The organism is Pseudomonas sp. M2(2023) (assembly GCF_030263955.1).
In the GTDB taxonomy this organism is placed as follows: Bacteria; Pseudomonadota; Gammaproteobacteria; order Pseudomonadales; family Pseudomonadaceae; genus Aquipseudomonas; species Aquipseudomonas asiatica.
On record NZ_CP127114.1, the window covers coordinates 3,300,963 to 3,356,772 of the forward strand.

Below are 55,810 nucleotides of genomic sequence, written 5' to 3' on the forward strand. Positions count from 1 at the left end.
CAGCAGGTGCCTGATGCACCGCTATCACTGCCGTGTCAGGGAAGACGCTGGCGTAAAAGTTCGCGGCCTCCTCGGCGTCGTTGTCGTACCAGAGGCAAATTGTGTTCTTGGCTGTCATGGTCTTGTTCCAAGAAAGGGTGTGAGCCTTTGAGTCTAGTCTCACAGTCGCCGGTTGAAGTCCTGCAACATCCTGCAGACATTTCCGACATCAGGTAGTGAACCTGCTGACAAAAAAACGGTCTTTCGCTGACGGTCAACCCACCGACCGGTTCATCGGCCCAGTCACCGGGCCTACTTTTTGTCCTGTTTCAGCGAAGACCCAACATGCCCGATTCCCGCCCAACTGCTTCCGCCCTCACTGCCCTGCGCGGCGGCCTGATCGCCACCCTGGTGGCCCTTGCCGCACCGGTGCACGCCGAAGAGCCTGCCAGCGATGCACGCTGGGTCAGCGACAGCCTGAGCACCTATGTGCGCAGCGGCCCCACCGATGGCCACCGCATTGTCGGTACGCTCAAGTCCGGGCAGAAGCTGACCCTGATCGGCAGCCAGGGCAACTACAGCCAGGTGCGCGGGCAGAACGGCGATGTGGTGTGGATTCTCAGCAACGACCTGCAGTCGGTGCCAGGCCAGGGCGAGCGCCTGCCGCAGCTCGATGCCCAGGTCGCGGACCTGACCGGGCAGTTGAAGAACATCGACGACAGCTGGAAGAACCGCGTGCAGGGCATGCAGGAAACCCTCGATTCACGCAAGAAGCTGATCGACGAACTGGAAGCGCGCAACCAGGCGCTGAATGAACAGCTCGACCAGAGCCAGTCGCAGCTGCGCGATACCCAGGCCCGCCTGGGAGACGAGAACAAGCAGGTGATGATGCGCTACATGGTGTATGGCGGCAGCATTGCCGGCGCGGGCTTGCTGGCGGGGCTGATCCTGCCGTCGCTGACCCGTGGGCGCAGGAAGAACGATCGCTGGTTCTGAAGACGGCGCCAGCCTGCGCTGGCCTCTTCGCGGGTAAACCCGCTCCCACAGTAACCACGCTGGCCTTGAGCCTGTTGGAGATACTGTAGGAGCGGGTTTACCCGCGAAGAGGCCAGCAAGGGCTTACTTGCTACGTGCCTTGTTGTAGATAGTCTTGGCTTGGTCCGCCGAGGCCTGACACTGAGTCATATCGCCCTTGCTCTGAGCATCCTTGGCATTTTGCAAGTGGACTTTGAAGTCATGGGCCATGCCGCCATGCATTGCCTGGCCACTGGCCTTTTCGAAATCCTCAAGCTCCTTGATCTTGGCCGCACAGTTGCTCGCCGGGTCTGCGTGTGCGGCAAAACTGAGGACCGAGGCAATCACCAGCAAAGGTATGCATTTAGTGGATTTCATGGAGCGTTCTCCTGGAAAACCTGAAGGGTCGTCGAGATGACACTGGCTCGACGCAGCAAACAGCATAGTCGGCCATACGCCCCGGCGCCTCGGCTCAGCCCGGGGGCTATGCCCCCTCGGCAAACAGGAAATCGATGAACACCCGCACCCGCAGCGGCATGTGCCGGGCCTGGGGGTAGATCAGCATGAACGGCCGCGAAGTGCCGCCAAACTCGGCGAGCACTTCCACCAGTTCGCCACTGGCCAGTGCGTCCTGCACGGTAAAGCGGTAAGCCTGCATCAGCCCGCCGCCGTGGCGCACCAGCGTGGCGGTGGCGAGGAAGTCGCCCAGGCAGGTGAACCCACCCTGGGTTTCGATCTCCACCTGCTGGCCATCCTGAAGGAAGCTCCACGGCGGGCGGCGGCCACTGCTGGGCAGTTCGAACTGGATGCACTCATGTTGCAGCAAGTCGTGCGGTGTTCGTGGCGTGCCGGCACGGGCCAGGTAGCCCGGCGTGGCCACCACCACCAGTTCGGCATCTTCCAGGCGACGCGCCACCAGCCGCGAATCGGCCGGCTCGCGGCCACGAATGGCCAGGTCGAACGGTTCCTCGGCAAAGTCGACGTTGCGGTTGCTGACATGCACATCCACCTGCACCTTGGGGTAGCGCTGGCGAAACCGCGGCAGCAGCGGCAACAGCCGGTGATGAGCATAGGGCGTGGGTGCACTGATACGCAGCCGACCGCTCGGCTCGACCTGCCCGCCCGTGACCTGGCGCTCGGCCTCCACCAACTGCCCCAGTGCCTGCCGGCATTGCTGGTAATAGGCCTGGCCGGCTGAGGACAGGCGCATCTGCCGGGTGGTGCGAACGAACAGACGCACACCCAGGCGCTCTTCCAGGCGCGCCACGCTGCGGCTGACCGCCGCCGGGGTAACGCCGGCTTCCGTGGCCGCAGCGGTGAAGCTGCCGCTGTCGGCTGCCAGGCAGAACAGTTCCAGGCTGCCCAGTTGCAGGTCATCGAAATGGCGGGTCATGTCGGCTCGATTGATTACATGGTGTATCGATTGAAATGCCAAGCGCCTCATTTTTCAAGTTCTGATTGCAACCTACAGTGGCTTCACACCGAGCCCATGGCTCACTTCACTGGAGATCATGCACATGAACACGCCACGCACCGTCATTATTACCGGGGCCTCGAGCGGCCTGGGTTTCGCCCTGGCCGAGGCCTTCCTCAAACGCGGCGACAACGTGGTCGGCAACGCCCGCAGCCAGGCCCGCCTTGAGCAAGCCGCCGCCCGCCTCGGCAACCCATCGCGCTTCATCGGCGTGGCTGGCGACATCGCCGAGCCGGGCACGGCCCAGCGCCTGTTCGCCAGCGCCGAGCAAGCCTTTGGCGGGGTCGACATGCTGATCAACAACGCCGGCATCTTCATTGCCAAGCCGTTTGCCGAGTACAGCGAAGCGGATGTCGACGCCCTGGTCGGCACCAACCTCAAGGGCTTCTTCTACCCGGCCCAGGAAGCGGCGCGGATCATGACCAGGCAAGGGCATGGGCAGATCATCGCCATCACCGCCTCCATTGCCTTGCAACCGGACACCCGCGTGCCGGCCCTGCTGCCGGTACTGGTCAAGGGTGGCCTGAACCAGGCGGTGAAAGGCCTGGCGCTGGAACTGGCAGCCAGCGGCGTGCAGGTGAATGCGGTGGCACCGGGGATCATCGATACACCGCTGCATGGCGGCAACACACAAGGCATGGGCGCGCTGTCACCCAGTGGCCGCACCGGCTTGCCACAGGATGTCGTGGATGCAGTGTTATACCTGGCCGACTCACGCTTCGTCAGCGGCGTTATCCTGCCGGTGGATGGCGGTAGCACCGCTGGCACCTGGCATTAACAGAGGAGCGAGCAACCATGCCTTATGTCCATATTCGCGTGACCAATGAAGGCGTCAGTGCTGAGCACAAGCGCCAACTGATCGAACAGACGACCCGCATGCTGGAGCAGGTGCTGGGCAAGCCGCCGGCCAGTACCTTTGTGGTGATCGAGGAGGTGCCGACCGATAACTGGGGGGTTGGCGGGGAGACAGTGACTGCGGTGCGGGCCCGAGAGCGAGGGTGACCCCAAGGGCCGCCTTGCGGCCCCTACTGGCGCAACCGCTCCAACGCCTGCAACACATACCCCGTGGCCCGCTCCACCTGCCCTTCCCGGCAGGCAATGCCCAGTTGCCGCCACAACCCCGGCCGCAGCGGCCGGCGGGCAATGCGCCGGTCCAGCTCGGCCGACTCCCCCTCCTGCGGCAGCAATGTCGCCCCATACCCGGCCCCGACCAGGCTCTTGATCGCATCGTTGTAGTTCAGCTCGATTCGCGGCTCAGGGTACAACCCCGCTGCCGCGAACCACTCGCCGGTCACCCGCGAAAGCTGGGTGCTGCTGTCGTTGAGAATCAACGCCCGCTGCGCCAGCCAGGCCGGCGTAACCTTGGCCGGTGGCTGCCAGTCGGCCGGCACGTAGGCCAGGATCGGGTCGCGCCGCCAGGGCGTAACCGCAAGCCCCTTACCGGCCACCTGTGGCAAGGCCACCAGGCCGATATCCAGCGTGCCTTCGCGCAGGCGCGCCAACGAGGCCTGGGAGGTCAGCACCTGGACCTGCACATCGATCCCTGGGTGCACCGTACGCAGGTGCTCCAGCGCCTGCGGCAGCAAGTGGGCGATGGCACCGGTGGAGGCGCCCAGGCGCACCCGGCCGGTCAGGCCCTCGACCTGCCGGCGCACTTCATCCAGCGCCAGGTCGGCGTCGGCCAGCAGGCGGCGGGCACGGGCCAGCAGGGTTTCGCCGATGACCGTGGGCCGCACCTGGCCGCGGGTGCGGGTGAGCAACGGTGCGCCAATGCGCGCTTCCAGCTCGGCCACGTGCAGGCTGATGGTGGGCGGTGCCAGGTTGAGCTGGCGGGCGGCTTCGGCAAACGAGCCCAGGTCGGAGATGACCACCAAGGTGCGGAGGCGATCGAGGCTGATTTCGCGCATGGGCCAATCTCGTTCAGAAAAGATGAATATATCGATCATCATATTCAAATTTTCTTTACCAGAGCCACAAGCGAGCATAGGCCATCCCTACCCGACCGGACTTTGACCATGCACACACCTGTTGTCTTCATCGACGGTGACCAAGGCACCACCGGCCTGCAGATCCATGCCCGGCTGCAAGGCCGCAGCGATCTGCGCCTGCTGACCCTGCCCGAAGCCGAACGCAAAGACCCGCAACGCCGCCGCGAAGCGATCAACAGCGCCGACATCGCCCTGCTGTGCCTGCCCGACGATGCCGCCCGCGAGGCCGTGGCGGCGATCCACAACCCGCAAGTGCGGGTGATCGACGCAAGCTCCGCGCACCGCACCAGCCCAGGCTGGGTCTATGGCCTGCCGGAGCTCGACGAGCAGCAAGCCGAGCGCATCGCGCACAGCAAGCGCGTCAGCAACCCCGGCTGCTACCCCACCGGCGCCATCGCCCTGTTGCGCCCACTGGTCAAGGCCGGCCTGCTGCCAGCGGACTACCCGCTGAACATCCACGCCATCTCCGGCTATTCCGGTGGTGGCCGCGCCGCAGTCGAACGGCATGAACAGCCCGCCGCCGGCAAAACCCCGGCCCTGCAACTGTACGGCCTGGAACTGGCGCACAAGCATGTGCCGGAAATCCAGCAGCACGCCGGGCTGTCGGCGCGGCCGATGTTCATGCCCGGTTACGGTGCCTACCGCCAGGGCATCGTGCTGAGCATCCCGCTGCAGTTGCGCCTGCTGCCCGGCCAGGTCAGTGCCGAACAGCTGCAGGCCTGCCTGCAGCAGCACTACCAGGGTGCCCGCCACGTCCAGCTAATGCCCCTGCACCAGCACGGCGCAGCGCCGAACCTCGACCCCGAGGCGTTGAACGACAGCAACGACCTGCGCCTGGCGCTTTACGCCAACCCTGAGCATGGCCAGGTGCTGCTGACCGCAGTGTTCGACAACCTCGGCAAAGGTGCCTCCGGTGCGGCGGTGCAAAACCTCGACCTGATGCTCGGTGCATTGCAGGTACAAGGCTGATCGGCAAAAACGGTTAGACTGTACAGCCCGCGCCCGCATGGCGCGGGCCGTCCATCTACCCGCCGGAGCCCGCCCCCCGATGTTCATCCTGAGCCGCCTCGACAGCGTGCCGCCTGAATCCTTCCAGAACCAGATCCGCGAACTGGTGATCCACCACGTCGGCGAACTGAGCAGTGTCGCCATCAGCGCCGACAACCCGCTGTACCCGCTGTACCAGTACGGCGTTGGCATGGAGGTGCACCAGTACCTGCAAGCACTGGACGGTACCCGCGGCCTGGCCGTGGCGCTGACCCTGGCGCTGGATGCCGAAGAGCCAGACCAATTGCTGGGGTTTGCCCTGTCGCTGCCGGCCGAGGACGATGAACAGGCGTGCGCCCTGGCGTTCCTGGCCGTGCGCGCCAGCCATCGACGCCAAGGCATCGCCCGCGCCCTGCTGGGCGACCTGCAGGCACGCCATGCCTGCGTCGAGCTGAATGCCTTTGCCAGCCAGGTACCGTGGTTCGAGGCGATGGGCATGCAGGTGGTGGCCGCCAATGGGCCGCAGGTACTGATGAGCAGTACCGGGCGGGCTAGCGGCGCGCTGATCGGGCGACTGGATATTGCGCCGATCTACCAGACGGCGGAAGTGATGCAGATCCATACCTACCTGCTCAACCAGCAGGGTGAGGATGCGATGATCGAAGCGGAACAGATGCGGGATGAGCGGCTGGACGAACTGACCGCTCAGGCCCAGGAGTGTGTACGGCAGCGCAAGACCGTGCATTGATCCAAGGGCCTGTGGGAGATTGCCCAGCCCTTTGGGCTGCGCTGTCGCACAGATAACTGAATTCGCAAGCGATCCTCGTACCCTTTGGGAGCGGCTTTAGCCGCGAAGAATCCAACGCGGTGCATGGCACCGGCTGCGCCGGTGTTCGCGGCTAAAGCCGCTCCCACAGGGTCCCTGCTAATTCAATGAGTTATGTGCAGTTCTATGAGAGGCCCGGGAGTGTGTACGGCAGCGCAAGACCGTGCATTGACCCAAGGACCTGTGGGAGATTGCCCAGCCCTTTGGGCTGCGCTGTCGCACAGATAACTGAATTCGCAAGCGATCCTCGTACCCTGTGGGAGCGGCTTTAGCCGCGAAGAATCCAACGCGGTGCATGGCACCGGCTGCGCCGGTGTTCGCGGCTAAAGCCGCTCCCACAGGGTCCCTGCTAATTCAATGAGTTATGTGCAGTTCTATGAGAGGCCCAGGAGTGTGTACGGCAGCGCAAGACCGTGCATTGATCCAAGGGCCTGTGGGAGATTGCCCAGCCCTTTGGGCTGCGCTGTCGCACAGATAACTGAATTCGCAAGCGATCCTCGTACCCTGTGGGAGCGGCTTTAGCCGCGAAGAATCCAACGCGGTGCATGGCACCGGCTGCGCCGGTGTTCGCGGCTAAAGCCGCTCCCACAGGGTCCCTGCTAATTCAATGAGTTATGTGCAGTTCTATGAGAGCGGGTTTACCCGCGAAGAAGCCACACTGGCCTGTCAGCCATGCACCCAGCGCCGATGCAGCCCACGCGCCAGGGCATCCAGCACAAACCCCAGCACCCCGATCAGCAGTACCATCGCCATCAGCTCGGAATACGCCAGCCGGTCGCGGGTATCGAGAATGAAGTACCCCAGCCCCGCACTGACCCCGAGCATTTCGCACGGCACCAGCACGATCCACAGGATGCCGATAGCCAGGCGCACGCCGGTCAGCACATGGCCGATCACCCCGGGCACGATCACCTTGCACAAGGTCTCCCGGCGCGTGGCACTCAAACTGCGGCTCAACTGCAACCAGCGCGGGTCCAGCTGCCTTACCCCGGCCGACGTGTTCAACAAGATCGGCCACAACGCGGCAAACGCCAGCAGAAAGTAGACAGGCTGGTCCCCCACGCCCATCAGCATTACCACCACCGGCATCCACGACAGCGGCGAGATCATGCGCAGAAACTGGAACGCCGGCGTGGTCGCCGCCTCCAGGTGCCGGTAGCTGCCCACCAGCAAGCCCAGCGGCACGCCGATCAGCAGCGCCAGCAGCAGCCCGATCAGGATACGTTTGAGGCTGACCCAGATATGCCCGTACACCTCGCCCTGCCCCAGCAACTCGACCAGGCTGGCCAGGGTCGCTGCCGGCGAAAAGCGCGCCGACAGGCCATCGGCCTGGCCGAACAGCGCGACACCGGCCCACCACAACAGCAACAAACCCAGCAACCCGGCCAGCCCCAGGCCGGCATGAACGACATGCGTGCGCATCAGACCGCGAACTCCTCGCTACGCTCGAAGTTATCGGCGATGCCGAACACCGACGGCCCGCCAACGGTAGCAATGGCGTTGCGCACGAAGCGGTCGTCGACCAGGTCGCGGGCGGTCTGTGCCGGGTCAAGGCCGGCCAGGAACGCGCTGTCGCCCTCGATCAGGGTGGTTTTCAGGCGCTTGACCAGTTCTTCGGTGTAGCTGGGGAACGGGTAAGGCTGGAAATCGATGCGCTTTTCGTCCCACTGCTGGTGGCGAATGGCGCCACTGGCAATGTAACCGGCACGGTCCTCGGCGGCCGGGGCCAGCACTTTGCCGAGCACCGCAGGTTCATGCGGCGTGTACTTGTTGGGGCCGGCCTTGGACAACAGTGCGGCGGCCTCGGCGCGGTGGTCACGGGTCCAGTGCTGGGCCTTGACGATGGCGTTGACCACCTTCTGCGACCACTCCGGGCGGTTGTTCAGGTCGTGCTCGTGCATGAACACCACGCAGCAGGCGTGGTTGCGCCACACATCGCCGGTAAAGCGCTGCACGCGGCCAACCTTGAGGTTCTCGGCCAGGGCGTTGAAGGGCTCGGCGACGATATAGCCAGCGATGCGTTTGCTGGCCAGCGCCGGCGGCATGTCGGACGGCGGCAATACCAGCAGGTTGACTTCGTTGCCGGCCAGTGGCGCATTGGCCGGCTTCGACACCGGGGTCAGGCCGTTGTCGTCGAGCATCTGTTGCAGCACGACGTTGTGGATCGAGTACCAGAACGGGATGGCCACGGTCTTGCCGCCCAGCTGTTTCATGTCGCTGATGTCCGGGGCCACGGTCAGGCCTGAACCGCCCACGTGGTTCCAGGCCACCACCTTGGCCGGCACCTTGCTGGCGTAGCGGGCCCACACGGTCATCGGCGACAGCAGGTGGATGACGTTGACCTGGCCGGAGATGAACGCCTCGATCACCTGCGCCCAGCTGCGCAGCAGCACCGGGCGCTCGGCCTTGATGCCTTCGGCCTCGAACAGGCCGTTGTTGTGTGCCACCAGCAGCGGCGTGGCGTCAGTGATCGGCAGGTAGCCAATACGCACCGGCGCGTCCGGCTCGGCGGCGGCCCGGGCCTGCAGGCTCGACAGCAACGGCAGTGCTCCGGCGGCCGTGAGCATGGCGCCGAGCTTGAGGAAATCGCGACGCGAAGAAGAGGAACAGCAGTCATCCATGCACATGGACAGCCTCCGAGGGCAACGGGGTTGGGGTAGGTTCGACTGTGCGGCTTGCCCGCCGAAGGGTTTTGAGGATTTCGATGCGCAAGGCGCCCAGTTCCTCGACCCGCTGCGTCCGTGGTTGCGGCAGGTCGATGTGCCACTGGCCGAGGGTGTGCGCTGGGTGGTTGCCCAGTAGCAGGACCCGGTCGGACAGCAGCAGGGCTTCGTCGATATCGTGGGTGATCAGCACCGCCGCCGTGTTGTGGGTGGCGATCAGTTGCAGCAGCAGTTGCTGCATGTCGGCCCGGGTCACTTCATCCAGCGCGCCGAACGGCTCGTCGAGCAAAAGCACTTCGGGCTGGCGGGCCAGGCAGCGGGCCAGCGCGGTGCGCTGGGCCATGCCGCCGGACAACTGCGCCGGGTACTGGCCACGGGCATGGGCCAGGCCCACGGCGGCAATCGCATGGTCGATGCGTGCGCGCCGTTCGGCGGCGGCAAGTTTTGGCTGGCGGGCGAAGTCCAGGCCGAAGGCGACGTTCTTCTCCAGGTTCAACCAGGGCAACAGGCTCGGGTCCTGGAAGGCCACCGCCAGGCGTGGGTGCGGGCCCTGCAGCGGCTGGCCGTGCAGGGTCACGCTGCCACCGCGGGGCTGCTGCAGGCCGGCCAGTACCCGCAACAGGCTGGACTTGCCGACCCCGCTGGGGCCGAGGATGGTCACCACTTCGCCGGGGGCCAGCTGCAGGTCGAACTGCGCCAGCACCGCTTGCCAGCCACCCTCGCGCGGGTAGCCCAGGCTGATGTCACGGGCTTCGAGCAACATTTGGCTCATGCCGCGCCCGCCTGGCGTTGCAGTTCGGCGCGCAGTTGCACCAGGCTGGGCGTGACGATCGGCACGAAGGCCGACTCGCGCCAGCGGCGGGCAAAGCCTTCACCGTACTCGCTGAGGTAGGCCTTTCCACCACTGGCCTGCAACTCCAGCTGTACGGCGTCGGCAGCGCTTTCGGCCAAGGTGATGCGCAGCTTGAACAAGGCCGCCGGCTGCTGCTGGAAGCGGCCATCGAGCAGGCCCTGCTTGAGCTCGTTCACGGTGTTTTCCAGGCGTTCGCTGAGCACCTGACGTGCTTCGTCGAGGAATGAGGCACGGCCATGCAGGTGTGCCTGCACTTCCGCCAGCGCCCGCCGCGCCAGGCCAATGGCCATGCCGCACTGCAGCGCCAGGAACGCCGGGCGTACCCGGGGCAGGAACTCACGGGCATTTTCGTGCAGCAACCAGCCACGCTGCAATTGCACCTGGTGGAAGGCCAGTGCCGCGGTGTTGCTCGACTGCAGGCCCATCAGTTGCAGGTCGTCGGAACGCTCCAGGCCCTGTGCGTCGGACGGGATGGCCAGCACGAACGGTGCACCACCGGCTTCGTCTTCGATAGCCGCAGCCACCACGAAGCCGCTTTTGCGCAAGTTGGTCACCCAGTGCAGGCGCCCTTCCAGCTGCCAGCCATCGGCTTGCGGGCTCCCACGCACCTGCAGCGCTTCGATGCCGGACAGGAACTTCATGGCGTTGGACAGCCCGGTGGCGCCGGCCAATTCGCCAGTCAGCAGGCGCGGCAACAGGTGCTCGCGCAGGGGCTGGTTGGGGCTGTGCAACAGGTATTCGATGAAGGCGCGCTGGCCCCAGCAGACGAACGCCGCTGCCAGCGAGCGGCTGGCGATCGCGGCGATGGCCTCGACCGCGTCGGTCACCTGCCCGCCCGTGCCGCCCTGGGCGGGGTCGACACCGACGCGCAGCAGCTGCGACTCGGCGATTTGCGCCAGCACCAGCTGCGGCTCGCACTGGCCCCGGTCAATGGCCTCGGCATTGGCATCCAGCCAGCGTCGAAATGCACAATCTTGCATGGTCTTGCTCCTTTGAAAACGCCGGGGCCGCCTGGCGGCCCATTCGCGGCACAAGGCCGCTCCTACAACGATCGCGGTACGACCGGTGTCACGCGCGGATCATGCAGAAGGTTGCCAGCGGTACTTGCCGAGCTCGTCATTGAGCGGCGTCTGGGCGAACACATTAGCAAAGTTGCACAGGGTTGCGAGGCTCACGCCCAGAATCACCTCCAGGGCGTTGCCTTCGCTGAAACCGGCTGCGCGGAAGGCCTGGTAAGTGGCCTCGCTGACATTGCCGCGGGTGGCGATCACTTCGCGGGCGAACGCGGCCAGGGTTTCATACCGGGCATCGGGCAGCTCGCCACGGGCACGCAGGGCATCGACCACTTCCTGCGGCAGCTTGGCCTTGTTCAGGGCCACGGCCGTGTGGCCAGCCACGCAGAAGTCGCAGCCATGCTGGGTGGCGGCAATCAGCTGCACCACTTCACGCTCGGCCAGGCTCAGTTCGGCTTTGCCGTTGAGTGCCGAAACGGTCACGTAGGTTTCCAGCGCCGCCGGGGCATTGGCCAGCACGCCCAGCAGGTTGGGGATGAAGCCGGAATTCTTCTGGGCGTTCTCGAGGAACGGACGGGCCGCTTCCGGGGCGCTCTGCAGCGTGTGTAAAGTAATGCGCGAGGACATGGAGTGGTTTCCTTTGATGGGTGTCACTACAGTCTGTTGGTTATAAGAACTACCCTCCATATTCATCAGTCGCCTTTCCTTGCTCTTGAGTCTTTGCATTAGATGATTTCGTCCAGCCACCTTGTCGATTGGTTATTAGAGGGCCTGGAGCTCGATGCCAGCCTGTTCCATGTGGGCCGCTACTGCGGCGGCTGGCACGCCAGCACCGAAGGCATGGGCCGGGCCAGCTTCCACTTGGTGGTGCAAGGGCATTGCTGGCTGCACATCGATGGCCAGCCCGAGGCACTGCGCCTGGAGGCGGGCGATGCGGTGTTCCTGCTGCGCGACCTCGGCTATCGCCTGGCCAGCGACCAGGACCCTGCAAGTGCCTGCGCCCAGCCACGCCAGCAGATGCAGGCCATGGACGTTGATGCGGTCGATGGCGTGGGCCTGGTATGTGGTTTCTTCCACTTCAGGCCGGGGTTGTCGGCGCTGATCGTCGACAGCCTGGCCGACTGGATATTGCTGCGCGCCGATGAACCGGCCGGGCATGCGGCGCGGGCGTTGTTCGAGCTGATCCTGGAGGAGTGCCGGCGCGCCGCCGGGCCTTCCCAGACGTTGCTGGAGCGGCTGACGCACTTGCTGTTCCTGTATGTGCTACGCCAGCAGGTGCATGCCGGGCAATCGCTGGGCGGGCTGGTCGCCCTCGCCCGGCAACCGGCGTTTGCCGGTTTGCTGGAGCAGTTGATCGAGCAACCGGGGCAAGCGTGGACGCTGGAAAGCATGGCCGCCTGTACCGGGTTGTCGCGGTCGGCGTTTTTCAAGCGTTTCAATGAACTGGCCGGACAGTCGCCGGGGCAAGTACTGCTGGCGCTGCGCATGCGCCTTGCAAGCCAGTTGCTGCGGGCGGGGCATACCGTGGAGCAGGTGGGGGCACAGGTGGGGTATCAGTCAGTGGCGGCGTTTACCCGGGCGTTTGCCAAGGCGGTGGGGCTGCAGCCGGGGGCGTATCGGCGGCAGCATGAGGGGCGTTAGCCTGCACTGGCCTCTTCGCGGGTGAACCCGCTCCCACAGGGATATCACAATCTCTGGAACCTGTGGGAGCGGGTTTACCCGCGAAGAGGCCGGTGCAGGCAGCAGATTCAGACCTGACTGACCGGAATATCCCCTGCCCCTTTGCCCTCCCGCCGCTCACCCATCCAGGCATTGACCTTCTGCCCGAACTCGGCCGGCGCCTTGCGCCCGAACCGCCGCGCCAGATCAAGGATGGTCTGCTGCGCCAGGGCCTCTTCCATGCGCTTCTGCGCACCCAGCATCACCGCGTGGATCGCGCAGGTGCCCTCGGTCGCCCAACCCGGCGGCGATCCCTCGAACAGGCTGCAACGCTCGCGAACTTCGCGGCAGTCGAAGATCTTCTTCGGCCCGTCGATGGCATTGACGATATCCAGCACGGTGATTTCATCCGACGGCCGCGCCAGCCGGAAGCCGCCACGCACGCCCTCGGTGGCGGCCACCAGACCGGCACGGGCCAGCTTGGTGAATACCTTGGCCAGGTACTCCTGGGGTACACCCTGCAACTCCGCCAGGTCGCGCACGCTGAACTCGCGCGAATCGCCCCGCTCATCCACCAGGAACAGCAGGCAATGGATACCGTATTCGACGCCAGCACTGTAGAGCGACATATCTATCTCCGACCAATCTTGTCGCAAATGATACGCCGATAGCATCCGCACCGCAAAGCGCAAAGCTGCCGTCTGTCGGCCTTGTTTATCCCTTAAGCCCAGTAAATACAGCTATTCGAGCCCTGAAATGGTCATGCGGAGTGTCGGCATGTGGGAAAAAAGACTTGCACGCACTAACTACGATCAATACAGTCGTAGTTATTCGAGAGGCACACAACCCGCCCTCGAAGCCCCTTTCGAACCTTGCGGAGCACCTTCATGAAATCGAACATCCTCATCATCGGTGCCGGCTTTGCCGGTGTATGGAGCGCCCTGAGCGCTGCGCGCCTGCTCGATCAGGCCCAGCGCGCCGACATCAACGTCAGCGTCCTCGCTCCACAGCCTGAACTGCGCATCCGCCCGCGCTTCTACGAGGCCGACGTGCACGGCATGAAGGCCCCGCTGGGCGAGCTGTTCCAAGCGGTGGGCATTCACTTCATCCCGGGCAATGCCGACAGCATCGATACCGAAGGGCGCAGCGTCAGCTACACCGACGCCCAGGGGCACCGGCAACAGATCGCCTACGACCGCCTGATCCTCGCCGCCGGCAGCCAGGTCGCACGCCCGGCAGTGCCTGGCCTGGCCGAACATGCATTCGATGTCGACCAGATGGAATCGGCCATGCGCCTGGAACAGCACCTGGTCGGTCTGGCCGCCCAGCCCGCTTCGCCTGCACGCAACACTGTGGTGGTCTGTGGCGGTGGCTTCACAGGTATTGAAACCGCCACGGAAATGCCTGCCCGCCTGCGTACCATCCTCGGTGCCAGTGCAGCGGTGCGGGTGGTGGTGGTCGACCGCGGTGCGCAAGTTGGTGCGGCGCTGGGCCCCGGTATCACGCCGTCGATCATCGCCGCCTGCGAACAGGCCGGGGTCGAGTGGAAGGCCGGGGCCTCGGTAGTGGCTGTCGATGCCGGTGGCGTTACCCTGGACAACGGCGATCATATCGCCAGCAACACCGTGATCTGGACCGTTGGCGTGAAGGCCAGCCCGTTGACCGCACAGGTTGCCGGCGAGCGTGACCACTTCGGCCGGCTGAAAGTGGACGGCCACCTGAAGGTGCTCGGCCAGGACCATGTGTACGCCACGGGCGACACCGCCTGGGCCGCTGTGGACGAACTGGGCAACCACGCCCTGATGACCTGCCAGCACGCCATCCCCATGGGCCGCCACTCCGGCAACAACGCCGCGGCCGACCTGCTCGGCCTGCAGCCGGTGGTGTACCGCCAGCCCAAGTACGTCACCTGCCTGGACCTGGGCGAATGGGGCGCGACGTTCAGCGAGGGTTGGGAGCGCGAACTGAAGCTGCACGGCCAGGAAGGCAAAGACCTCAAGCGCCAGATCAACTCGGTGTGGATCTACCCGCCAGCGGCTGATCGCGCCCTGGCACTGGCCGCTGCCGACCCGCTGATCGCGATCGTCTGACCGCAGCGAGGTGCAAGCTGAAATAACCGGGGCCACATTGTGGCCCTTCGTGGGCATGCCCGCTTCCACAGGTATAGTGCAGCCTGCAAGGGCAACATGAAACCTGTGGGAGCAACTGTCTTTAGAAATTTATTTTCAAGCGTGCCATTCGGGCAGGGCTTCGCTCGATACCGCGTAGCGGTGTCGCTGGCGAAGCCCGCATTTGTAGAAAATCGATCCTCGTTCGTGATCAGGGTGCGGGTACCTGAGGCTTGAGCTCTTTCCACTCCGTTCCGTCACGCAGCATTGCGTTCAGGCGCACCAGCAACACGCGCATGCACGCCACTGCGGCAACTTTTGCGCGCTTGCCTCGGGCTATCAGGGCTTCATAGCGGGTTCTAACTTCTGGGACATGCTGGATCATTGACCAGATCGACATGTAGGCCGCCTTGCGGACTCTGTAACGCCCGCCTTCGATCTTCCTGGGGCCACTCTTCTTGCCGCTGTCTTTGTTGTACGGCGCTAACCCAGCCAAGGCTGCAATTTCGCGCCCCGTCACGCTTCCCAGCTCAGGTAGGTAGGCCATGAAGGTGCCACAACTGATGACGCCAATCCCTTTCACAGACCTTAGCCGCATGGCTGTCGTGCGATCCAGCACGTTCGAGGCACGCTCAATCGCCTTGTCCAAGGCCTTAATCTGATCATTCAGGTAAGCGACATGCTCGGTATAAACGGTAATGGCCGTAGCTGAAGTGGTTTGTTTCATCCGACGCTTGTCATCATCCCGATGCTGGACAAGATTGCCACGGAGTTTGATGAGCTCTCCCAGTTCATCCCGATCTTGATTAGGCTCTATCTGCGGCAAGTCCTCGAAGTCCCTGGCAAACCGCGCCAGCATCTGGGCGTCGATCTTGTCAGTCTTGGCAATTTTGCCCATGGCACTCGCATAGTCCCGACAGCGCCTGGGGTTGACCCTGACGACGTTCAAACCCTCCAGTCGCAAGGCTTTGAATACGGCCCGTTCATAGCCACCGGTGGCTTCCAGCAAGACCCGTTCGACCTCAAGCTCGTTCAGGCATGCGATCAGTTGCGCAAAGCCCTCAGAGTCATTCCTGACCTGGAACTGGGGAATACTTTCAGGAAGAAAGCCCACATCCAGAGTCGCTTTCGAAACGTCGAGACCAACGAAGTAGGAAATCATCGCCAAGCCCTCTTACACTCAAGAAGTGAGAGCACTCTGACTTAGCCCTAGCTTGTGACTGCGAGTTCGCCACTCATTCAACTGTTCGGGCTTAGGTCAGAGTGAGAGGTGGATGGCGACTAGGCTCCCACTCGTGCTTTAGAGCACACCTGGCTTTCAGTCTGCCATCCACTGCTCTCACCCTTTCGAGTTTAAGAGACCTTGAAGACACAAGCTGGCTTGCCGGCGATGGGCTGCAAAGCAGCCCCTGTTACAGCAACGCCAATCTGTCAGTCATTGACACTCACAACCCGCCCCGCCTTCTCGGCAGCCTTGCCCCGGGTCGCCAGGCAGTAATACAGCGGCACCGTCACCAGCAAGCCGAACAGCCACGACAGGTCAGCCCCTTCGACGATATTTGAATACGGCCCCACATACAGCGACGTGTTGGCAAACGGCAACTGCACCAGGATGCCGCAGGCATAGGCAATGATCGCGTGGTGGTTGAAGCGGCCATAGATGCCGCCGTCAGCACTGAAGATCGAGGCGATGTCGTACTGGCCCCTCTTGATCAGGTAGAAGTCGATCAGGTTGATCGACGCCCACGGCACCAGCACCAGCAGCAGTGCCAGGATCAGGCCGATGAACTGGCCGATGAAGTCCGCCGAGGCATTCAGCGCTACCAGGCCGCAAACCACCAGAATCACCGAAGCCAGCACCACCCGCACCTTGATGCTCGGCGTCCACTCGGCGACGAAGGTCTGGATCGCGGTGACGATCGACAGCACCGCGCCATACTGGTTGAGGGCGTTGTGGCTGATGATGTTGAGCAGGAACAGCACCATCAGGATCGGGCCCAGCCAGCCGGTGGCCTGCTTGACCGCATCCATTGCATCGGTGCCTTCCGGCACGCAAAGCACCGCCACCGCACCAAAGCTGAAGCACAGGATGGTGCCCAGGGTAGCGCCGAAGTAGGTGGCCCAGAACGGCTTGGCAATGCCCACTTCACGCGGCAGGTAGCGCGAATAGTCGGAGGTATACGGCGAGAAGCTGATCTGCCAGATGGTGCCCAGCGACACGGTGGCGATGAAGCCCGACAGGTTGAACGCGCCACGGCTGAAGAAGTCGGCCGGCAGTTCCTGGGCGAACATCATGATGAAGCCGGCCAGCAGCGCCGAACCCATCACCCAGGTACCGATGCGGTTGAGGATGTGAATGAAACGGTAGCCGATCACGCCAATGGCGGTGGCACTCAGCGCACCGATCACGATCGCGCCGGGCATCGGCACGCTCGGGGTGATGCCGTGGATGGTCTTGCCCGCCAGGACGATGTTGGAAATGAAGAAGCCGACATAGATCAGCGCGGTGAAGAACACGATCAGCAAGGCGCCGTAGCGGCCGAACTGGCCACGGCTCTGCACCATCTGCGGAATGCCCAGCTGCGGTCCCTGCGCAGAGGCAAGGGCAATGACCACGCCCCCGACCAGATGGCCCAGCACGATGGCGACCAGCCCCCATAACAGGTTCAGATGGAACACCTGGACCACCATGGCGCCGGTGACGATGGGCAGTGGCGCGATGTTGGTACTGAACCAGAGGGTGAACAGGTCGCGCGCCTTCCCGTGGCGCTCGGCAGGTGGAACGTAATCGACCGTGTGATTCTCGACAAACTGGTGTTGCGACGACGGTTGGGACATAGGATTCAGCTCGAAAGGTCGTTTTTATCTTTGTAAGGAAACCGCTTCTAGGCGGCCTCTCAGCTGCGGACCATATTATGGTATTCCAAACTTTTGACAACACTGATCCGTAGGAAAAAACGCCCACTGATCCGCTCGCGCAACCCCTGCGGCAAACCGCCTCACCGCTCAAGCCCACGGTATACGCGGGCTTGAGCCGTTCATCGCGCAACACCCTCGCTTGAAAATTCCGCTTGCAAAATAGGTATTACGGTATACCATCAGACACATCAACGATAAAAACCGCGGACCACCGCAGCCCTATAGAGGTACACCAGATGATCGACGCAACCGTCTACAAGCATGTCCTGGGCTCCTTCCCGTCCGGCGTTACCGTCATCACCACCCTGGACGACGATGGCTCGGTCGTCGGTCTGACCGCCAGCGCCTTTTCCTCCCTGTCGATGGACCCGCCGCTGGTGCTGTTCTGCCCCAACTACACCTCCGACTCCTACCCCGTGCTGATCAGGCAGAAGCGCTTCGCCATTCATCTGTTGTCCGGTGAACAGCAGGCCGAAGCCTATGCGTTCGCCAAGAAGGGCAAGGACAAGGCCAGTGGCATCGAGTGGTCCCTGAGCGAACTGGGCAACCCGATCCTGGCCGGTGCCACCGCAGTCATCGAATGCGAACTGTGGCGCGAATACGAAGGTGGCGACCACGCCATCATGGTCGGCAAGGTGCACAACCTGATCGTCCCTGAAGAGGCGCCACGGCCGATGGTGTACTGCCGCGGCAAGATGGCCAGCCTGCCGGCCTTTGCCTGAAGCCTATTCTGAATCGAGACCGCTGGTGCCAACCCTGCCAGGCGCCAGCCCCTTTCAAGCGTTGAGGAAAGCCCCATGAAATTTTCGTTGTTCGTGCACATGGAACGTTGGGATGAACAGGTCAGCCACCGCCAGCTGTTCGAAGACCTGACCGAACTGACCCTGATGGCCGAGAACGGCGGTTTCAGCACCGTGTGGATCGGCGAACACCACGCCATGGAATACACCATTTCGCCAAGCCCGATGCCGCTGCTGGCCTACCTGGCTGCGCGCACCGACAAGATCCGCCTGGGCGCCGGCACCATCATCGCGCCGTTCTGGAACCCGATCCGCGTGGCGGGCGAATGCGCCCTGCTCGACGTGATCAGCAAGGGCCGCATGGAGGTGGGCCTGGCCCGTGGCGCCTACCAGTTCGAATTCGACCGCATGGCAGGTGGCATGCCGGCCACCGACGGCGGCAAGGCCCTGCGTGAAATGGTGCCGGTGGTGCGCAAGCTGTGGGAAGGCGACTACGCCCATGACGGCGAAGTGTACAAGTTCCCCACCTCCACCAGCGTGCCGAAGCCCTACAACGCCGTACCGCCGATGTGGATCGCCGCCCGCGACCCGGACTCGCACAACTTCGCCGTGGCCAATGGTTGCAACGTCATGGTCACCCCACTGATGAAGGGTGACGAGGAAGTGCTGGACCTGAAGAACAAGTTCCAGGCCGCCCTGGACAACAACCCGGGCGTGCCGCGCCCGCAACTGATGGTGCTGCGCCACACCCACGTGCACAGCCCGGCCGAGCCGGAAGGCTGGAAAGTTGGCGCCCAGGCCATCTCGCGCTTCTACCGCACCTTCGATGCCTGGTTCGGCAACAAGACCACCCCGGTCAACGGCTTCCTCGAGCCGAGCCCGGAATCGAAGTTCGCCGAAGTGCCGGCGTTCGAGCTGGAGAACATCCGCAAGAACACCATGATCGGCACGCCGGAAGAGATCATCGCGCGTATCAAGTACTACCAGGAACTCGGCGTCGACGAGTTCAGCTTCTGGTGCGACAACAGCCTGCCCCACGCCGAGAAGAAGAAATCGCTGGAGCTGTTCATCAAGGAAGTGGTGCCGGCGTTCGCCTGATTTCCCATTGCCTGAAACATTGCGGGACGCGCCCGCTCCCGTGGGCCCTGTGGCCCGCGTGAGCGGGCTTTTTTTGGGGGATTGATCCGTTGCCTGTACCGGCCTCTTCGCGGGTAAACCCGCTCCCACAGGTATGGCGCAGACCATGAACCCTGTGGGGTACCTGTGGGAGCGGGTTCACCCGCGAAGAGGCCGGTACAGAACGCCACAAAAACCCCGATACACAGCGCCTTTCGTCCCCTCGCAAGAGAAATTTCCAGCCACCTCTTGCACAACAAATATTATGGTATACCATCAGACAACAAGAGCTGATAACCCTCACCAGGAGCCACCCATGAGTTTCGAAATCCGCAAGATCGTCACCTACTCCGAAGAGACCCGCATCGAAGGCGGCAAGGCCACCGACAAGCCGGTGACCATGGTCGGCCTGGCCGTCGTGATCAAGAACCCATGGGCCGGTCGCGGTTTCGTTGAAGATCTGAAGCCGGAAATCCGTGCCAACTGCTCGGACCTGGGTGCCCTGATGGTCGAGCGCCTGACTGCCGCCATCGGCGGCGCCGACAAGATCGAAGCCTACGGCAAGGCCGCAGTCGTCGGTGCCGACGGCGAAATCGAACACGCCTCGGCGGTGATCCACACCCTGCGCTTCGGCAACCACTACCGTGAAGCGGTACAGGCCAAGAGCTACCTGAGCTTCACCAACAAGCGCGGCGGCCCGGGTACCTCGATCCAGATCCCGATGATGCAGAAGGACGACGAAGGCCTGCGCTCGCACTACATCACCCTGGAAATGCAGATCGAAGATGCCCCGCGCGCCGATGAAATCGTCGTGGTCCTGGGCGCCTCCGACGGCGGCCGCCTGCACCCGCGCATCGGCAACCGCTACATCGACCTGGAAGAACTGGCTGCCGAAAAAGCCAACGCTCAATAACAACAACCAAGACGGGCCGGGGCGTGGCGTGCTTACCCGCCGCGCCCGACCTTCAAGGAGCGCCCTCCATGATTCAGCCTGTCGCTGAACGCACACCCGCCGGCACCAGCTACCTGTCCGTCGGCCAGGGCCAACCCGTGGTACTGATCCACGGCGTGGGCCTGAACAAGGAAATGTGGGGCGGTCAGTTCGTTGGCCTGGCCAACGACTACCGCGTCATCGCCTACGACATGCTCGGCCACGGCCAGAGCGCGCTGCCAGCCGCGGACATCGGCCTGGAAGGTTATGCCGCGCAACTCGCCGAACTGCTCGACCACCTGCAGATCGCGCAAGCCACCGTGATCGGCTTTTCCATGGGCGGCCTGGTCGCCCGGGCGTTCGCCCTCGAATACCCACAGCGCCTGGCTGCACTGGTAGTGCTCAACAGCGTGTTCAACCGCACCCCCGAGCAGAGTGCCGGCGTTATCGCCCGCGCCGCCCAGGCTGCGCAGCTTGGCCCCGACGCCAACGTCGACGCCGCGCTCGACCGCTGGTTCAGCCGTGAATACAAGGCTGCCAACCCGGCGCAGGTCGCCGCCATTCGCCAGGTGCTGGCGAGCAACGACCCGCAGGGCTACCACACCACTTATTCGCTGTTCGCCACCCAGGACATGTACCGTGCCGCCGACCTGGGCAGCATCCAGGTGCCGACCCTGATCGCCACCGGCGAACTCGACTCGGGCTCCACCCCGGCCATGACCCGCCAGCTCGCCGCCAGCATTCCTGGCGCACACAGCGTGGTCCTCGCCGAGCAACGGCATATGATGCCGGTGGAAGCACCGCGTGAAGTCAACAAGATGCTGCTGGACTTCCTCGCGCAAGCCCGCACCCTCACCGAATCCGCCAAGGGGATTGTTGCATGACCCTCGTTCGTTTCCAGATGTGCATCGACGGCCAATGGCGCGATGCCCAGAGCGGCAAGACCTTCGACAGCCTCAACCCGGCCACCGCCCAGGCCTGGGCGCAACTGCCCGACGCCGACGAAGCCGATGTGGAACTGGCCGTGCAGGCCGCCCAGAGTGCCTTCGACAGCAAGGAATGGCGCAGCATCACCGCCACCGCGCGCGGCAAGCTGCTGCGTCGCCTGGGTGACCTGATTGCCGAAAACAAGGAACACCTGGCCCAGCTGGAAAGCCGTGACAACGGCAAGCTGATCCGCGAAACCCGCGGCCAGGTCGGCTACCTGCCGGAGTTCTTCCACTACACGGCGGGCCTTGCCGACAAGCTTGAAGGCGGCACCCTGCCGCTGGACAAGCCCGACCTGTTCGCCTACACCGTGCACGAGCCGATCGGCGTGGTGGCCGGGATCATCCCGTGGAACAGCCCGCTGTACCTCACCGCAATCAAGCTGGCCCCGGCCCTGGCCGCCGGCAACACCATCGTGCTCAAGCCGTCCGAACACGCCTCGGCGACCATCCTCGAGCTGGCCCGCCTGGCCCTCGAGGCCGGCTTCCCGGCCGGTGTGGTCAACGTGGTCACCGGCTACGGCCCCAGCACCGGCGCGGCGCTGACCCGCCACCCGCTGGTGCGCAAGATCGCCTTCACCGGCGGCGCCGCCACCGCCCGCCACGTGGTGCGCAGCAGCGCCGAGAACTTCGCCAAGCTGTCGCTGGAGCTGGGCGGCAAGTCGCCGAACATCATCTTCGCCGATGCCGACCTGGACAGCGCCATCAACGGCGCCGTGGCAGGCATTTATGCCGCGTCCGGGCAAAGCTGCGTGGCCGGCTCGCGCCTGCTGGTGCAGGACGAGATCTTCGACGAGTTCGTCGAACGCCTGATCGCCCGCGCCAGGCGCATCCGCATCGGCAACCCGCAGGACGATGCCAGCGAAATGGGCCCCATGGCCACCGCGCAACAGCTGGCCGTGGTCGAAGGCCTGGTGGCCGCCGCCAAGGCCGAAGGCGCCAAGCTGCACATGGGCGGCAAGCGTGCCGAGGTCGAGGGTGACGGCTGGTTCTACGAGCCGACCCTGTTCGAGTGCGACAGCAACTCGATGACCATCATGCAGGAAGAGGTGTTCGGCCCGGTTGCCGCGGTAATCCGCTTCAAGACCGAAGAAGAGGCCCTGGCCATCGCCAACGACTCGCAGTTCGGCCTGGCCGCCGGCATCTGGACCCGCGACCTGGGCCGCGCCCACCGCCTGGCCCGCGACGTGCGTTCGGGGATCATCTGGGTCAACACCTACCGCGCCGTGTCGGCCATGGCGCCGATCGGTGGCTTCAAGAACAGCGGCTACGGCCGTGAAAGCGGCATCGATTCGGTGCTGGCCTATACCGAGCTGAAGACCGTGTGGATCAACCTGTCCACCGCGCCGATGCCCGACCCGTTTGTGATGCGCTAAGAGGTAGCACGAGATGATCGAACCAGGCATCTACAAAGACGTGATGGGCTCCTTCCCGTCCGGCGTCACAGTGGTCACCACCCTCGACGCCGACGGTGGCATCGTCGGCATCACCGCCAGCGCGTTCAGCGCGCTGTCGATCGACCCGGCGCTGGTGCTGTTCTGCCCCAACTACGCCTCCGACACCTACCCCATCCTGCGTGACAGCAAGCAGTTCGCGATTCACCTGCTGTCCGCCGACCAGACCGCCGAGGCCTATGCCTTCGCCGGCAAGGGCAAGGACAAGGCCAAAGGCATCGACTGGCACCTGAGCGAGCTGGGCAACCCGCTGCTGGCCAAGGCCACGGCGATCATCGAGTGCGAACTGTGGCGCGAGTACGACGGCGGTGACCACGCGATCATCGTCGGCGCGGTGAAGAACCTGGTGCTGCCGGCCGAGCCGGTAACCCCGATGGTCTACCACAAGGGCAAGCTGGGCGCCCTGCCGCCCCTGGGCTGATGGACCTTGAGCTCGGCGTTGGCTTCTTCGCGGGTAAACCCGCTCCCACAGGGATCGCACAGATGCTGAAACCTGTGCAGTACCTGTGGGAGCGGGTTCACCCGCGAAGAAGCCAACGCAAATGACCCTGTTTAAATCCGGAGTACTGCACATGAGCAATGAAAAGTACGAAAAAGGCCTGCAGATCCGCACCCAGGTACTGGGCGAGGACTACGTCAACCGCTCGATCCAGAACGCCGACGACTTCACCAAGCCGTTGCAGGAGCTGGTCACCGAATACTGCTGGGGCCACGTCTGGGGCCGCGAAGGCTTGTCGCTCAAAGAGCGCAGCATGATAAACTTGGCCATGATTTCCGCGCTCAACCGGCCCCACGAGCTCAAGCTGCACATTCGCGGCGCCTTGCGTAATGGCCTGAGCCGTGAACAGATTCGCGAGATCCTGCTCCAGGTCGGCATTTATTGCGGCGTGCCCGCGGCGGTGGACAGTTTCCGCCTGGCCCGCGAAGCGTTCGCTGAAGCCGATGCGGAGTCAACCCGTTAACACCGGGCTGTTCGAACCCACGCAAGGAGCACCCCAGGTTCGTGGTGCTGTTGCGGTTGCGGCCGGGCAGCCTCTTTAAGAGCGCACTTGATGAAACGCCAGCCACTCGACGACAGCTTCAAGGTCAATCGCAACCCCGTTACCCTGCGCGAAATCGTGCTCGACAAGCTGCGCGCCGCGATCATGAACTTCCACCTGCTGCCAGGCGATCGCCTGGTCGAGCGCGACCTCTGCGACCGCCTCGGCGTCAGCCGCACCTCGGTGCGTGAAGCCCTGCGCCATCTGGAATCCGAAGGCCTGGTGGAGTTCGCCGACGCCAAGGGCCCGCGCGTGGCCATCATTACCCTGGAGGACGCCCGCGACATCTACGAGCTGCGCTGCGTGCTCGAAGGCCTGATCGTGCAGCTGTTCACCCTGAACGCAAAGGCCAAGGACATCCGCGCCCTGGAACGCGCGCTGGAGGTCAACCGCGAAGCCCTCGAGGAAGGCGAACTGCAACAGGTGCTGGACTCGGTACAAGGCTTCTACGATGTGCTGCTGGAAGGCTCCGGCAACCAGGTGGCTGCCCAGCAGCTGCGCCAGTTGCAGGCGCGCATCAGCTACCTGCGCGCCACCTCGGTGTCGCAGGAGAACCGCCGCGGCGCCAGCAACCGCGAAATGGAAAAGATCGTCGAGGCGATCAAGAGCGGCGACCCGCTGGTTGCCCACCAGGCCTCGGTCGACCACGTCCGCGCCGCCGCCAAGGTGGCCCTAGACTACCTGCGCCAGAAGCAGGATGACAACGTCAAGGTGCGCGAGATGGTCGAGCCCCTGGCCTTGAAGGACCCACGCATATAAGCAACCCACAGGCCACCGATCATGCCCAACGCCCCGCGCTACTGCCCGCACTGCACCACGGAACTGGCCCGGGGCGTTCCCACAGGCGACACCCACGAACGCCTGCACTGCACCGGCTGCGGCTACATCCACTACATCAACCCGAAGATCATCGCCGGCTGCATCATCGAGCGTGATGGCAAGTACCTGCTGTGCCAGCGCGCCATCCCGCCGCGCCCCGGCACCTGGACCTTGCCGGCCGGGTTCATGGAGGCCGGCGAGACCACCGAACAGGCGGCCCTGCGCGAGGTCTGGGAGGAAAGCGGCGTACGAGCCGAAATCGTCTCGCCATACTCGATCTTCAGCGTCCCGAAGATAAGCGAGGTCTACATCATCTTCCGCGCCATCGCCACCGAGGAAACCGGGCAGTACGGGGCGGAAACGCTGGCCTACAGGTTCTTCGAGCCGGACGAGATCCCGTGGGATGAAATCTACTATCCGGCAATCCGGCAGATTCTCGAGCGCTATATCCTCGAGCGGCAAGCCGGGGTTTATGGCATCTACATGGGCAATGACGACACTGGCAAGGTGCACTTCATTCGCTAGCCTGGGCCGGCCTCTTCGCGGGCCTGCCCGCTCCCACCTGTAAGGCGCAAAGCTTGAGCAATGTGCTATCCCTGTGGGAGCGGGCAAGCCCGCGAAGAGGCCGGTACACGTAACACAAAACCCTCGCCAAGCGTCTATTCTCGGTGCACCCTTAAGGCCTTACGCAAAAGGACCAGCAGTGCACATGGCAAAATGGCTAGACGGCGGCGGTCTGATGGCCGAGCGCATCCGCAACCACGATTGGGCCGCCACCCCGCTGGGCCCGCTGGAGCACTGGCCCGACCCGCTGAAAACCAGCCTGGCGCTGTGCCTGGCCTCGCGCTTTCCGCAAGCCGTGCTCTGGGGCCCTGACCTGCTCACCCTGCACAACGACGCCTTCTCGCAGATACTCGGGCAAAAGCCCTCGGCATTGGGCATCCCCTTCCGCGCCGTGTGGCAGGAGGCCTGGGCCGACATCGGCCACATGGCCAACCGCGCCCTGGCCGGCGAGGCGGTGTACATCGAAGACTTCCCGCTCGTCATCGACCGCAACGGCGGCCCCGAACGGGCCTATTTCACCTTCTGCTACAGCCCCATACGCGACCACGACGGCAAGGTGCTGGGCATGCTCGATACAGTCACCGAAACCACCGCCAGCGTGCTCGCCAACCAGCGCCTGAACTTCCTCGACGACCTGGGCCGCGCCGTGGCAGACGCCACCGACCCGGACCAGATCCTTGCCACTACCACGCGCATGCTGGTCGAGCACCTGCAACTGTCGAGTTGCGCCTATGCGGTGATGGAGCCCGACGAAGACGGTTTCACCATCTGCGGTGACGCCGTGGCGCCCGGCTCGCCGCATCTGTTGGGCCGCTATCGATTGCAGGATTTTGGCAAGCTGGCGCTCGGCCGCCTGCGCAATGGCCTGCCGTTGGTCATCCAGGACAACCTGAGCGAGCTGTCCCCGGACGAAGCTGCCACCTTCCAGGCCATCGGCATTACCGCGACCATTTGCATGCCCCTGATCAAAGGCGGCCGACTGACCGCGCTGATGGCCATCCACGACAAGGTGCCACGGGAGTGGACCCACTATGAACAGACGCTGATCAGTGAAGTCACCGAGCGCTGCTGGGCGCATATCCAGCGGGTACAGGCCCACGCCGAGGTCCGCGAAGCCATGGCGGCACTGGAGGCGCTGAATGCCACCCTCGAACAGCGCGTGGATGAACGCACCAGCCAGTTGCTGCACACAGAAGCCGTGCTGCGCCAGACCCAAAAGCTCGAAGCCATTGGCCTACTTACCGGTGGCGTGGCTCATGACTTCAACAACCTGCTGACCATCATTCGCTCGTCGCTGCATTTTCTGCAGCGCCCCAACCTCGATGCACAGCGTCGCGAACGCTATCTCAAGACCATGTCCGACACTGTCGACCGCGGCACCAAGCTGACCGGCCAGTTACTGGCCTTCGCCCGCCGCCAGGCCTTGAGCCCGCAAGTGTTCGAGGCCGGGCCACGGCTGGAGGCCATGGCCGACATGCTCGACACTGCCACCGGTGCGCGGATCCAGGTCGAGCTGCAGTTGCCACAGGCGCCTTGCCATATCCGCGCCGACCTCAATCAACTGGAAACTGCGGTAATCAACCTGATGCTCAACGGCCGCGACGCCATGGCCGGCGAAGGCACCTTGCAGCTGCGCCTGCAGGCTGACCAGTCACTGCCCGCCCTGCGCGGCCAGGCGCCACAGCCGGGCCCGTTCGCGGCGATTTCGGTGAGCGACAGCGGTGTCGGCATTGCCACCGAACTGCTGGAGCGTATCTTCGACCCGTTCTTCACTACCAAGGCACCGGGTGAAGGCACCGGGCTCGGGCTGTCGCAGGTGTTCGGTTTTGCCAGGCAGTCCGGGGGCGATGTGCAGGTGAAAAGTGTGCCGGGCCAGGGCACCACCTTTACCTTGTACCTGCCCCAGGAGCCGCCGCCTGAGGCCTAGCGGTCAACGCCGCCCTTCGGCCAGCATGCGCACGGCCAGGCCCGCCAGCACCGTACCCATCAGCCAGCGCTGAACCTGCTGCCATAGCGGGCGACCGGCGAGGAATACGGCGATCGACCCGGCCATGATCGCGATCAGTGCATTGACCGAAACGCTGATGGCGATCTGCGTCGACCCCAGCACCAGCGACTGCAGCAGCACGCTGCCATGCCCCGGCTCGATGAACTGCGGCATCAACGACAGGTACATGACGGCGATCTTGGGGTTTAGCAGGCTGGTGGCAAAGCCCATGGTGAACAGCCGCCGCGGGCTGTCGGCAGGCAGGTCGCGAACCTGGAACGGCGACCGGCCACCAGGGCGCAGCGCCTGCCAGGCCAGGTACAACAGGTACAGCGCGCCACCGATGCGCAGCGCGTCGTAGGCAAAAGGCACGGCCATCACCAGGGCGGTGATGCCCAGCGCGGCGCAGAACATGTAGATGACGAAGCCAAGGGCCACACCACCCAACGAAATCAGACCGGCCTTGCGGCCCTGGCAGATCGATCGGGAGATCAGGTAGATCATGTTCGGCCCTGGGGTCAGGACCATGCCGAGGCAGATCAGGGCGAAGGTGAGCAGTTGCGTGGTTTCGGGCATGGGGCACATCCTGGTTGTGCGTTGAAGTGCTGCGAGTTTATCCGAGGCCATGCATGTCGTCTTTACCCTTGGCTCTCGCCTGCCAGGTTAACGCGGCAACCTGTAGGAGCGGCCAACGCACGCCAGTGAGTCAGCTGATCTGGCCGGCTATCAAGCCCAGGGCCACCGTGATCATCGCCACCCCCGACACCCGCCCGACCAGCTTCGCCGCCCCCGGCCGGGTGCTCAACACGGCTTTGGCGCCATAACCGACCAGCGAGTAGATCACCAACGAGCTGCACAGGTGCACCAGGCCCAGCAGCAAGATCTGCAACGGCACCGGCCAGCTCGACTGCGGGTCGGTGAACTGCGGCAACAACGCCAGGAACAGCAAAAACACTTTCGGGTTCAGGCCACTGACGCAAAACCCTTTCAATGCCCAGCGGGACCCCGACTCCCCCGCACCATCCTGCCCGGCCGCCGGCAAGGCCGGGCTCAGCAGCAGGTTGCCACCCAGCCACAGCAGGTAGCTGCACCCCGCCAGGGTCAGCAAGGTCAGCGCCAGCGGGTGGCCGGCCAGCAGGCTGCCGACCCCTGCCGCCACCACCAGGGTCGCGAGGAAATGCCCCGACAACATCCCCGCCACCGCAGGCATCACCCAGCGCCCCCGCATGCCGGCCGAAATGGCATAGGCCCAGTCCGCGCCCGGCGTAATCACGAACAGCATCGACACGGCCCAGAACGCCGTCAGAACACTGAGAGCCAATTGAATCTTCCTTTTTCCACTGCTTTGGGATGACGAAAGATTACGGATTCCGCCGAGGGATTTTCTTTCGTATATTCCCCAACAGCCCTCAATTACTGGAAGATCCTTCTCGATGGACAGGACAGATCGAAAAATCCTTGCCGAACTGCAAAAAGACGGTCGGCTATCGGTGACCGAGTTGGCTGACCGAGTGGGGCTCAGCCTGTCGCCCTGCCATCGGCGCTTGAAGGCGCTGGAGGAGTCCGGGGCGATTCTTGGCTATCACGCCCGCTTGGCGCCGAGCGCCCTGGGGTTGAACTTTGCCGCGCTGGTATTCGTGACCTTGCGCGAAGTCACTCGCCAGCCGGTAGCGGACTTTGAAGCGGCGCTGGCCGAAATCCCGCAGATCGTCGAGGCGCAGCGGCTGTTTGGCGACCCGGATTACCTGCTGCATGTGGTGGCCAAGGATTTGCCGGCGTTCCAGAAGCTGTATGACGAGCAGCTGACCAGCATTCCCAATGTGAAGCGGTTGAGTTCGACGCTGGTGATGAAAGAGGTGATTCAGGATCGGTTGTTGCCGATGTAGCGTTGTTGCCTGTGCCGGCCCTTTCGTAAACCCGCTCCCACCTTGACCGCATTGATTTCAAGTCATGCGCATTACCTGTGGGAGCGGGTTCACCCGCGAAAGGGCCGACACGGGCAACATTTTTATCTGCCCTGCAAACGCGCACGGCGCCCCAGAAAAGCACACCGCTTCTTACCTCCATATTGCCCAAACCCCTCTAGCCCAAGCCCTCCCGTACCCTGGCACCCTCCTTGCTACCGTCCCCCGCTTAACCTTTTGTCAGCCTTAGGTTTTTTAAGGTTTATGGGCACATATTTACTAATTTCTCGTTATCCCCGCGCCCCGCATCATCGCTCCAACAAGAACGCGTCGCCCTTCGCCGGCACGCCCCCGGGCAGCTCCCGATGCCCTACCTTGCCTTGGAGTCAGTCATGACCAGTGCAGCCAATTCGGCACCCCTCATAGAAAAACACACGATCGGCTACGTGCCCCCGCAAGACCGCCATGGAAAGGTAAGGGATCTGTTCACACTGTGGTTCGGCGGCAACATAGCGCCGCTGCCCATCGTCACAGGCGCGCTGGGCGTGCAACTGTTCCACCTGAACCTGGTATGGGGCATCGTCGCCATCCTGGTCGGCCACCTGGTCGGTGGCGTACTGATGGCGCTGCACTCGGCCCAGGGCCCGCAGATGGGCATCCCGCAGATGATCCAGAGCCGCGCCCAGTTCGGCTCGCTCGGCGCGCTGCTGGTGGTGGTGATCGCCGGGGTCATGTACATCGGCTTCTTCGCCTCCAACATCGTCCTCGCCGGCAAGTCGCTGCACGGCGTGGTCGATGCCGTGCCGGTACCGGTGGGCATCGTCATCGGTGCGCTGGGCTCGGGCATCATCGGCATCATCGGCTACCGCTTCATCCACGTGCTCAACCGCATCGGCACCTGGGTGCTGGGTATCGGCATCGTGGTCGGCTTCGGCTACATCTTCAGCCACGTGCAAAGCGACGACTTCCTCACCCGCGGCGGCTTCAACCTGGCCGGCTGGCTGGCCACCGTGTCACTGGCGGCGCTGTGGCAGATCGCCTTTGCACCCTACGTGTCGGACTACTCGCGCTACCTGCCGGCGGACGTGAAGGTCAGCTCGACGTTCTGGACTACCTACCTGGGCTCGGCCCTGGGTTCGAGCCTGTCGTTCATCTTCGGCGCCGTGGCGGTGCTGGCGATCCCGGCCGGCATGGACACCATGGATGCAGTCAAGCTGGCCACCGGTACCCTCGGCCCGATCATGCTGGTGCTGTTCCTGCTCAGCGTGATCAGCCACAACGCACTCAACCTGTATGGCGCAGTGCTGTCGATCATCACCCTGGTGCAAACCTTCGCCCACCGCTGGATCCCCACCGCCAAGAGCCGCGCCGTGCTGTCGCTGGTAGTACTGACGGCCTGCTGCGTGGTGGCGGTGTTCGCCTCGGCGGACTTCATCGGCCACTTCGTCGACATGGTGCTGGTGCTGCTGGTGGTGCTGGTGCCGTGGACAGCAATCAACCTGATCGACTTCTATGCCATCCACAAGGGTGACTACGATATCCAGTCGATCTTCCAGGTCGATGGCGGTATCTACGGGCGCTACAACCCGCAGGCGCTGATCGCCTATGCCGTGGGCATCGTGGTGCAGATCCCGTTCATGAACACGCCGCTGTATGTCGGGCCGATTTCCGAGCATATCAACGGAGCGGACCTGTCGTGGCTGGTGGGGCTGGCGGTTACTTCGCCGCTTTACTGGTGGCTGGCCAGCCGTGATAGCGCCTACCGTCGCCGGCAGATGAGTGCCAAGGTGGCCATGGGGCACTGATTCGAACTGTCCTGGCCTCTTCGCGGGTGAACCCGCTCCTACAGGGATATCGCACGTCTCAGGATCTGTGCTTTCCCTGTGGGAGCGGGTTTACCCGCGAATAGGCCGATACAGGCAACACATCAATCAGAGGTTGTAGGCCCGCTCATTGTGCTCCGCCAGGTCCAGCCCCTGTTCTTCCTCTTCCCGGCTGGCCCGAAGGCCGATGGTCAGCTTGATCGCCCCCAGAATCGCCCAACTCACCACAAAGCAATACACGAAGGTGAACGCCACCCCCTTCAACTGCACCAATGCCTGCCCGACCGGTGATGCACCCTCCACATAGCCGCCCAACGCAGGCGCGGCAAAGACCCCGGTAAGGATCGCGCCGACCATTCCGCCCACGCCATGCAGGCCGAACACATCCAGGCTGTCGTCATAACCCAGCGCCTGTTTCAACCGGGTCACGGCAAAGAAGCAGATGGCCCCGGTCAACAACCCGATCACCAGCGCGCCCAACGGCCCGACGAATGCACAGGCCGGGGTAATGCCGACCAACCCTGCCAAAGCCCCTGAAGCCGCACCCAAGGCCGTCGGCCGACCATGCGCCACCTTCTCGGTCAGCAACCAGCCGACAATCCCCGCACAGGCCGCCACCATGGTCGCCAGCATCACCACCCCTGCCGCCTGGTTGGCCGCGAGCCCCGAGCCGACGTTGAAGCCGAACCAGCCCACCCACAGCAACCCGGCGCCCACCAGGGTGAAACCGAGGTTGTGCGGCGGCATGGCCACCTGCGGGTAGCCCTTGCGCTTGCCCAGCATAAACGCCGCAGCCAGCGCTGCCACGCCGGAGTTGATATGCACGGCGGTACCGCCGGCAAAGTCCAGCACACCCCAGTTGACCATCAACGCCCCCGGCCCGCCCCAGACCATATGCGCGATCGGCGCGTACACCAGCACGAACCAGGCGGCCATGAACAGCAACGAAGCACTGAACTTCATGCGCTCGGCAAAACCACCGGCGATCAACGCCGGGGTAATGATGGCGAAGGTCAGCTGGAACACTGCGAACACGCCTTCGGGGATGGTGCCGACCAGGCTGTCATGGCCGATGTCCAGCATCAGCGCCTTGCCCAGCCCGCCAATGAAGCTGTTGAGGGTCAGCTGGCCCTCGACCATGCCGGTGGTGTCTACCACCAGGCTGTAGCCGAACAGCACCCAGAGAATGCCGATCACCCCGGCCACCGCGAACAACTGGGTGAATACCGAGAGGAAGTTCTTGGCCCGCACCATGCCACCGTAGAACAGTGCCAGGCCCGGGATGCACATCATCAGCACGAACATCGCGGCGCAGATCATCCAGGCGGTGTTGCCGGTGTCCAGGGTGGGGTCGGCGGCGTGGGCCCGGGTGGTCAGGGCTAACAACATTACAGCGAGGGTGAGGTGCTTCATGGAGTCACTCCTGTGTGAATGGTGGAGGTGCTCTGGGGCTGCCTTGCAGCCCATCGCGACACAAGGCCGCTCCTGCAGGGGGGCGATACGCGGTCCCCTGTAGGAGCGGCCTTGTGTCGCGAAAGGGCCGCAAAGCGGCCCCCGACGGTCAACTCAATACTGCGCCTGCCCCGGCACCCAGGCGGTCCCCGCCAACGGCACCCGTGCCATCGCCGCAGCCTCCACGGTCAACGCCACCAGGTCCTCCGGGTCGAGGTTGTGCAAGTGCGACTTGCCACACGCCCGCGCCATGGTCTGCGCCTCCAGCACAAGCACCCGCAAGTAGTTGGCCAGCCGGCGCCCGGCCTCCTCCGGGTTCAGGCGCCTGGCCAGCTCCGGGTCCTGGGTGGTAATGCCGGCCGGGTCGCGGCCGTTCTGCCAGTCGTCATAGAAACCGGCCGCAGAACCGATTTTCTTCAGTTCGGCATCCAGCCGAGGGTGGTTGTCACCCAGCGCGATCAACGCCGCAGTACCAATGGCCACCGCATCAGCCCCGAGGGCCATGGCCTTGGCCACGTCGGCGCCATTGCGAATACCCCCGGAAACGATCAGCTGCACCTTGCGGTGCATGCCCATTTCCTGCAGCGCCTGCACTGCCTGCGGAATGGCCGGCAGGATCGGGATGCCAACGTGTTCGATGAACACTTCCTGAGTCGCGGCGGTACCGCCCTGCATGCCGTCGAGCACGATCACATCGGCACCAGCCTTCACCGCCAGCTTCACGTCGTAGTACGGGCGGCTGGCGCCGATCTTCACGTAGATGGGTTTTTCCCAGTCGGTGATCTCGCGGATCTCGGCAATCTTGATCGCCAGGTCATCCGGCCCGGTCCAGTCCGGGTGGCGACAGGCGCTACGCTGGTCGACGCCGATCGGCAAGGTGCGCATGCCGGCCACGCGCTCGGTTACCTTCATGCCCAGCAGCATGCCGCCACCGCCCGGCTTGGCACCCTGCCCGAGGACGATCTCGATGGCATCGGCCTTGCGCAGGTCGTCGGGGTTCATGCCGTAGCGCGACGGCAGGTACTGGTACACCAGGTGCTGCGACTGGCCGCGTTCCTCCGGGGTCATGCCGCCGTCGCCAGTGGTGGTGCTGGTGCCGGCGATGGTCGCACCACGGCCCAAGGCCTCTTTGGCGTTGGCCGACAGCGCGCCAAAGCTCATGCCGGCGATGGTCACCGGAATTTTCAGGTGGATCGGCTTCTTGGCGAAGCGGGTGCCCAGCAGCACATCGGTGCCGCACTTCTCGCGGTAGCCTTCCAGCGGGTAGCGCGACACGCTGGCACCGAGCAGCAGCAGGTCGTCGAAGTGCGGCACGCGGCGCTTGGTGCCGCCGCCGCGGATGTCGTAGATGCCGGTTTCGGCGGCACGCTGGATTTCCTGGATGGTCAGGCGGTCGAAGGTGGCCGACTCACGCAGTACCGGGGGGAATTGCTCGCTCATGGGAATGCTCCTGGATCAGTACGCGCTGGCGTTGTCGACTTTGAAGTTGTACAGCTGGCGAGCCGAGCCGTAGCGTTTGAAATCGGCAGCCTTGTGGTCCAGGCCGGCCTTGTTCAGCAGTTCCTGCAGCTCTTGCAGATGCTCGGCGCGCATCTCTTTCTCGATGCAGTCCGAACCCAGTGACTGCACCGAGCCCTTGACGTAGATGCGCACCTCGTACAGCGAATCGCCCAGCGCATCGCCGGCATCGCCACACACCACCAAACGCCCGGCCTGGCCCATGAAGCAGCTCATGTGGCCGATGCTGCCGCCGACGACAATATCCACGCCCTTCATGGAAATACCGCAGCGCGCGCCGGCATCACCCTCGATCACCAGCAGCCCGCCATGGGCTGTGGCGCCGGCGGCCTGGGAGGCGCTGCCCTTGACCCGTACCGTGCCGGACATCATGTTCTCGGCCACGCCGACACCGACGTTGCCATGCACGGTGACGCTGGCCTGCTGGTTCATGCCGGCGCAGTAGTAGCCGGCGTGGCCTTCGATATCCACGGCCACGGCGGCGTTGATGCCCACGGCCAGGTTGTGCTTGCCGTCGGGGTGGGTCACCCGCCATTCGTGGTCCTGCACCTCACCGTGCAGGGACTGGTTGAGGACACGCACCGAGGTGCTGGAAAGGTCGATCGTATTCATGTGGTTCTCCAGTGGTTCGGTGGCAGGTCAGGCGCTTTCGCGTTCCCAGACGTACAGGGTGGCCGGGGCCGGTTCCCAGACCTTGGCGTGCTCGATGCCCGGCAGGCTGGCCAGTGCCTGGTACTCCGAGGCCATGGCCACGTAGTCGTCGGTCTCGGCCAGCACGGCGGGTTTGCAGGCGATCGGGTCGCGGATCACGGCAAAGCCATTGCGGGTGCCGATGGCAAAGGTGAAGAAGCCGTCCAGGTCTTCCAGGGCGCCATCCAGGGCCTGGGCCAGGCTGTCGCCCTGCTGCAGGCGCCAGGTCAGGTAGCCGGCGGCCACTTCGGTGTCGTTGTCGGTCTCGAAGCTGATGCCTTCGCGCTTGAGCTTCTGGCGCAGGCGGAAGTGGTTGGATAGCGAGCCGTTGTGCACCAGGCACAGGTCGGCGCCGGTGGAGAACGGGTGGCTGCCCTCCATGGTCACGGCGCTTTCGGTGGCCATGCGGGTATGGCCGATGATGTGGCTGCCTTTCATGCCGACCAGGCCGAAGCGGCTGGAGATTTCCGCCGGCAGGCCCATGCCCTTGAGGATCTCGATGCTCTGCCCGGCGCTCATGATGCGCACGTCAGGGGCCAGTTCGCTCAGGGCCTGGCGGGCCGACGCCTCGCGGGTGTGTACCTTGAGCACTGCAGCGCTGGCGTTCTGGAACCAGTCCAGCGAGCAGCCCAGGCGCCCTTCCAGCTGGCCCATCAGGGCCGCCCAGGGGTAGTTGACGTCAGTGGCCTGCAGGGTCAGCTTGACCCAGCCATCGGCCACTTCGTCGCCGTAGATGGCAAAGCCGGCGCTGTCCGGGCCACGGTCGGTCATGGCTTCGAGCATGGGTTCGAAGAGCTTGCCGAGCTGGGCTTCCAGCTCGGTTTTTTTCAGGTACAGACCTACGATTCCACACATGATGATGCTCCTTACTAGGCAGTGGGCGACCGCTTTCGTGCTGGCTGCCCAAGGGATTGGGGGCGCTCAGAAGAATTCGGTGTAACGCTGGATTTCCCAGTCGGAGACGTGGCGGCAGTACTCCACCCACTCCATGCGCTTGAGCTTGATGAACTCATCGACGATCTCGGCGCCCAGCACTTCGCGGAACAGCGGGTCGGCCTCCAGGGCGTCGGCGGCTTCCTTCAACGACTGCGGCAAGGTCTTGATGCCACGTGCGGCAATCTCTTCCAGGCTCAGGTTGTAGAGGTTCTCGTTGCACATCTCGCCCGGCTCCAGTTGGCGGTCGATGCCATCGAGGCCGGCGGCAATGATCGCGGCGGTGACCAGGTAGGGGTTGCAGCCAGCGTCCGGCAGGCGGAACTCCAGGCGGCCATAAGGGATGCGCACCATCGCCGAGCGGTTGTTGGCGCCGTAGGCGACAAACGCCGGGGCCCAGGTGGCGCCGGAAAGCGAGCGGCCGACCACCAGGCGCTTGTACGAGTTGACCGTGGGTGCGGCGAAGGCGCACAGCGCCGGGCCATGGGCCAGCAGGCCTGCGGCAAAGTGGTAGGCCAGCTTCGACAGGCCCATGCCGCTGCTGTCGGACGGGTCATGGAACAGGTTCTTGTTGGTGCTGCTGGCCAGCGACAGGTGGAAGTGCATGCCATTGCCGGCGCGCTTGGGGTCGGGCTTGGGCATGAACGAACAGATCATGCCCAGGTCGTTGGCGATCTCGCCGGCGGCCATGCGGAAGAAGGTGAAGCGATCGGCCGACTCCATGGCGTCGCTGTAGGTGTAGTTGATCTCGAACTGGCCGTTGGCGTCCTCGTGGTCGATCTGGTAGATGTCGAAGCCCACCGGCTGCAACGCCTCGGTCAGGCGCTCGAGGAACAGCCGCGAACGCGACAGGCCCTTGTAGTCGTAGCACGGCTTGTCGAGGTTGTCGGAGGCATCCACCAGTTGCAGCTTGCCATCCTCGTCGCGGCGGAACAGGCTGAATTCGGGTTCCAGGCCGGTGTTCAGGGTCCAGCCCTTGTCGGCCAGGCGCTGCACCTGCTGCTGCAACACATGACGGCTGTCGTAGGGCCAGGGTTGGCCGTTCACGTGGCCTACGCACACCACCCGGCCGTAGCCGGGCTGCCACGGTACCGGGATCAAGGTGGAAAGGTCGCCGCGGGCCATGAAGTCGGGGCCGTGCGGCTCCATGCCCATGCCGCAGATGGCGAACCCGGCAAAGCCGGCGCCCTCCTCGGCCACCATCTTCAGGCCCGAGACCGGCACCGATTTGGTCTTCGCCGAGCCATGGATATCGACGAACTGTGCCAGCACGTACTTGATGCCGTGCTGATCGAGGGTGCGCTGGGTTTCTGCTGGCAACATGGGTTGAACACTCCTGGGCAAGGGGCAATGATTCCGCATGAGAAACTTACTTTCCTAGCAGGAATGCAATGCGCTTGCCAACTTTGTTCAGGGTGCAACCTTGTGCCTGTTCGGGTCTCTTCGCGCGCCTGTGGGAGCGGGTTCACCCGCGAAGAGGTCCGCACCGGCAACCCAAAACCCAAGCAGATTTCCATGCTCCATTTATGGGAAACTTGTTTTCACCCGAGGAAAGATGCAGCCACCGTAGCTGCATTTCGCACTTTCCCAGTGCGAAAACTTTATTCTTGAACTGAAACCGTGCAGGACATTCGATGCCAACCGAAACCGAAACCGAACCGCGCCTTCGCCTGGAGCAGTACCTGGGCCTGCAGATCAAGCGCCAGCGCCAGGCCCAGTCCCTCAAGCTCGCCGACGTGGCGCGCATCGCCGGCATCAGCCAAGGCATGCTCAGCAAGATCGAGAACGCCCAGGTATCAACCAGCCTCGACACCCTCAGCCGCCTGTGCGATGTGCTGGGCATGCCGATGGCCAAGCTGTTCAGCCAATATGACCAGCCCGACGGCAATGCCTTGTTGGTGAAAGCCGGTGAAGGGCTGGAGGTGGTGCGCCGCGGTACCGAGAAAGGCCACACCTACCATTTGCTCAATCACGCCAGGGGGCCGAAGAAGAACTTCGAGGCGTACATGGTGAGCATGGACGACGCCAGCGAAGAGTTCCCGACCTTCGCCCACCCCGGCACCGAGTTCCTCCACTTGCTGGAGGGTGAACTGGTGTACCGGCACGGCAACCAGCTCTATCACATGCAGGCCGGTGACAGCCTGACCTTCGACGGCGAGACCCCGCACGGCCCCGAGCAGTTGGTGCAAGTACCCATCCGCCTGTTGTCGATCATGAACTACAGCGACGAGTGACGCGGCGCGCCAGGCACCCGCGGAGAACAGGATGCCAACCGCTGCGCACACTGATGCAAGCGACTAAGCGCCCTCAGGCAGCAGACTGCGATCGAACATGAACGCCCGCTCCCCCTGTGGCGTGTACTGATATAACTGCTGCGGCCGGCCCAGCCTGGGCTGGTTCTTCTCCCCGGTGTCCCTCACCCACCCCAGCTCGCGCAAGCGCTCCAGGCGTTTGCGCAGCGAGGTGTTGTTCACCGCCTGCCCCAGGCAAGCCTGCATCGCGCCTAGCGCATCCAGCACAGTGAACTTCTCCGCCAGCAGGTACAGCGGCAGGCTGCTGTACACCGTCTTCGCCGCCAGCCGCTCACGGGCGCGCTCCACCAACAGGTTGTGATCAAAGGGCAACAGCACCTTGCGCGCCAATACGCTGTCCAAGTCGAAAAACGCCAGTTGCTCGCCCTCGACGGCCTGCCCGGGCTCGAGCAAAGCCAGGTAGTAGGTGCTGAGTGACCATCCACGCGGGTCGCGAAAGGCATTGCCCTCGGTACCTACCTGTTCCATGTAGCACGGTACAACCTGGGTTTTCTCGCGCAGTGCACGCTCGGCCGCAGCTTCCAGGCTGGTGTCGGGGGTGCGGCCATTGACGATCACCCCGGGCAAGGCCCATTGGCCGGCATGCGGTTCACGCTCACGACGGTGCAACAGCACCTGCAGATGCTGAGCTTCGGGGGCCATGCGCAGGGCGACGATATCGACGCTGGCCAGGACTTCGACTGCATTCACCGGGGGACTCCTTGTTCAAGGCCTTCATAATCCACCAGGGTGTATAAGTAAGGCAACAACAAATCCCGAACAAGATGGCACTTGACATACTTAATACACCAGGTGAACTATATAGCCATGTCAGCAAGGAGAACCGCCATGAAGATCGCCAGTTTCGATGTCGACGCCCAGAACGGCTTCACCAACAACGTGCCACAAGAACTGCCGGTTCCTGAAGGCGATGAAATCGCGGTAGATCTTAATACCATGGCGTTACGCGCCGACCTGCGCCTGGGCAGCAAGGACGCCCACCCGGCCAACGCCGCCTGGGTAGTCGCCGACCCCGCGCACATGCTGCAGCCCCTGCAGCTGGCCAACGCCGACCTGACCTGGGTCAGCCACTGCGTGCCCGGCACACCCGGCTTCGAGTTGCTGCCCGGCCTGCCGGCCCCCATCGACTATGACTATTTCGTATGGAAAGGCGTCGAGCCCGACCTGCACCCCTACGGCGCCTGCTACCACGACCTGGCCGAACGCCGCTCCACCGGGGTGATCGAGTACCTCAAGGTGCAGCAGGTGGGCGCGGTGATCGTCGGTGGCCTGGCCCTGGACTATTGCGTCAGGACCACTGCGCGCCAATTGCGCCAGGCCGGCTTCCAGGTGCTGTTGTACCTGCCGGCCTGCCGCGCCCTCACCCAGGCAGGCGCCATCGAAGCATGTGGCGCCCTGGCCGCCGAGGGCGTGATCCTCTGCGGCGACGAAGCCGCGCTCGACTACCAGCTCTCTCTGATCAAGGAAGACCGCCCATGAGCGACAGCGTTTTCGGCCCACGCATCATCCAGAACCTGCTGGACACCGATTTCTACAAGATCACCATGATGCAGGCGGTGCTGCACAACTACCCCAATGCCGAGGTGGAATGGGAGTTTCGCTGCCGTAACGGCGAGAACCTCGCACCTTACCTGGCGGAAATCCGGTATCAGGTCGAGCAACTGGCCGATGTCAGCGTCACGCATGACCAGCTCGCCTATCTGGAGAAGATCCCGTTCATCAAACCGGATTTCATCCGTTTTCTCAGCCTGTTCCGCTTCAACCTGCGCTATGTGCAGGTGGGGCTGGATGATGCCGGGCAACTGGCGATTCGCGTGCGCGGGCCGTGGTTGCACGTGATTCTCTACGAGATCCCGCTGCTGGCGATCATCAGCGAGGTGCGCAACCGCTACCGTTATCGCGAGGTGGTGATCGAGCAGGTCCGCGAGCGCCTGTATCAGAACCTCGACTGGCTGAAGGCCGAGGCCAGCGCCGAAGAACTGGCCGGTTTCCAACTGGCCGACTTCGGCACCCGGCGGCGCTTCTCCTACCGGGTGCAAGAAGAGGTGGTGCACATTCTGAAGCGTGACTTCCCGGGCCGCTTTGTCGGTACCAGCAACGTGCACCTGGCCCGCGAATACCAGCTCAAGCCGATCGGCACCATGGCGCACGAGTGGTTCATGGCTCACCAGCAACTCGGCCCGCGCCTGGTCGACAGCCAGGCTGCCGCGCTGGAATGCTGGGTGCGGGAGTACCGGGGGCTGCTGGGCATCGCCCTGACCGACTGCATTACCATGGACGCGTTCCTGGGCGACTTCGACTTGTACTTCGCCAAGCTGTTCGATGGCCTGCGGCACGATTCGGGTGATCCGCTGGCCTGGGCGGAAAAGGCCATTGCCCACTATGAGCGGCTGGGGATCGACCCCAAGAGCAAGACCCTGATCTTTTCCGACGGGCTGGACCTTGCCAAGGCGCTGGGGTTGTACCGGGCGCTGCATGAGCGGATCAATGTGAGCTTTGGCATTGGTACCAGGCTGACCTGCGATATCCCGGGCGTGGAGCCGATGAATATCGTGATCAAGATGACGGCCTGCAATGGGGCACCAGTGGCCAAGATTTCCGACAGCCCGGGCAAGACACAGTGCCGGGATGAAAACTTCGTGGCGTACCTCAAACATGTTTTCAATTGCTGAAGGGTGGCACCCTTCTTCGAGTGGAAGCGCACACGCATGTTGTAATTAAACGTTTCCACTCCTCGCCCTTTGTACTGCGATAAATCAGAGCTGGTTGCACATCACAAAAGCTCAGGGCTTACTGTACTTGGCTCGATATCTACCGTATATGGCACTACTTCCATTTGGAATAACGCGGGCGACGGATTGCATTGCCCAATCGTCCTGTACGCGCCAAACTCACTGGTCATATGGCCGGTCAGCGATCCCCCCATTGGCGGGCCGAGCAAGGAGGCGGCTCTAAAGTACCGGGCGCTACTACCGGACATACCGTCCATTCATGACCTTGCCAGTCGTGGCGTGTTCAGCGCACTAGCGTTATGCCCGACCACGACGCGAGACAATGCTTGGCAGAGGCAGATTCGGCTCCCGAATCCGGTGAACCGAATGTAGTCGCGATAATCGACGCGTATGCCTATCGCAGGGACAACTAGAGAAGCGTCCGCGCCATCCCCAAAACGTACTCAATGTACAGGGAGGCGCCATGCATACCACCCGTAACGCCCTGGTGGTGTTGGCCCAACACCAGCACGATGACCTGGCCCTGACCATTTTGGCACTTGCTGCGCCGGTGCCCGAGCCCGGTGCTGATGGTCAAGCATGCCAATCCTTGGACAGAGCGCCCCATCCTTACAGCCATTGACGCCGGCAGCGACGACCTCAAGCATCGTGTGCTGCAGGTTGGCATCCTCAGCCACGGCCACGACATCGCCCACCTCAGTCATGCCAGCCTGCACATGATGAGCGCCTACCCTTACCCGATGCTGTCGGCAGCCGACCCCATATTCCAGCTCAAGGAAAGCATCCTGACCTTCTACCATGAGCAGTGCCAGGGCTATCAGGACGAGTTCGATATCGACGACCAACACCTGCACCTTGCGGAAGGCCCTGCCGACCAGCTGATTCCGCATGTCGCCCATCAGCTAGGCGCCGCCCTCACGGTTCTCGGCAGCGTGGCGCGCAGAGGCCTGAGTGGCGTACTGCTAGGTAACACCGCCGAATTAGTACTTGATGCCATGGAAAGTGATGTGCTGGTGCTCAAACCCTGGGATGTCATCCGTGAATTGGAAGCACTGGCCGCTCACCACTGAGCAGACGCCTGATAGCCGCTCCCGGGCATGAGCCCGGGAGCAAACGGCAGAGTCAACTTGAATGACGAAAATGCAACTATGCTCGGTCTGAATACCGAAACTGATTGAAAGGCAGGTCTGCCGGAGGTCTAAAGTTGCGAATCGCTTTTCTGGTGAACCGGGACGTAGAGAGCAACCTCACTCTCAATTTACTGTTGCCCGAGATTCACGAGAGCACAGTGGGAATATTCCTCTCGGAGAGAGTGGGATCGGCCAGGAACGTGTCACGCATGCTCGGACAACTGGCATTGATCGAGCAGGACTTCTTCAATGCCTTGGCCCCTGGATTAATCGGATCGAGCGACCAGGTCAGCAGCGGGCATCGATTCGGTTTTGCAGAACTGCAGCAACGCTTTGGGGTTCCTGTACGGGTATTGCCCAGCTTGAGTGATCCTGCGGGCCTGCAAATGCTGCAGGACGCGGGAGCAGATCTGTTCATCTCAATCCGCTTTGGTCAGATCCTGAAGAATGAAGCGCTGGCAATTCCGTCACGTGGCGTCCTCAATCTTCACTCTGGCCTCTTGCCTCAGTATCGAGGTGTTCTGGCGACCTTCCGGGCGCTGCTGAACGGGGACCCGGAGATCGGCTGTACGCTCCATTGGATCGACAGTCCCGGCATTGACGTTGGTCGCATCATTGAGACTGCCAGGGTGGCAGTCGAAAAGGAGCGCTCCTTACTGTGGCACATCCTTTCACTTTATCAACCAGGCGCGCGTCTCATCCTGAACGCAATCAGGCGACTGGAGCGCGATGAGCCTATGACGGGAACGTCTCAAGATCGATCTGCCGGGGCCTACTACTCCTTTCCCAGCGAGGATGACCTGACGCGGTTCACGGCACTGGGGTGGCGGCTCTTCGATCGCGAGGACGTATGGGATCTTTTCGAATCGTACGGATTTCCGTTACGGATAAACACGCTTTGAGAGCTGAGCGGCGGGGTACCGCACCGCATTCAAGAACCGTGAGAAACCTGTGGGAGCGGGCAAGCCCGCGAAGAAGCCAGCACAGTCACCCCACCTCTTGCAGGCCAACACACAACTCCAGAAACCGCGCCGCAGCCCGCGACGGGGTGGCTGCATGCGGCACCAGAATGGAAAACCGGCGCACCAACGCCTGCGGCATAACCTGCAACCGCTGCAACGCCCCGTCCTCATGTCGGATCGACATCGCCGACACAAAGCCAATCCCCATCCCGGCTCGCACTGCCTCCTTCACCCCTTCCACGCCAGCAATTTCCAGCGCCACGCGCATCGCCACGCCGCTGCGGGCAAATGCCCGCTCGACGATCTGCCGCACACCCGAGCCGCTCTCGCGCAGCACCAACGGGTAAGCCCCCAGCGACGCCAGCGTGTGTCGGTCACTGCCAGCCAGAGGATGACCACGCGGCACGATGGCCACGATCTCGTCTTCCCGCCACGCCGTCACCGACGTCCCCAATGGCAGCTCCTGCCCAGGCGGCCCTTCGATCAGGGCGATATCGACGCTGTCCAGCGCAGCGACGATTTCTGCCGTATTGCCGTTGGAAGTGCTCACCAGCACCTCCGGGTAGCGGGCATGGAAATCGGCAATCAGGTAAGGCAGCAGATAGCTGGCCGGCGTGGTACTGGCGCCGATGCGCAAGGTACCGCGCTCCAGCCCGCGCATGGCCTCGCGCAATGCCTGGGCCTGACGGAAGGTTTCGCGCAGGCGCTCGGCATGGGCCAGCAATTGCTCGCCAGCTGCTGTAAGCCGCACACCACGGCCGGCGCGCTGATACAGCGGCTCGCCAAAGGCCTCCTGCAGCAGTTTGAGCTGGCCAGACACCGCCGGCTGCGACAAGTGCAGGGCTTGGGCCGCATGGCTGATGTTGCCGTGCTCGGCGACGGTGGCGAAAGTTATCAGTTGTTCTGGGGTCATGAATGAAAAATATCAGCTAAACGGATATTTGCCATCCCAAATTACGATTTTTTATAAGCTTATAACCAGATTAACGTAAGCCATGTCGAAACACCTTTCCGGAGGACTCACATGGCCACGGCTCCGTCCAACCCCGCCTTTGCACCTACCCTCTCTACCCGAGGGCGGCTCAATGGCATCCTGTTCGTCGCGCTGTTCGCGCTTGCGGTCACCCAATTGGCCGCCCTGCCCGCCATCGCCAACCTGGGTATCAGCCCGCTGATCGTCGGTATTGTCGCCGGTGCGCTTTACGGCAATGCACTGCGTGACGGCGTTCCCGCCAGCTGGGCGGCGGGTATCAACTTTTCCGCCCGCGGCCTGCTGCGCATTGCCGTGGCCTTCTTCGGCCTGCGGGTAAGCCTGCAGGAAATAGCCGAAGTCGGCTGGTCCGGGCTCATCGTGTCGTTGCTGGTGGTGTCCAGCACCCTGCTGATCGGCCTGTGGTGTGGCATGAAGCTGTTCAAGCTGGACCGCGATACCGCCTTGCTGACCGCCGCAGGCAGCGCCATCTGCGGCGCCGCTGCGGTTCTGGCCTTCGAGTCGGCCCTGCGCAGCGCACCGCATAAAAGCGCCATGGCGGTTGGTAGCGTGGTGCTGTTCGGCACCCTGTCGATGTTCCTCTACCCATTGGCGATCAATGCCGGCTGGCTGCACCTGGATACCATGGGCGCCGGGCTGTTCCTGGGTGGCACCATTCACGAGGTGGCCCAGGTGGTCGGTGCGGCCAGCAACGTCAGCCCCGAGGCCACGCATATCGCCACCATCGTCAAGATGACCCGGGTGATGCTGCTGGTACCGGTGCTGCTGGTGGTGGGCCTCTGGATCAGCCGCGCGCGCCAGCCGGGCCAGGCACAGGGCAACGGGCGCATCGCCATGCCCTGGTTCGCCTTCGGCTTCCTCGCGCTGGTACTGGTGAACTCGCTGCAGGTGTTGCCGGGCAGCGTGACGCAGGCGGTCAACAGCCTGGATACCTTTGCCCTGACCATGGCCATGACCGCGCTGGGGATGGAGACACGCTTCAGCCAGATTCGTCAGGCTGGGCCGCGGGCCCTGGCCACCGGGGCGATTCTCAACCTCTGGCTGGTGTTTGGTGGCGTGGCGATTATCCTGGCCGTGCAGAGGCTGTTGGGATGACTTGAGAGCGAGTCGCCTGCTTCGCGGGTAAACCCGCTCCCACAGGTACGGCGCAGGTTCTGAAAGCAACGCGATACCTGTAGGAGCGGGTTTACCCGCGAAGCAGGCGGCTCGGTCTGATGAGGTTTTTGTTGCTCCCCCTCGTTGCCGTCCAAATTTCTCGGTATGGTGTTGTCAAAGAAGGATGTTTTACCCGCACAGGAAAGACTTAGATGCCTCAACGCCATGTCATCAATGCATCCGTCAGCCCCAAAGGCAGCCTGGAGACGCTGTCACAACGTGAAGTGCAGCAACTGAGTGAAGTCGGTACCGGTAGCCTTTACACCCTGTTCCGCCAGTGCGCCCTGGCCATCCTCAACACCGGCGCCCATGTCGACAATGCCAAGACCATCCTCGAGGCCTATCAGGACTTCGAGGTGCGTATTCATCAACAGGACCGCGGCGTGCGCCTGGAGCTGCTGAATGCCCCGGCCGATGCTTTCGTTGATGGCGAAATGATAGCCAGCACCCGTGAAATGCTGTTCAGCGCCCTGCGCGACATCGTCTACACCGAAAGCGAGCTGGCCAGCCAGCGCATCGACCTGGAAAGCTCCCAGGGCATCACTGATTACGTGTTCCACCTGCTGCGCAACGCTCGCACCCTGCGGCCGGGCGTGGAGCCGAAGATGGTGGTGTGCTGGGGTGGCCATTCGATCAGCAGCGAGGAGTACCAGTACACCAAGAAGGTCGGCCACGAGCTGGGCCTGCGCAAGCTGGACGTGTGCACTGGCTGCGGCCCGGGTGTGATGAAGGGCCCGATGAAGGGCGCCACCATTGCCCACGCCAAGCAACGCATGCACGGCAGCCGCTACCTGGGCCTGACCGAGCCCGGCATCATCGCCGCCGAAGCACCCAACCCGATCGTCAACGAACTGGTGATCCTGCCGGACATCGAGAAGCGCCTGGAAGCCTTCGTCCGTGTCGGCCACGGCATCATCATCTTCCCGGGCGGTGCCGGCACGGCCGAGGAGTTCCTCTACCTGCTGGGTATCCTCATGCACCCGGACAACCAGGAGCTGCCGTTCCCGGTGGTACTCACCGGGCCGCGCAGCGCCGAGCCGTATCTGCAACAGTTGCACGCGTTCGTCGGCGCCACCCTGGGTGAAGCGGCGCATCGCTTGTACAAGATCATCATCGATGACCCGGCGGAAGTTGCCCGACACATGGTCGAAGGGCTCAAGGCGGTGAAGCAGTTCCGCCGCGAGCGCAACGATGCCTTCCACTTCAACTGGCTGCTGAAGATCGAGGAGAGCTTCCAGCGGCCGTTCGACCCGACCCACCAGGCCATGGCCGACCTCGACCTGCGCCGCGAGCTGCCGGCCCACGAACTGGCTGCCAACTTGCGCCGGGCGTTTTCCGGCATCGTCGCCGGCAACGTGAAGGACAAGGGCATCCGCCTGATCGAGGAACACGGGCCGTATCAGATCCGTGGCGACAGCGCCGTGCTGGACCCACTGGGACGGCTGTTGCAGGCGTTCGTCGACCAGCACCGGATGAAGCTGCCGGGCGGCGCGGCGTATGTACCGTGCTACCAGGTGGTGACCTGATTCGCCATTCTTGCTTAGGCCCCATGGACGGGGCCTGCAGCTATTTGGCTTTTTGGATGTGGGCCTTTACATCTAGTAGACATTCATTCGCGATGGTGGCGCTTAATCACCTTTCCGCCCTTACGGCGGGTCCCTTTTTGTCGTGGCAAAAAGGAACCAAAAACCGTCGGCTCCCATCATCCGGCCCCTACGCTTCGCTCCGGGGTCCCCTCGCTACGGGCCTGCTCCCGGGAGTACGCGCTGCAGGCCCCATCCATGGGGCCTCAGCGCTTGACGGGCATCCATGCCCGTCACCTCCCTCCGCAGTCCCTTCGCTCGGCCTCCTGAAGTCGCAATCGGCGGCGCCTGAACTATCGCGCGCTTAGAAGCAAAAGCAAAAAGCAAAGGCAAAGGCAAAGGCAAAGGCAAAAGCAGAAGCAGAAGCAAAGGCAAAACTGCTACTGGCTGAGGTCGGCCATCGGCCGTTCGACGAAGCGGATGCTGTCGCGCCCACCGCGCTTGGACTGGTACAAGGCGACATCCCCTTGCTCGATCAAGGCTGCCAGGCTCGTCGGCGGATGGTCGAACAGGTTGGCGCCGATGCTCAAGGTGACCGGCTGCGGCGTAGGCACCGTCTTGCTTGCATACTGCTGAAACTGCTCGCGCAGCAGTCCACCCAGCTCCATGACCCGCTCGCTGCTCGCACCACACAGCAGAATGACGAACTCATCACCGCCCAGCCGCGCCGCCAGCGAGCGCTCGGGCAGCACTGTGCGAATCATCTCGCTCAGGGCAATCAGCAAGCGGTCCCCTGCAACATGCCCGTGCAGGTCGTTGACCAGCTTGAAGTTGTCGATGTCGATCAGTAGCAAGGCCCCGGGCTGCGCCGAATCCACTGCCTTGAAGAAAGGCCCCGCCCGAACCTCCAGTGCGCGCCGGTTGTACAGCGCCGTCAACGGATCCCGGGCCGCCAGACGGGCAATCCGCTCCTCTCGGCGGTAGCGCACGGTGCCGGTCATCGACAAGGCAATCAGCATGATCGCCATCGCACCTTCGACCAACGAAACCTGAATGATCAACCCACCGAAGGTGGCCAGGTCAATCAGCGTACCCGGTGTGATCGCAATGATCGCCTTGGCCACATAGAACAACCCATGAACCAGCAAAACGTAGCGCAACTGCACGGCACCAACACTCAGCGACTAGCCATGCGGCCGCAACAGCCAGCTGGCCTTGAGCGTCAACAGCGCCACCAGCAACGAGTTGACCATCAGCATCACCTTCGACCACTGCGGCCCCACAGGCAACAGCAGCAAGGCGAACCACACCAGCACCACCAATAACCAGATACGCGACAGCCGCACCTGGGTGAAGCGCAACACGCCCATCAGGAAGAACCAGTGCGCCACCACCAGCAAGCCGTTGGCGAACCAGATGCCGATCAGCAACAAACCAATACCGCGCAGCAAGGCCAGGGTGGAACCAATCGTGATGGTGGCAAAGCCTGCGCTCCAGAACAGCAGCGACGGCTCGCGAACGCTGCGCCACTCGATCGCCAGGTACAACGCAGCCGCGGCAGCCAGGGCGATCGAGATAGTCAGCATCGTGGGTGGATCAAGCGCCATAAACGGATTGGCCTATCTGGTTAACGAGGAAAAGGCCCGATTGTATGCGCTCGTGATGACTTTTCAGAGGAGCCTTGCACCACCAGCCTGCAAATGATAGCCCAGCCCTGGCCAATACCCATGCGGGTGAAATGTCATATTGACATCAGCGTGTCATTTGCACCACAAAAACCGCTGTCGTTATGACAACGAACCAGCGCAACACGCCCATCTGCAGGGGCTGCCCTGCTGGCACGAAAGCTGAACCATTCTCTTTCGCCACTACCTGCCTTGCGGAAATAACCATCATGAAAAATATCCTCCTCCCTCTGGCAATGTCCCTGTCCATCGCCCTGCCCGCCTGCGCCGACGAGGTGCTCTCGGAAAGCCCCGACAACACGGTGGGCTATGGCGCCGGGGGCGTCACCGGCCTGATGGTCGGCGCCGCGCTCGGTGGCCCGTTCGGCGCCATCGCCGGTGCAGCCCTGGGTGCATTTGGCGGCGCCGCCGTGCAACAAGGCAGCGGGCACAGCGATGCAGCCTACGTGGTACGCCATGACGACGGCAGTACCCAGCGCTATCGCTCGCCCAATGCCCGCTTCAAGCCCGGTGACCAGGTGCAGGTGAGTGGTATTCGCCTGGCCCCTGCGCAGTAAGCCGTTGCCCGGACAAAAAGCTTACCAGTTGCCGCCCATGTGAGCTCAGGCGCTCCCAGTCGCGGAAACACAAACGTAGCTCCAGGGTGGCCCAGCTTTCCAACAGGGCCACCCGACGCACCGGCAGCTCCTGCTCGGCGCGCACGGCGGCTGTTCGGGCAGCATGGCCAGGTTCATCGCCAATTCCTCGATAAAGCGCTGCTAGTAGGGCTGCCTTCAGTTCAGAATAACCCTGTCTTTCTTCTGCCGCGGGTACCCCATGAACGCGTTACGCAGCCTGATCCAGCGCCAACTGCAAAGTGGCGCGCTGTACGCCGTACTGGCGGCCCTGGGTTTCAGCTTCAAGGCCATCTTCGTCAAGCTCGCCTATGCCGCAGGGGCGGTGGACGCCATCAGCCTGCTGGCATTGCGCATGGGGCTGTCGCTGCCGATGTTCGCCTGGCTGGTATGGGCCAGCCGTGGTCAGGGCAGCGCACCGCTCAACCTGGGCGATGGGCTGCGTGTCGCGTTGCTCGGGCTGCTGGGCTACTACCTGGCCAGCCTGTTCGACTTCTATGGCCTGCAGTACATCAGCGCCGGGCTGGAGCGGCTGATCCTGTTCACCTACCCGACCCTGGTGCTGGTGTTCCAGGCCATCGCCCTGCGTGAGCGGCCAAGCCTGCGCACCTTGTCGGCCATGGGCCTGTGCTACCTGGGGCTGGGCATTGCCTTTGTCCACGACGTCAGTGTGGCCGGGGCTGGCCAGCAGGTAGTGCTGGGCTCGCTGTGGGTGTTCGCCAGTGCGGTGACCTACGCGCTGTATTACTCCGGCACCGGAATGATGCTCAAGCGCATGGGCTCGATGCGCCTGGCCGGGTTGTGCGGTACTGCGTCGTCGCTGATGGTGCTGGCGCATTACCTGGTGGTGGCGCCGATCGGGCAGTTGTGGCAGTTGCCAGGCGCAGTGTGGGCCAATGCCGGGTTGATGGCGGTGTTTTCCACGGTGTTGCCGATCTACTGGGTGGCGCTGGCGATACAGCGCCTGGGGCCGACCCATACTGCCGCGGTGGGCAACCTGGGGCCGGTGCTGACGGTGCTGGCATCGTGGGCGATCCTGAGCGAGGAGATTTCGCTGTATCAGGTCGTCGGGTTGGCGGTGGTGCTGTTTGCGGTGTCGCGGCTCAAGCCGCGGGGCAAACAGGAAACAAAGGTGGCTGAGGCCAGAGGTGCAGCAGCCTGACTGCGGTCACTGTGGGAGATTGCCCAGCCCTTTGGGCTGCGCTGTCGCACAGATAACTGAATTCGCAAGCGATCCTCGTACCCTGTGGAGCGGCTTTAGCCGCGAAGAATCCAACGCGGTGCATGGCACCGGCTGCGCCGGTGTTCGCGGCTAAAGCCGCTCCCACAGGGTCCCTGCTAATTCAATAAGTTATGTGCAGTTCTATGAGAGCGGCCTTGCGTCGCGAAAGGGCTGCAGAGCAGCCCCGGCAATTTTGGTAGTGACACCAACGTCTGGGGCCGCTTTGCGGCCCTTTCGCGACACAAGGCCGCTCCCACAAAAACGCTTGAACTCCCTCAGAGCACCCGCTTGATGAGCGGCTCCAGCCGGCTGTAGCGCAGCCGCCGCAGGAACCTGCGCACATCCTTGGGGTGCTCGGCCTTGGCCCCCAACTCCTCTGCCGAGCCGATCTTCGGCGCATGCCGGCGCAGCTCGGCCAGCTCTGCTTCCCGAGGCCCCAGCCATTGCCCTTGCGGGTCATCGATCAGCAGGCCGTTCTCCAGGTCCAGATTGAAGCCGCGCGGATTCAGGTTGTTACCGGTCAGCAACGAATAGCGTTGGTCGACCCACACGCCCTTGGCATGAAAGGTATGCCCGGGGTCGTTCCAGATCCGCACCTGCAGCTGGCCGCTGGCAATCGCAGCGTGGCGACGTCGAGTGAAGGCGCGCAGGTTGTCTTCGTACAGGTAGGGCAACGCGCCGCTGGCGCTGAACGGCTCGCCGGGGGCGATATAGAAGTCGTTGGCCGTGCGATCACCAACGATCAGTTCCACCCGCACGCCACGCGCCAGGGCATGGTCGAGTTCGCGCATCAGCACCCGGGGTGGGTTGAAATACGGCGTGCTGATGATGACCTGCGTGCGTGCCGCCGCCAGCAAGGCGCACACTGCACGGTTCAGCGGGTTGCCACGGCCCACGCCCAACAGCGGGATAACCCGCAGGCCCTGCCCCGCCCCGCTGGCCGGAGCCTCATAGGCCATGCGCCGCAGCCGCGCGCGCAAGCGCCGGATGTCGCCGCGCAGGCTGCGGGTGGAGGGTGGCGCCGGCAGGTCGAGGCGCGGTGTGGCGGTGTGGTGCAGCAGGCGACGCACCAACCCGACCATGGCGTCGGCCAGCTCTGGTGACTGGAACAGGTGGTAGCGGTCCAGGCGGTAACGGTCGAAACGGTGCAGGTACACGTTGTTAAGGCTGGCGCCGGTGTAGATCACGCAGTCGTCGATGATGCTGCCCTTCAGGTGCAACACGCCAAACAGCTCGCGGGTCTGCACAGGTACGCCATGGATGACGATATCCAGCCCATGGTGCTGGCGCTGGGCCTGGTACCAGGCGGCGTTACCCGGCTGGCGCCCGGCGCCCAACAGGCCGCGGCGGGCACGGAACCAGTCGACCACGATGGTGATTTCCAGCCCGGGCCGCGCGGCCTTGGCCTGGTACAAGGCATCCAGCACTTCCTGGCCAGCCTCATCTTCCTGCAGGTACAGCGCAACGATGACGATACGCCGGGTTGCGGCGCGGATGCGCTCGAGCAGGCAGGCGCGGTAGGCCTTGGCATCGGGCAGCACCTGGATCGACTCGGCCGACATGGCGTAGCCTGGCAATGCCGCCAGCATGGATTCGGGGTTCAAGAACGATCACCTTCTGTGTGCAATCACTGTCGTCCATCAGCTTGCACAGGAAGTTTGAAATGGTCCAGCCCCCGGATAGCATGGGGCTGCTTTGCAGCCCTGTCACGACACAAGGCCGCTCCTACAAGCCAGCGCCGAATCCACATGCGGCGCCGAACCTTTGGGAGCGGCCTTGTGTCGCGATAGGGGCGCAAAGCGCCCCCATTTCTGACGAAGCTATTTCAGGTCAAAACGATCCAGCTTGCGACCTATATTTGCAGCCCTTTAAACACAAGGGCTGCGTCTATCTGGCTGGTCCTTCTTTAGGGCCTATTGGGGCCTATATGGCTCCGCAATGCCAGCTTTATGGCGACTTTGCCATTCCGTCCTTAGGCGTTCTGCCGACCAATTCCGTTCCTTTATACAACTCCTCACAGATCGGCGCATTCCAGCGCCCACAGCCTGGCCGACTCGACGATCTCAAGCATGTCGACCAGATCGCCGTCATCGACCTCTCGCCGCCGGTGCGCAGCATAGGCCATCTCGCATGCTTAACCGACCGAACTGTGCCTGTAGCCTAGGACGCGACCAGCCTGCCAGCACCAGTGGCCAATCTATGCAGCCTTTTTGTCAGCACCAACGCTGAGTACTGCAGATAACCAGGCTTTGTTTTCAAGCCACCTGCTTAACACCCAAGACACTACAATCGACACGACGACTACAGCGCCACTCACGAGCAGCGACCTGATGCTGTGGCCGTAGATGTAGGGCTGTGATACCCCCAAAGCAAACAGCATTATCGGGAAGTGAATGACGTAGAGGGTGTAAGAGTAACTCGCATGTCGGTGCAAGTACTTGGGGAAACGCAAAACGCCACCCAGAAGCAAAGCTAGGAAGCAAGCGAACCAGAGCCCAGAAGCCAAGCGGAAAAGGTTAACTTTATCGTAGACGATTTCGTTACCCGACGGGTTAGGGTACAAGGCGCATACAACTGAGGCCACTGCAACACAGCTCAGTAATAAAAACGCAAGCCTAAACACGCCGCCTTTCATCATCGGATTTTTCTGATGAATAAATGCCAGAACAAATCCCGCAAACCATACCGGTGCCAGCATGTAGAACAATGTGTTTCCATAGCTTACAAATACCACCGCCGAAGCCAGGAAGGTCGACATGATCTTTCTCCGCCGCCATAAAACAAACGCAGCAGCAGTTACGTAATACCACGCTTCAATAGACAAACTCCACAACGGACTGTTAGCTGGCGGGTTCTCGACTTTAAATCCATTGAGAAATGTTAAGGCACCCCAAATATCACGAAAAGATACGACAAATTCAGACCTGACAAAGCCCACCCCATCAATCTGCAAAAATGAATTAGAAGCAGATGGAAAACAGAACTGGGCCAGCAATCCAAGCACTACCATCAGCATCAAAGCAGCAATCAATGGCGGATAGAGACGAAGCGCTCTATCTAGAATAAAACGACCAACGTCAAAATATCTATTCCTGGAGACATTGTTGCAAACAGACTTCCCAATGAGAAATCCACTCAGCACAAAAAATGCCATAACGGCAAACTGGGATAATAGAACGACCGCAGTAAACCAAATATTCAGTGTTGGCAAAAGCAAGGTTTGATAAGTATGTCCAAATAACACTGCAAAAGCCGCCAGCGCTCGAATAGAATCTAGTTGCTGTGATTGATCCAACGTCATTCGCGACATTCTGCATCCGCCCTTTGAACTCAAGTAACACTTCAAAATTGGTCAAACGTTAAATTTCTACTGGCGGCTGTCATTTAGTTTTGTTGCATTACAGACCAAAAGCTCTGAAGCATGCCTAGCTTCAAGCTTCTCAATCAATCTCCGCCCCAACGCAATACCTGGCTTCTCGATAACGCTGTAGGTCATCCGTGACACAACGGCGGTAATTGCGAGGACAAACAAGAAGAACAAAACACTATTTAGATTACCCTCACCCATTGCTGCAGGAATTCTTGTACCACTCAATAATTTTAGAATCGCGATATGCACGAGATACATACTAAAGCTCAACTTCCCAAGCAATACTGTCAACGGATTCACTAGCAGATAGATTGGCTTTCTAGCTAAAAATATCGAAAAAATGGCAAAAATAGCTCCTGCTACCACATGACTTGGTACAAACGTCTGCTGCGGGCGCCAGAATTCGATTGACAGAACAAAAAATGCTGCCGAGGCCAACATCACAACCTTCGCATCAACTCTCCATTGCGCGGCGAGATATCGATATGTAATCAACCCAATCACAAACACCGGAAACTGGGCAATAAAATTGTAGAAGGCAAAGACATCAATCAAATACTCCTGAGCAGGCTCATACTGAAAAATTAAACTTGCAACCGGTGCATTCGCTTTCTGAAGAAGCAATGCAGCCGCCAGAAGCAGAAACAAATACTTGAGCTTTTCTATGCGAACCAACAGAGGAAAAATTAGATAAAAGGTCATCTCAACAGCTACCGACCAGCCTCCAGGCACTACCGAGTTTATAGTTTCGGGATGGAAGCCATGCAAAAACAGCGCAGTAACTGGAACAAACCACCAACTAATACCATTGGGAGCAAAATACGATGCCGCCGTACCATTCAAGAAGAGGAACAACGCAATCGCCAAGTAGAACATTGGCGCGATTCTGAAAATTCTGCGTAGATAGAAATCACGTACTGGGCGCAGATCACCTTCCCGTCGCGCGCTCCATGACATACAAAGCGTGATAGCGCTGGCAATGTAGAAAAGCTGAACACCTCGTGCCCCCTCGGTCATTACTCGCATCAGCACATCAGATAATGGTTTTACGGACTGGGAGGCGTGAACAAGAACTACTAAAGCTATCGCGATCCCACGAAGGGCATCTATATAATCATATTTTTTTATATTATTGCCGGACATAGCTTTTCTCTGATGCGTTGAAGCAAACCGCCATTATCGAGATTTCCCAGTGGCGGCGCCAGTCTCATGACAAGCGGTAACCGCAGAAACCAGATGTCTCTCGTACCCAATCCGCTGTCGCCGCTCAGCCAGCAGCGCCCTCACCTTCACTTCCAAGCCGTCTCCCTTCTTCAGCCCAGCGGCGGCCCAAGACGGTTCTGCAACGTTCGGCACACGGCATGGCACCCGCACCGGCACCTCAACACGCACGTACTGCACCGGCGCCTCTACCCTTCCACCGCAGCCGGCCAGCGCCAACGCCAGAACAATCAACGACACCTTCATAGGCCAAGCTCCGTATCTATGATTGAAGCAGCAGCTACGCACTGATCGCCGCCGATGCGCTCCTGCTGCAGTCGCTTGGCTGCGGCATAGTCGTTTTGCGCAGTGTCTACCTCGACGAATGGCTCGAGCGAAAGACCCCAAAGCTAAAAACCAGCACGGCGATTCTGTACAGATCGATAATCAGGTCAGTGCTCAAGCCGTTTTTTGGCCACCTGGCACGATGCAACCTAAACAAAAAGGTTCTCAAGGAAAAGTTTTCTGAATACAAGGCCTCCAACACCAGAATCACGAGTGTTAAGACCTGCTTTCGATCTGCATTAAACGATGCGATCGAGGACGAGATAATTGACAGCCATCCGCTTTCAGGATGGTCATATCGGAATCGAGATGAGGTCAAGGAGGACGACGACATCGATCCTTTCACGCCCGAAGAGGAGCAGGCTCTGCTAAAAGCATCGAGGGGGGAGACATGGGCGCAACTGCAGTTCGCTTTCTGAACTAGCCTTAGGCCTACCGAATTGATTGCGCTTAAGCGGTGGGATATCGACTGGATCGAGGGAGAGATCCGGGTGGTCCGCGCCAAGACCCGAGGCGCAAAGGTTCCAGAACCATCTGGATGCCTGCTATGAAAAAGTCGGGCGTACGGTGGCGGCGCCCTTACCGGAGCCGCCACACGTACGCCTCGATGATGCTCAGCGCTGGCGAGAATCCAATGTGGGTCGCCAAGCAAATGGGCCACAAAGACTGGACGATGATTGCCAAGGTTCATGGCCGCTGGATGCCCTCCGCTGACGTCGGAGCCGGAGGGCGAGCAGAGGCACTTTTTGCCGGTAATGCCAGCGTTATGACAACTTCTCCTCCAAAGCCCTCTGATTTACTGGGCTAGATCAAACCGATCCAGCTCCATCACCTTCTCCCAGGCGGCCACGAAATCCCGCACGAACTTGTCACCACCATCATCGCTGCCATACACCTCGCTCAACGCCCGCAACTGGGCATGGGAGCCGAACACCAGGTCAACCCGACTACCGGTCCACTTCACCTGGCCGGTCTTGCGATCACGCCCTTCGAAGGTTTCGTTATCCGCCGAGGTCGGCTTCCACTCAACGCCCATGTCCAGCAAGTTGCGGAAGAAGTCGTTGCTCAGGGTACCGACCTTGTCGGTGAACACGCCCTGTTGGCTGCCGCCATGGTTGGCGCCGAGCAC

The 55,810-nt window shown here is 62.6% G+C and carries 55 protein-coding genes and 3 pseudogenes (2 of these 58 only partly in view); 30 read left to right on the top strand and 28 right to left on the bottom strand.

All coding sequences use genetic code 11. The features are described from left to right. Window positions 1–118 carry the 5' portion of a VOC family protein gene (locus QN085_RS15125; RefSeq protein WP_003259234.1) on the bottom strand. The gene continues 362 nt to the left of window position 1, outside the view, so only the first 118 of its 480 coding nucleotides appear in the window; it begins with the start codon at window positions 116–118; its stop codon lies beyond the left edge, outside the window. A 206-nt stretch (window positions 119–324) separates the two neighbouring features. Between QN085_RS15125 and QN085_RS15130 the strand changes: the two genes are divergently transcribed. After that, complete coding sequence (locus QN085_RS15130) at window positions 325–975, top strand: TIGR04211 family SH3 domain-containing protein (RefSeq protein WP_013973012.1); 651 nt, start codon at window positions 325–327, stop codon at window positions 973–975. Window positions 976–1,098: 123 nt separating this feature from the next. Here QN085_RS15130 and QN085_RS15135 read toward each other — a convergent pair whose 3' ends face one another. Together QN085_RS15135 and QN085_RS15140 are read right to left on the bottom strand one after the other, a co-directional pair. Then, window positions 1,099–1,371 (bottom strand): PA2433 domain-containing protein, encoded by a 273-nt coding sequence (locus tag QN085_RS15135; protein WP_013973013.1) that lies wholly within the window; start codon window positions 1,369–1,371, stop codon window positions 1,099–1,101. A gap of 106 nt (window positions 1,372–1,477) precedes the next feature. Then, window positions 1,478–2,386: a LysR family transcriptional regulator gene (locus tag QN085_RS15140; protein ID WP_013973014.1), complete on the bottom strand. Its 909-nt coding sequence runs from the start codon at window positions 2,384–2,386 to the stop codon at window positions 1,478–1,480. A gap of 124 nt (window positions 2,387–2,510) precedes the next feature. Between QN085_RS15140 and QN085_RS15145 the strand changes: the two genes are divergently transcribed. Together QN085_RS15145 and QN085_RS15150 are read left to right on the top strand one after the other, a co-directional pair. Continuing rightward, window positions 2,511–3,245 carry an SDR family NAD(P)-dependent oxidoreductase gene (locus tag QN085_RS15145; RefSeq protein WP_041505881.1) on the top strand — a complete coding sequence of 245 codons (735 nt, stop codon included), beginning with the start codon at window positions 2,511–2,513 and terminating at the stop codon, window positions 3,243–3,245. Between the two features lie 17 nt (window positions 3,246–3,262). Further along, entirely contained in the window at window positions 3,263–3,469 is a 207-nt protein-coding gene (locus tag QN085_RS15150) for a tautomerase family protein (protein WP_023663433.1), read from the top strand. Between the two features lie 23 nt (window positions 3,470–3,492). On the opposite strand, the gene QN085_RS15155 is transcribed toward QN085_RS15150, so the two are convergent. After that, the gene (locus tag QN085_RS15155) at window positions 3,493–4,374 is read right to left on the bottom strand and encodes a LysR family transcriptional regulator (RefSeq protein ID WP_025338802.1); all 882 of its coding nucleotides are present in this window, start codon (window positions 4,372–4,374) and stop codon (window positions 3,493–3,495) included. Window positions 4,375–4,482: 108 nt separating this feature from the next. Here QN085_RS15155 and argC point away from each other — a divergent pair, with 108 nt between their 5' ends. Continuing rightward, a complete protein-coding gene (gene argC / locus QN085_RS15160) occupies window positions 4,483–5,424 on the top strand; it encodes an N-acetyl-gamma-glutamyl-phosphate reductase (protein WP_013973018.1) in 942 nt (313 codons plus the stop codon). Between the two features lie 79 nt (window positions 5,425–5,503). Further along, complete coding sequence (locus QN085_RS15165; protein ID WP_013973019.1) at window positions 5,504–6,190, top strand: GNAT family N-acetyltransferase; 687 nt, start codon at window positions 5,504–5,506, stop codon at window positions 6,188–6,190. Window positions 6,191–6,934: 744 nt separating this feature from the next. On the opposite strand, the gene QN085_RS15170 is transcribed toward QN085_RS15165, so the two are convergent. The 5 genes from QN085_RS15170 to QN085_RS15190 all read right to left on the bottom strand — a co-directional run bounded on the left by QN085_RS15170 (window position 6,935) and on the right by QN085_RS15190 (window position 11,424). After that, complete coding sequence (locus QN085_RS15170; protein ID WP_013973020.1) at window positions 6,935–7,690, bottom strand: ABC transporter permease; 756 nt, start codon at window positions 7,688–7,690, stop codon at window positions 6,935–6,937. Then, window positions 7,690–8,895, bottom strand: a complete 1,206-nt coding sequence (locus QN085_RS15175; protein WP_003259241.1) for an ABC transporter substrate-binding protein — start codon at window positions 8,893–8,895, stop codon at window positions 7,690–7,692. The genes QN085_RS15170 and QN085_RS15175 overlap by 1 nt, the downstream gene beginning before the upstream one ends. Then, window positions 8,882–9,703: an ABC transporter ATP-binding protein gene (locus QN085_RS15180; RefSeq protein WP_038409780.1), complete on the bottom strand. Its 822-nt coding sequence runs from the start codon at window positions 9,701–9,703 to the stop codon at window positions 8,882–8,884. The genes QN085_RS15175 and QN085_RS15180 overlap by 14 nt, the downstream gene beginning before the upstream one ends. Further along, entirely contained in the window at window positions 9,700–10,764 is a 1,065-nt protein-coding gene (locus tag QN085_RS15185; RefSeq protein WP_038409781.1) for an acyl-CoA dehydrogenase family protein, read from the bottom strand. The genes QN085_RS15180 and QN085_RS15185 overlap by 4 nt, the downstream gene beginning before the upstream one ends. 99 nt (window positions 10,765–10,863) lie before the next feature. Beyond that, the gene (locus tag QN085_RS15190) at window positions 10,864–11,424 is read right to left on the bottom strand and encodes a carboxymuconolactone decarboxylase family protein (protein WP_003259243.1); all 561 of its coding nucleotides are present in this window, start codon (window positions 11,422–11,424) and stop codon (window positions 10,864–10,866) included. 102 nt (window positions 11,425–11,526) lie between these two features. On the opposite strand from QN085_RS15190, the gene QN085_RS15195 reads away from it, so the two are divergent. Continuing rightward, complete coding sequence (locus QN085_RS15195) at window positions 11,527–12,438, top strand: AraC family transcriptional regulator (RefSeq protein WP_041505879.1); 912 nt, start codon at window positions 11,527–11,529, stop codon at window positions 12,436–12,438. A gap of 107 nt (window positions 12,439–12,545) precedes the next feature. Here the strand turns inward: QN085_RS15195 and QN085_RS15200 are convergent, their stop codons facing one another. After that, window positions 12,546–13,085: an RrF2 family transcriptional regulator gene (locus QN085_RS15200; protein WP_041505878.1), complete on the bottom strand. Its 540-nt coding sequence runs from the start codon at window positions 13,083–13,085 to the stop codon at window positions 12,546–12,548. 258 nt (window positions 13,086–13,343) lie between these two features. On the opposite strand from QN085_RS15200, the gene QN085_RS15205 reads away from it, so the two are divergent. Continuing rightward, on the top strand, window positions 13,344–14,546 hold the full coding sequence (locus QN085_RS15205) for an NAD(P)/FAD-dependent oxidoreductase (RefSeq protein ID WP_023663369.1): 1,203 nt from the start codon (window positions 13,344–13,346) through the stop codon (window positions 14,544–14,546). A gap of 229 nt (window positions 14,547–14,775) precedes the next feature. On the opposite strand, the gene QN085_RS15210 is transcribed toward QN085_RS15205, so the two are convergent. Then, the gene (locus QN085_RS15210) at window positions 14,776–15,726 is read right to left on the bottom strand and encodes an IS110 family transposase (protein ID WP_013970357.1); all 951 of its coding nucleotides are present in this window, start codon (window positions 15,724–15,726) and stop codon (window positions 14,776–14,778) included. A 269-nt stretch (window positions 15,727–15,995) separates the two neighbouring features. Next, window positions 15,996–17,402 carry a purine-cytosine permease family protein gene (locus tag QN085_RS15215; RefSeq protein ID WP_285687073.1) on the bottom strand — a complete coding sequence of 469 codons (1,407 nt, stop codon included), beginning with the start codon at window positions 17,400–17,402 and terminating at the stop codon, window positions 15,996–15,998. Window positions 17,403–17,719: 317 nt separating this feature from the next. On the opposite strand from QN085_RS15215, the gene QN085_RS15220 reads away from it, so the two are divergent. The 10 genes from QN085_RS15220 to QN085_RS15265 all read left to right on the top strand — a co-directional run bounded on the left by QN085_RS15220 (window position 17,720) and on the right by QN085_RS15265 (window position 27,060). Next, on the top strand, window positions 17,720–18,205 hold the full coding sequence (locus QN085_RS15220) for a flavin reductase family protein (protein WP_003259250.1): 486 nt from the start codon (window positions 17,720–17,722) through the stop codon (window positions 18,203–18,205). A 75-nt stretch (window positions 18,206–18,280) separates the two neighbouring features. Next, complete coding sequence (locus QN085_RS15225) at window positions 18,281–19,321, top strand: LLM class flavin-dependent oxidoreductase (RefSeq protein WP_013973027.1); 1,041 nt, start codon at window positions 18,281–18,283, stop codon at window positions 19,319–19,321. Between the two features lie 334 nt (window positions 19,322–19,655). Then, complete coding sequence (locus tag QN085_RS15230; protein ID WP_003258678.1) at window positions 19,656–20,252, top strand: amino acid synthesis family protein; 597 nt, start codon at window positions 19,656–19,658, stop codon at window positions 20,250–20,252. 68 nt (window positions 20,253–20,320) lie between these two features. Further along, a complete protein-coding gene (locus QN085_RS15235; RefSeq protein ID WP_031324470.1) occupies window positions 20,321–21,154 on the top strand; it encodes an alpha/beta fold hydrolase in 834 nt (277 codons plus the stop codon). Beyond that, on the top strand, window positions 21,151–22,632 hold the full coding sequence (locus tag QN085_RS15240; protein WP_041505877.1) for an aldehyde dehydrogenase: 1,482 nt from the start codon (window positions 21,151–21,153) through the stop codon (window positions 22,630–22,632). Before QN085_RS15235 ends, QN085_RS15240 begins: the two co-directional genes overlap by 4 nt. Window positions 22,633–22,645: 13 nt before the next feature. Then, the gene (locus tag QN085_RS15245) at window positions 22,646–23,131 is read left to right on the top strand and encodes a flavin reductase family protein (protein WP_003258675.1); all 486 of its coding nucleotides are present in this window, start codon (window positions 22,646–22,648) and stop codon (window positions 23,129–23,131) included. Window positions 23,132–23,282: 151 nt separating this feature from the next. Beyond that, window positions 23,283–23,672 carry a carboxymuconolactone decarboxylase family protein gene (locus QN085_RS15250; protein WP_008100863.1) on the top strand — a complete coding sequence of 130 codons (390 nt, stop codon included), beginning with the start codon at window positions 23,283–23,285 and terminating at the stop codon, window positions 23,670–23,672. A gap of 90 nt (window positions 23,673–23,762) precedes the next feature. Next, on the top strand, window positions 23,763–24,509 hold the full coding sequence (locus tag QN085_RS15255) for a GntR family transcriptional regulator (protein ID WP_013973031.1): 747 nt from the start codon (window positions 23,763–23,765) through the stop codon (window positions 24,507–24,509). Window positions 24,510–24,530: 21 nt separating this feature from the next. Beyond that, window positions 24,531–25,094, top strand: a complete 564-nt coding sequence (locus QN085_RS15260) for an NUDIX hydrolase (RefSeq protein WP_013973032.1) — start codon at window positions 24,531–24,533, stop codon at window positions 25,092–25,094. A gap of 184 nt (window positions 25,095–25,278) precedes the next feature. Further along, window positions 25,279–27,060 (top strand): ATP-binding protein, encoded by a 1,782-nt coding sequence (locus QN085_RS15265; RefSeq protein ID WP_023660832.1) that lies wholly within the window; start codon window positions 25,279–25,281, stop codon window positions 27,058–27,060. A 3-nt stretch (window positions 27,061–27,063) separates the two neighbouring features. On the opposite strand, the gene QN085_RS15270 is transcribed toward QN085_RS15265, so the two are convergent. Together QN085_RS15270 and QN085_RS15275 are read right to left on the bottom strand one after the other, a co-directional pair. Next, the gene (locus QN085_RS15270; protein ID WP_023660833.1) at window positions 27,064–27,696 is read right to left on the bottom strand and encodes a LysE family translocator; all 633 of its coding nucleotides are present in this window, start codon (window positions 27,694–27,696) and stop codon (window positions 27,064–27,066) included. Between the two features lie 130 nt (window positions 27,697–27,826). After that, on the bottom strand, window positions 27,827–28,441 hold the full coding sequence (locus QN085_RS15275) for a LysE family translocator (protein WP_015270734.1): 615 nt from the start codon (window positions 28,439–28,441) through the stop codon (window positions 27,827–27,829). Window positions 28,442–28,553: 112 nt separating this feature from the next. On the opposite strand from QN085_RS15275, the gene QN085_RS15280 reads away from it, so the two are divergent. Next, a complete protein-coding gene (locus QN085_RS15280) occupies window positions 28,554–29,006 on the top strand; it encodes an Lrp/AsnC family transcriptional regulator (RefSeq protein ID WP_015270735.1) in 453 nt (150 codons plus the stop codon). Window positions 29,007–29,416: 410 nt separating this feature from the next. Beyond that, a complete protein-coding gene (locus QN085_RS15285) occupies window positions 29,417–30,829 on the top strand; it encodes a purine-cytosine permease family protein (RefSeq protein WP_025338785.1) in 1,413 nt (470 codons plus the stop codon). Window positions 30,830–30,955: 126 nt separating this feature from the next. Here the strand turns inward: QN085_RS15285 and QN085_RS15290 are convergent, their stop codons facing one another. From QN085_RS15290 to glnT, 5 genes are all read right to left on the bottom strand, one after another. Next, a complete protein-coding gene (locus tag QN085_RS15290) occupies window positions 30,956–32,260 on the bottom strand; it encodes an ammonium transporter (protein WP_041505876.1) in 1,305 nt (434 codons plus the stop codon). Between the two features lie 153 nt (window positions 32,261–32,413). Further along, window positions 32,414–33,739, bottom strand: coding sequence for an FMN-binding glutamate synthase family protein (locus tag QN085_RS15295; protein WP_013973039.1), 1,326 nt, complete (start codon window positions 33,737–33,739; stop codon window positions 32,414–32,416). 15 nt (window positions 33,740–33,754) lie between these two features. Next, complete coding sequence (locus QN085_RS15300) at window positions 33,755–34,429, bottom strand: GltB/FmdC/FwdC-like GXGXG domain-containing protein (protein WP_013973040.1); 675 nt, start codon at window positions 34,427–34,429, stop codon at window positions 33,755–33,757. 27 nt (window positions 34,430–34,456) lie between these two features. Continuing rightward, window positions 34,457–35,362, bottom strand: coding sequence for a class II glutamine amidotransferase (locus QN085_RS15305; RefSeq protein WP_023661046.1), 906 nt, complete (start codon window positions 35,360–35,362; stop codon window positions 34,457–34,459). A gap of 66 nt (window positions 35,363–35,428) precedes the next feature. Next, entirely contained in the window at window positions 35,429–36,763 is a 1,335-nt protein-coding gene (gene glnT / locus QN085_RS15310) for a type III glutamate--ammonia ligase (RefSeq protein WP_013973042.1), read from the bottom strand. A gap of 311 nt (window positions 36,764–37,074) precedes the next feature. Here glnT and QN085_RS15315 point away from each other — a divergent pair, with 311 nt between their 5' ends. After that, a complete protein-coding gene (locus tag QN085_RS15315; RefSeq protein WP_023661047.1) occupies window positions 37,075–37,674 on the top strand; it encodes a helix-turn-helix domain-containing protein in 600 nt (199 codons plus the stop codon). A gap of 63 nt (window positions 37,675–37,737) precedes the next feature. Here the strand turns inward: QN085_RS15315 and QN085_RS15320 are convergent, their stop codons facing one another. Next, complete coding sequence (locus QN085_RS15320) at window positions 37,738–38,442, bottom strand: NUDIX hydrolase (RefSeq protein ID WP_013973044.1); 705 nt, start codon at window positions 38,440–38,442, stop codon at window positions 37,738–37,740. A gap of 138 nt (window positions 38,443–38,580) precedes the next feature. Between QN085_RS15320 and QN085_RS15325 the strand changes: the two genes are divergently transcribed. From QN085_RS15325 to QN085_RS15340, 4 genes and pseudogenes are all read left to right on the top strand, one after another. Next, the gene (locus tag QN085_RS15325; protein WP_013973045.1) at window positions 38,581–39,231 is read left to right on the top strand and encodes an isochorismatase family protein; all 651 of its coding nucleotides are present in this window, start codon (window positions 38,581–38,583) and stop codon (window positions 39,229–39,231) included. Further along, on the top strand, window positions 39,228–40,424 hold the full coding sequence (pncB, locus tag QN085_RS15330; protein ID WP_013973046.1) for a nicotinate phosphoribosyltransferase: 1,197 nt from the start codon (window positions 39,228–39,230) through the stop codon (window positions 40,422–40,424). The genes QN085_RS15325 and pncB overlap by 4 nt, the downstream gene beginning before the upstream one ends. 593 nt (window positions 40,425–41,017) lie before the next feature. Next, a pseudogene (locus tag QN085_RS15335) lies at window positions 41,018–41,554 on the top strand (universal stress protein); the annotation flags it as partial. Window positions 41,555–41,823: 269 nt separating this feature from the next. Further along, window positions 41,824–42,516, top strand: coding sequence for a formyl transferase (locus tag QN085_RS15340; protein WP_230397101.1), 693 nt, complete (start codon window positions 41,824–41,826; stop codon window positions 42,514–42,516). An 85-nt stretch (window positions 42,517–42,601) separates the two neighbouring features. On the opposite strand, the gene QN085_RS15345 is transcribed toward QN085_RS15340, so the two are convergent. Continuing rightward, a complete protein-coding gene (locus QN085_RS15345) occupies window positions 42,602–43,489 on the bottom strand; it encodes a LysR family transcriptional regulator (RefSeq protein WP_023661049.1) in 888 nt (295 codons plus the stop codon). 111 nt (window positions 43,490–43,600) lie between these two features. Between QN085_RS15345 and QN085_RS15350 the strand changes: the two genes are divergently transcribed. Beyond that, window positions 43,601–44,662: a YeiH family protein gene (locus QN085_RS15350; RefSeq protein WP_023661050.1), complete on the top strand. Its 1,062-nt coding sequence runs from the start codon at window positions 43,601–43,603 to the stop codon at window positions 44,660–44,662. Between the two features lie 212 nt (window positions 44,663–44,874). After that, window positions 44,875–46,248: a nucleotide 5'-monophosphate nucleosidase PpnN gene (ppnN, locus tag QN085_RS15355; RefSeq protein WP_003258655.1), complete on the top strand. Its 1,374-nt coding sequence runs from the start codon at window positions 44,875–44,877 to the stop codon at window positions 46,246–46,248. Between the two features lie 437 nt (window positions 46,249–46,685). Here the strand turns inward: ppnN and QN085_RS15360 are convergent. Both QN085_RS15360 and QN085_RS15365 read right to left on the bottom strand, forming a co-directional pair. Beyond that, window positions 46,686–47,852, bottom strand: a pseudogene (locus tag QN085_RS15360) (GGDEF domain-containing protein). 145 nt (window positions 47,853–47,997) lie between these two features. Continuing rightward, window positions 47,998–48,141 carry a hypothetical protein gene (locus tag QN085_RS15365; protein WP_024087313.1) on the bottom strand — a complete coding sequence of 48 codons (144 nt, stop codon included), beginning with the start codon at window positions 48,139–48,141 and terminating at the stop codon, window positions 47,998–48,000. Here QN085_RS15365 and QN085_RS15370 point away from each other — a divergent pair. Next, entirely contained in the window at window positions 48,140–48,487 is a 348-nt protein-coding gene (locus tag QN085_RS15370; RefSeq protein ID WP_024087314.1) for a YMGG-like glycine zipper-containing protein, read from the top strand. The two genes, QN085_RS15365 and QN085_RS15370, sit on opposite strands and share 2 nt — an antisense overlap. Window positions 48,488–48,746: 259 nt before the next feature. Beyond that, window positions 48,747–49,706, top strand: a complete 960-nt coding sequence (locus QN085_RS15375) for a DMT family transporter (RefSeq protein WP_023661581.1) — start codon at window positions 48,747–48,749, stop codon at window positions 49,704–49,706. A 335-nt stretch (window positions 49,707–50,041) separates the two neighbouring features. Here the strand turns inward: QN085_RS15375 and pssA are convergent, their stop codons facing one another. Beyond that, a complete protein-coding gene (gene pssA, locus QN085_RS15380; protein WP_015270750.1) occupies window positions 50,042–51,370 on the bottom strand; it encodes a CDP-diacylglycerol--serine O-phosphatidyltransferase in 1,329 nt (442 codons plus the stop codon). A gap of 59 nt (window positions 51,371–51,429) precedes the next feature. On the opposite strand from pssA, the gene QN085_RS15385 reads away from it, so the two are divergent. Then, a complete protein-coding gene (locus tag QN085_RS15385) occupies window positions 51,430–51,930 on the top strand; it encodes a hypothetical protein (RefSeq protein WP_128637336.1) in 501 nt (166 codons plus the stop codon). Between the two features lie 33 nt (window positions 51,931–51,963). Here the strand turns inward: QN085_RS15385 and QN085_RS15390 are convergent, their stop codons facing one another. From QN085_RS15390 to QN085_RS26015, 3 genes are all read right to left on the bottom strand, one after another. Continuing rightward, a complete protein-coding gene (locus QN085_RS15390) occupies window positions 51,964–53,067 on the bottom strand; it encodes an acyltransferase family protein (protein WP_164842911.1) in 1,104 nt (367 codons plus the stop codon). Window positions 53,068–53,133: 66 nt separating this feature from the next. Next, on the bottom strand, window positions 53,134–54,279 hold the full coding sequence (locus QN085_RS15395; protein WP_023662771.1) for an acyltransferase family protein: 1,146 nt from the start codon (window positions 54,277–54,279) through the stop codon (window positions 53,134–53,136). Window positions 54,280–54,312: 33 nt separating this feature from the next. Next, window positions 54,313–54,603, bottom strand: coding sequence for a hypothetical protein (locus tag QN085_RS26015; protein WP_023662770.1), 291 nt, complete (start codon window positions 54,601–54,603; stop codon window positions 54,313–54,315). Between the two features lie 104 nt (window positions 54,604–54,707). Here QN085_RS26015 and QN085_RS26020 point away from each other — a divergent pair. Next, window positions 54,708–55,489 (top strand): annotated as a pseudogene (locus tag QN085_RS26020) (site-specific integrase); the annotation flags it as partial. Here the strand turns inward: QN085_RS26020 and katG are convergent. Further along, window positions 55,478–55,810, bottom strand: the final stretch of a protein-coding gene (gene katG, locus QN085_RS15410; RefSeq protein WP_285687114.1) for a catalase/peroxidase HPI. Its footprint extends 1,917 nt past the window's final position; the window shows 333 of its 2,250 coding nt (coding positions 1,918–2,250); its start codon lies off the right edge, out of view; the stop codon is at window positions 55,478–55,480. The pseudogene QN085_RS26020 and the gene katG sit on opposite strands and share 12 nt — an antisense overlap.

Bases quoted from the DNA above. Each gene is read 5' to 3' on its own strand.
- QN085_RS15130 (WP_013973012.1), top strand. From the start codon at position 325: ATGCCCGATTCCCGCCCAACTGCTTCCGCCCTCACTGCCCTGCGCGGC.
- QN085_RS15135 (WP_013973013.1), bottom strand. From the start codon at position 1,371: ATGAAATCCACTAAATGCATACCTTTGCTGGTGATTGCCTCGGTCCTC.
- QN085_RS15140 (WP_013973014.1), bottom strand. From the start codon at position 2,386: ATGACCCGCCATTTCGATGACCTGCAACTGGGCAGCCTGGAACTGTTC.
- QN085_RS15145 (WP_041505881.1), top strand. From the start codon at position 2,511: ATGAACACGCCACGCACCGTCATTATTACCGGGGCCTCGAGCGGCCTG.
- QN085_RS15150 (WP_023663433.1), top strand. From the start codon at position 3,263: ATGCCTTATGTCCATATTCGCGTGACCAATGAAGGCGTCAGTGCTGAG.
- QN085_RS15155 (WP_025338802.1), bottom strand. From the start codon at position 4,374: ATGCGCGAAATCAGCCTCGATCGCCTCCGCACCTTGGTGGTCATCTCC.
- argC (WP_013973018.1), top strand. From the start codon at position 4,483: ATGCACACACCTGTTGTCTTCATCGACGGTGACCAAGGCACCACCGGC.
- QN085_RS15165 (WP_013973019.1), top strand. From the start codon at position 5,504: ATGTTCATCCTGAGCCGCCTCGACAGCGTGCCGCCTGAATCCTTCCAG.
- QN085_RS15170 (WP_013973020.1), bottom strand. From the start codon at position 7,690: ATGCGCACGCATGTCGTTCATGCCGGCCTGGGGCTGGCCGGGTTGCTG.
- QN085_RS15175 (WP_003259241.1), bottom strand. From the start codon at position 8,895: ATGTGCATGGATGACTGCTGTTCCTCTTCTTCGCGTCGCGATTTCCTC.
- QN085_RS15180 (WP_038409780.1), bottom strand. From the start codon at position 9,703: ATGAGCCAAATGTTGCTCGAAGCCCGTGACATCAGCCTGGGCTACCCG.
- QN085_RS15185 (WP_038409781.1), bottom strand. From the start codon at position 10,764: ATGCAAGATTGTGCATTTCGACGCTGGCTGGATGCCAATGCCGAGGCC.
- QN085_RS15190 (WP_003259243.1), bottom strand. From the start codon at position 11,424: ATGTCCTCGCGCATTACTTTACACACGCTGCAGAGCGCCCCGGAAGCG.
- QN085_RS15195 (WP_041505879.1), top strand. From the start codon at position 11,527: ATGATTTCGTCCAGCCACCTTGTCGATTGGTTATTAGAGGGCCTGGAG.
- QN085_RS15200 (WP_041505878.1), bottom strand. From the start codon at position 13,085: ATGTCGCTCTACAGTGCTGGCGTCGAATACGGTATCCATTGCCTGCTG.
- QN085_RS15205 (WP_023663369.1), top strand. From the start codon at position 13,344: ATGAAATCGAACATCCTCATCATCGGTGCCGGCTTTGCCGGTGTATGG.
- QN085_RS15210 (WP_013970357.1), bottom strand. From the start codon at position 15,726: ATGATTTCCTACTTCGTTGGTCTCGACGTTTCGAAAGCGACTCTGGAT.
- QN085_RS15215 (WP_285687073.1), bottom strand. From the start codon at position 17,402: ATGTCCCAACCGTCGTCGCAACACCAGTTTGTCGAGAATCACACGGTC.
- QN085_RS15220 (WP_003259250.1), top strand. From the start codon at position 17,720: ATGATCGACGCAACCGTCTACAAGCATGTCCTGGGCTCCTTCCCGTCC.
- QN085_RS15225 (WP_013973027.1), top strand. From the start codon at position 18,281: ATGAAATTTTCGTTGTTCGTGCACATGGAACGTTGGGATGAACAGGTC.
- QN085_RS15230 (WP_003258678.1), top strand. From the start codon at position 19,656: ATGAGTTTCGAAATCCGCAAGATCGTCACCTACTCCGAAGAGACCCGC.
- QN085_RS15235 (WP_031324470.1), top strand. From the start codon at position 20,321: ATGATTCAGCCTGTCGCTGAACGCACACCCGCCGGCACCAGCTACCTG.
- QN085_RS15240 (WP_041505877.1), top strand. From the start codon at position 21,151: ATGACCCTCGTTCGTTTCCAGATGTGCATCGACGGCCAATGGCGCGAT.
- QN085_RS15245 (WP_003258675.1), top strand. From the start codon at position 22,646: ATGATCGAACCAGGCATCTACAAAGACGTGATGGGCTCCTTCCCGTCC.
- QN085_RS15250 (WP_008100863.1), top strand. From the start codon at position 23,283: ATGAGCAATGAAAAGTACGAAAAAGGCCTGCAGATCCGCACCCAGGTA.
- QN085_RS15255 (WP_013973031.1), top strand. From the start codon at position 23,763: ATGAAACGCCAGCCACTCGACGACAGCTTCAAGGTCAATCGCAACCCC.
- QN085_RS15260 (WP_013973032.1), top strand. From the start codon at position 24,531: ATGCCCAACGCCCCGCGCTACTGCCCGCACTGCACCACGGAACTGGCC.
- QN085_RS15265 (WP_023660832.1), top strand. From the start codon at position 25,279: ATGGCAAAATGGCTAGACGGCGGCGGTCTGATGGCCGAGCGCATCCGC.
- QN085_RS15270 (WP_023660833.1), bottom strand. From the start codon at position 27,696: ATGCCCGAAACCACGCAACTGCTCACCTTCGCCCTGATCTGCCTCGGC.
- QN085_RS15280 (WP_015270735.1), top strand. From the start codon at position 28,554: ATGGACAGGACAGATCGAAAAATCCTTGCCGAACTGCAAAAAGACGGT.
- QN085_RS15285 (WP_025338785.1), top strand. From the start codon at position 29,417: ATGACCAGTGCAGCCAATTCGGCACCCCTCATAGAAAAACACACGATC.
- QN085_RS15290 (WP_041505876.1), bottom strand. From the start codon at position 32,260: ATGAAGCACCTCACCCTCGCTGTAATGTTGTTAGCCCTGACCACCCGG.
- QN085_RS15295 (WP_013973039.1), bottom strand. From the start codon at position 33,739: ATGAGCGAGCAATTCCCCCCGGTACTGCGTGAGTCGGCCACCTTCGAC.
- QN085_RS15300 (WP_013973040.1), bottom strand. From the start codon at position 34,429: ATGAATACGATCGACCTTTCCAGCACCTCGGTGCGTGTCCTCAACCAG.
- QN085_RS15305 (WP_023661046.1), bottom strand. From the start codon at position 35,362: ATGTGTGGAATCGTAGGTCTGTACCTGAAAAAAACCGAGCTGGAAGCC.
- glnT (WP_013973042.1), bottom strand. From the start codon at position 36,763: ATGTTGCCAGCAGAAACCCAGCGCACCCTCGATCAGCACGGCATCAAG.
- QN085_RS15315 (WP_023661047.1), top strand. From the start codon at position 37,075: ATGCCAACCGAAACCGAAACCGAACCGCGCCTTCGCCTGGAGCAGTAC.
- QN085_RS15325 (WP_013973045.1), top strand. From the start codon at position 38,581: ATGAAGATCGCCAGTTTCGATGTCGACGCCCAGAACGGCTTCACCAAC.
- pncB (WP_013973046.1), top strand. From the start codon at position 39,228: ATGAGCGACAGCGTTTTCGGCCCACGCATCATCCAGAACCTGCTGGAC.
- QN085_RS15340 (WP_230397101.1), top strand. From the start codon at position 41,824: ATGCTCGGACAACTGGCATTGATCGAGCAGGACTTCTTCAATGCCTTG.
- QN085_RS15345 (WP_023661049.1), bottom strand. From the start codon at position 43,489: ATGACCCCAGAACAACTGATAACTTTCGCCACCGTCGCCGAGCACGGC.
- QN085_RS15350 (WP_023661050.1), top strand. From the start codon at position 43,601: ATGGCCACGGCTCCGTCCAACCCCGCCTTTGCACCTACCCTCTCTACC.
- ppnN (WP_003258655.1), top strand. From the start codon at position 44,875: ATGCCTCAACGCCATGTCATCAATGCATCCGTCAGCCCCAAAGGCAGC.
- QN085_RS15370 (WP_024087314.1), top strand. From the start codon at position 48,140: ATGAAAAATATCCTCCTCCCTCTGGCAATGTCCCTGTCCATCGCCCTG.
- QN085_RS15365 (WP_024087313.1), bottom strand. From the start codon at position 48,141: ATGATGGTTATTTCCGCAAGGCAGGTAGTGGCGAAAGAGAATGGTTCA.
- QN085_RS15375 (WP_023661581.1), top strand. From the start codon at position 48,747: ATGAACGCGTTACGCAGCCTGATCCAGCGCCAACTGCAAAGTGGCGCG.
- QN085_RS15385 (WP_128637336.1), top strand. From the start codon at position 51,430: ATGGTCCAGCCCCCGGATAGCATGGGGCTGCTTTGCAGCCCTGTCACG.
- QN085_RS15390 (WP_164842911.1), bottom strand. From the start codon at position 53,067: ATGACGTTGGATCAATCACAGCAACTAGATTCTATTCGAGCGCTGGCG.
- QN085_RS15395 (WP_023662771.1), bottom strand. From the start codon at position 54,279: ATGTCCGGCAATAATATAAAAAAATATGATTATATAGATGCCCTTCGT.
- QN085_RS26015 (WP_023662770.1), bottom strand. From the start codon at position 54,603: ATGAAGGTGTCGTTGATTGTTCTGGCGTTGGCGCTGGCCGGCTGCGGT.